Here is a 57,671-nt window from a genome sequence, read left to right on the forward strand (position 1 = left end):
CGGCCGCCAGCGACGCGGCGGCCATGACGCGCAGCTCGCCCGTGGCGGCGGTGGCCGGGTCCTCGTCCGGTCCTCCCCCAGGGCCGGTTGGCTGGCTGGCGCAGGCGCCGAGGGCGAGCGCGAGCGTGGCGATCGCGACGACTCCACTGCCCCAGCGGCGTCCGCCGCCCGTGAGGGCGGTCGAGCGGGCCCTTCTGGACGTGGTCGTGCGCATGGCTCGGACGCTAGCAGCCGCCCCGGGAGGCGGTCGGGACGATCAACCCACCGACGCCCGGTCTCAGGGGGTCTGCGCCCGTGTCCGTCACGCGCGTCACGAGGGCGAGGCGCCCGACTTCTCGGTCAGCGTCCTGGCCGGGCGGGCGCCGCGCCCGTGGGCGCGCGCCGTCCTGCCGCGGCCAGCGCCCGCGCGTAGTGCCCGAGCACCGCCTGGCCGACCACCTCCACGTCGAACTGCTCGGCCGCCGCGGCCTGCCGGTCGCTGGCCTCGCGGCGACGGCCCGCGTCTGCCAGGTGCGCGGAGAGGACGGCGGCGAACGCCTGCGCGTCCCGCGGGTCGACGAGCTGGTCCTCGAGCCCTGCCATCACCGAGCGGTAGCCCGGGTTGTCCCCGGCGAGCACGACGCCGCGACTCGCGGCGAGGGCCTCGACGACGCTGATGCCGAAGCTCTCCCCGCCCAGGCTGGGCAGCGCGACGATGTCGGCGGAGGCCAGCAGCGCGGCCTTGTCCTCCTCGGCGACGAACCCGGGGAACGCGACGACGTCCGCCAGGCCGTGCTCGGCGGCCGAGCGCACCAGTCGCTCGCGTTGCGGGCCCGTTCCGGCGAGGACCACCTCGAGCCCGGCGGGCAGGGCTCCCTGGCGCGCGAGGACGCCGAGGGCGTCAAGCAGGGCGCCGGCGCCCTTGCGCTCGACGAGCCGGCCCAGGAAGACGACACGAGGACCCGCGCCGTCGGACGGCGCGTCGGCGAGGGCGGCGCGCCGGGCCGCGCGGAACGGCGCCAGGTCCACGGGGTTAGGCACGACCTGCCCGCCGACCCCGAAGGCGCCGCGCATGAACTCCTCCGCCGCCCCGGAGACGGCGAGCACCGCGTCGAAGCGGCGCGTCTGGCGGCGCTGCACGGCCCCGAGCAGATGCGTGGCTGCCCTCGCGGCGAAGGTGAGCGGCAGGATGTGGAAGGTCACCACCACGGCGCTGCCCCGCGGCGCGCGTCGGATCACCCGGCCCGCGAGGAAAGGGCTGTACGGCATCTGGACGTGCACCACGTCGAGGCCCAAGGAGAGCGCCGCGTCGACCTCGCGGCCGGACGCCCATCCGGGCGTGCTCAACCGGTTGCCGTTGAAGCGGACACTGACGTTGCGGGCCAGGTTGCGCACCTGGGGCAGGTCGTCCCGTGTGGTGGTGGACGTCAGGTAGTGCACGTCATGGCCCTGGGCGGCGAGCCACCGGCCGAGCGTCAGGACGTTCTGCTGGACGCCGTCGGGCCGGTCCAAGGAGTCGTCGATGACCAGGCCGACGCGCAATGGGCGGGGCGGCAGAGCGGGGTGGGACGGCGACTCGGCGATGACCAGATGCTAGCAAGGCCGCTCACTCGAGCGTGATCACAGCGGCGCCTGCCACGGAGTCCTCGCGGAGCGCGTCGAGGCACTCGGCGACCTGGTGGAACGGGTAGGCGGTGGCCAGGAGCTCGAGCCGGCCGGTCGCGGCCAGCGCGATGACCTGGCGCAGGTCGCCAGGGGTGAAGCCGGTGGACCCGACCAAGCCCCCGTTGACCGGCAGCCTCTCCCACCCGAGCGGCACCATGCCGCCCTCGGCCCCCGCGACGTGCACGCGGCCGCCGTTGCCCAGGGCGCCCACCGAGATCTCCAGCGTCGACGTGGACCCCACGAAGTCGAGCACCGCCTCGGCGCCCGTCCCGGTCAGCTCGCGCACCAGTGCCGCGGCGTCGCCATCGGCGGGGAACGCGTCGTCGGCGCCGAGCCTGCGCGCGTCCGCCAGCCTGGCCTCCCGAGGGTCCAGGGCGATGATCCGGGCGCCGGTGAACTGGCGCAGGTACTGCACCGCGAACCCGCCCGCGGCGTCCATCCCCACCACGACGGCGGTGGTTCCTGGCGCGAGCAGGGGCACAGCCCCCCGGACCACGTGGTACGCGGTCGCCCCGGCGTCGGCGAGCGGGGCCGCGGCGACCGGGTCGAGCGTGCCCAGCGGGACGACGTGCCGGACCTCCGCGAGGAGGTACTCGGCGAGTCCGCCGTCGTCGCCCGCGCCCGATCCCGCCGTCACCAGCGTCCGGCACTCGTCCTGGCGACCGCGCACGCACCGGTCGCAGCTGCCGCAGAACAGGACGCCCGACACGACCACCCCGTCCCCGACGGCGAGGTGCTCGACGCCAGCCCCCAGCACGGCCACACGCCCGGTGCTCTCGTGGCCCAGCGTGAAGGGGACCCGGCTCCAGGGGTCGGGCGGCCCGTCCACCAGCCGCACGTCCGCGCCGCACAACCCCGAGGCCGCGACCCTCACCAGGACCTGGCCCGGCCCTGGGTCGGGCACCGGGACGTCGTGGAAGCGCGGCGGCTCCCCCCACTCCGCGATCCGGAACGCCTGCATGGTCGCCATCGGCGCCACCTCCCCCGTGTCGTCGGCGACGAAACCGCCGACAAGCCCCGATGTCATCCTGCGCTCCGCAACGAGCGCTGGCACTCTTGGGCGCATGCAGATCTGGCCAGGTCGTCCGTACCCCCTCGGCGCGACCTTCGATGGAACGGGGACGAACTTCGCGCTGTTCTCGGAGGTCGCCGAGCGGGTGGAGCTATGCCTGCTCGACGCCGACGGGAGCGAGACCCGGGTGGACCTGCCCGAGGTCGACGCGTTCGTGTGGCACGGGTACGTGCCCGCGCTGCAACCAGGGCAGCGCTACGGGTTCCGGGTCCACGGCCCGTACGAGCCCTCGGAAGGGCATCGGTGCAACCCGGCCAAGCTCCTCCTCGACCCGTACGCGAAGGCGATCGACGGGCAGGTGGACGGCGACCCGTCGCTGTTCTCCTACCGGTTCGGCGCGGAGGGCGAGCGCAACGACGACGACTCCGCGGGCCACACCATGACGTCGGTGGTGGTCAACCCGTTCTTCGACTGGGGCCACGACCGCCCGCCGCGCCACGAGTACCACGACAGCGTGATCTACGAGGCGCACGTGCGCGGCCTGACCCAGCTCCACCCGGCGGTGCCCGAGGAACTCCGCGGCACCTACAGCGCGATAGGCCATCCGGCCATCATCGAGCACCTCACCTCCCTGGGGGTGACCGCCGTCGAGCTCATGCCCGTGCACCAGTTCGTCATCGACCCGGGGCTCGTCGACCAAGGGCTGAGCAACTACTGGGGCTACAACACGATCGGCTTCTTCGCCCCGCACAACGGCTACGCCGCCTTCCCCGAGGCCGGGCAGCAGGTGCAGGAGTTCAAGTCGATGGTCAAGGCCCTGCACGAGGCGGGCATCGAGGTGATCCTCGACGTGGTCTACAACCACACGGCCGAAGGGAACCACCTAGGCCCGACGCTCGGCTTTCGCGGCATCGACAACGCCAACTACTACCGCCTGGTGGACGACGACCCGACCCATTACTTCGACACCACCGGCACGGGGAACTCGCTGCTGATGCGCTCGCCGCACGTGCTGCAGCTGATCATGGACTCGCTGCGCTACTGGGTCCAGGAGATGCACGTCGACGGCTTCCGCTTCGACCTGGCGGCCACCCTGGCCCGCCAGTTCCACGAGGTCGACCGGCTGTCGGCATTCTTCGACATCGTGCAGCAGGACCCGGTCATCTCCCAGGTCAAACTCATCGCCGAGCCGTGGGACCTGGGCGACGGCGGCTACCAGGTGGGCGGCTTCCCGCCGCTGTGGTCGGAGTGGAACGGCAAGTACCGCGACACGGTGCGCGACTTCTGGCGAGGCGAGCCCTCGACCCTCGGGGAGTTCGCCAGCCGGCTCTCCGGCTCCTCCGACCTGTACGAGCACACCGGCCGCCGGCCGATCGCCTCCGTCAACTTCATCACCGCGCACGACGGGTTCACCCTGGCCGACCTGGTGTCCTACAACGAGAAGCACAACGAGGCGAACGGCGAGGGCAACCGGGACGGGGAGAGCCACAACCGGTCCTGGAACTGCGGGGTCGAGGGCGCCACGTCCGACCGCAAGGTGCTCGCGCTGCGCGCCCGCCAGCAGCGCAACTTCCTCACCACCCTGATGCTGTCCCAAGGGGTGCCGATGATCTCCCACGGGGACGAGCTCGGCCGCACCCAGCAGGGCAACAACAACGTGTACTGCCAGGACTCCCCGTTGTCGTGGGTGGACTGGGACCTCGACCCCCAGCGCTCCTCGCTGCTGGACTTCACCCGCATGCTCGTCCGGCTCCGCCGAGAGCACCCGGTGCTGCGCCGCAGGCGGTTCTTCGCCGGCGCCGCCGAGCACGGCGGCGAGTCCGAACTGCGGGACATCGCCTGGCTGACCCCGGCCGGCGAGCACATGGAGGAGTCCGCCTGGCACGCCGACCAGGCGCGGGCCGTGTCGGTGTTCCTCAACGGCGAGGCGATCGCCGAGCCGGACCCGCGCGGCGAGGAGATCATCGACGACAGCTTCCTGGTCCTGTTCAACGCCCAGGCGCACCCGATGTCCTTCACCCTGCCGCCCGAGGGGTACGGGCCCACCTGGACGGTGCTGGTCAACACCGGCGCGCGCTCCGGCCTGGGCGCCCCCGTCGAGGCCGGAGCCTCCTTCGAGGTGGCGGCCCGCTCAGTGGTCCTGCTCACCCGGCCCCCGGTCGCCGAGACGCTCAGCGCCGAGGGCGAGGGCCCCGTGGCCAAGGCGAGCGCCAACGCCCGCACCGCCAGGCGGCGGCGCGCATGACCACGCACGGCGCCGCCGACGAGTGGGCGGGCACCCCCGCGCGCCACCTGCCCGCGCCCGGCCGCCCTGTGCCCGTCTCCACCTACCGGCTGCAGCTCGGGCCGTCCCTGACCTTCCCCGACGCCGCGGCCCAGGTCCCCTACCTCGCCGACCTCGGCGCCACCCATTTGTACCTGTCGCCCGTGCTCACGGCCGCGCCCGGATCCGAACACGGCTACGACGTGGTCGACCACAGCACCATCTCCGAGGCGCTGGGCGGGATCGAAGGGCTGCGGGCGCTCGCGGCCACCGCCCACGCGGCAGGGCTGGGCCTGGTGCTGGACATCGTGCCCAACCACATGGCGGTGCCCACCCCGGCGTGGCACAACACCGCGTTGTGGTCGGTGCTGGCCGAGGGCCCCTCCTCGCCCTACGCGCGGTGGTTCGACGTGGACTGGTCCGCGGGCGAGGGCGTGCTGCTCATGCCGGTGCTGGGCGACCGGATCGGCGCGATCCTGGCAGACGGACAGCTGACGATCGACGAGGTGGACGTGCCGGGCGCCGGCCGGCAGCAGGTGCTGCGCTACCACGATCACGTCTTCCCCCTGCGCCAGGGCACCGAGCACCTGCCGTTGTCCGAGCTGGTCGAGCGGCAGCACTACCGCCTGGCCTACTGGCGTGTCGCGGACGAGGAGCTTAACTACCGGCGGTTCTTCGACATCGACACCCTGGCGGCGGTCCGCGTGGAGGACCCGGAGGTGTTCGACGCGACGCACGCGCTGGTGCTGGACCTGGTGCGGGAGGGCGTCGTGGACGGCCTGCGGGTGGACCACCCCGACGGGCTGGCCGACCCCGCCGGCTACCTGGAGCGGCTGCGCGAGCGGACCGGCGGGGCCTGGGTGGTCGTGGAGAAGATCCTCGAGGGCGACGAGGAGCTGCCCGCGGGGTGGGCGACCGCAGGCTCCACGGGGTACGACGCGCTCTGGCGGGTGCAGCAGACGTTCGTCGACCCCGGCGGCGCCGCGGAGCTCGGGGCGCTCATGCACCGCATCGCCGGCGACACCGCCGACGAGCTGCCGGCCATCGTGGACGAGGCCAAGCGGGAGGTCGTGGCCGGCCCCCTGTACGCCGAGGTGCACCGGATCACCGACCTCGCGGCCGACATCTGCCACGACGACCTCCGGCTGCGGGACCACACTTGGCGAGCCCTGCACGACTGCCTGGTTGAGCTGCTCGTCGCGTTCGACCGCTACCGGGCGTACGTGGCGCCGGGCCAGCCCGTGGACGACGCGTCCCTGCGCGCGATGCAGGCCGCTGCCCGCGTCGCCGCCGAGCGGCTTCCCGCCGAGCGGAAGCCGACCTTGGACGTCGTCGTGGAGCTGCTGCTCGGCAGGGAGGCCGGCAGCGCGGGCCGCACTGGCGAGGCGCAGCGCGACGAGCTCGTGGTGCGGTTCCAGCAGACATGCGGCGCCGTGATGGCCAAGGGCGTCGAGGACACCGCGTACTACCGGTGGACCCAGCTCGTGTCGTTGTGCGAGGTCGGGGGCGAGCCGGAGCGGTTCGCGCTGGCGCCCGCCGAGCTGGCCTCCTGGGCCGCCCGCGCCTCGCGGTGGACCCCGCTGGGCATGACGGCGGCGACCACCCACGACACGAAGCGCACTGAGGACGCGCGCACCCGCATCGACGTGCTGTCCGAGCTGCCGCAGGAGTGGGCTGCGCTCGTCGAGGACCTCAGGGAGCGGTCCGCCGCGTTCCGCAGCGCGCTGCTCGACGGCCGCACTGAGAACTTGATGTGGCAGACCCTCGCGGGGACATGGACGGAGGACGGGCCGCTGGCGGTGGACCGGTTGACGGACTACCTGCTCAAGGCGGTGAGAGAGGCCAAGACGCGCACGTCATGGGTGGCTCCCGACGCCGAGTACGAGGACGCCGTCCTGGTGACCGCCCGGGCCGCGCGCGCCGATCCGGCTGTCGCCGTGTTGCTCACCGCGTGGGAGGAGCGCACCCGGTCCGCGGTGCGGGCCGCCACGCTCGGCGCGAAGCTGGTGCAGTTGATGCTGCCGGGCGTCGCCGACGTCTACCAGGGCACCGAGGCGCCGGTGGTGGCGCTCGTCGACCCCGACAACCGGCGCCCCGTGCCCGTCCAGGAGCTCGCCGACCGTCTGCGCAGGCTCGACCAGGGCGCGGGGCCCCACGACCTCGCCGACGAGAAGCTCTGGGTCACCGCCCAGGCGCTGCGCACCCGACGCTCCATGGCTGAGGCGTTCACGGGCCCACGGGCCGGATTCGTGCCGCTCGCCCACTCCTCCGAGCACTCGCTCACCTTCGCCCGCACGGTGGGCGGCGAGGCTGCTGTGGTGATGGTCGCCACGCGGCTCGCGGCGGCGCTCGAACGGCTCGGAGGCTGGGGCGAGCACACCGTCGCCGTGCCCGAGGGCAGGTGGCGCGACGTGCTCACCGACCGGCCCGTCGACGGCGGCGGCCTTCGCCGAGTCGCCGACCTCCTGGACCGCCTGCCAGTTGCCCTCCTGGTCCGGGAGGAGCCCTAGTGCGGCCCCGGGTGTGGGCGCCTGCCGCGCGCGAGATCGTGCTCGACCTGCCCCCGGACGGCCGGCGTGTGGCGCTGCGGGCTACTGCCGGCGGCTGGTGGGAGGCCGATGTGGACCTCCCCCCGGGCGCCGACCACGCCTACGCGGTGGACGGCGGTCCGCCGCACGCCGACCCGCGGGCGCAGCGGCTGCCCTCCGGCGTGCACGGCCCCGGCCAGGTGTTCGATGCCACGGGCTTCGCCTGGACGGACGACTCATGGCTGGGCGTGGATGCCCGTGGCGCCGTGCTCTACGAGCTGCACGTCGGCACCTTCACCGAGGAGGGCACGCTGGACGCCGCCGCCCAGCGCCTCGACGACCTCGTCGCGCTCGGCGTCGACATGGTCGAGCTCATGCCGCTGGCGTCGTTCAACGGCGTGCACGGGTGGGGCTACGACGGAGTGTCCCTGTTCTCGGTGCACGAGCCCTACGGCGGCCCCCCCGCCCTGCAGCGGTTCGTGGACGCCGCGCACGCCCGCGGGATCGGCGTGTGCCTGGACGTGGTGCACAACCACCTGGGCCCGTCCGGCAACTACCTGGGCGCCTTCGGCCCGTACCTCACCGAGGCCCACCACACACCCTGGGGCGCCGCGGTCAACCTGGACCAGGACGGCTCCGCCGAGGTGCGCCGCTGGATCTGCGACAGCGCGTTGCGCTGGTTCCGGGACTTCCACCTGGACGCCCTCCGCCTGGACGCCGTGCACGCGCTGGTGGACGACTCACCGCAGCACCTGCTCGCCCAGCTCTCCCAAGAGGTCGCCGACCTGTCCCGCGAGCTCGGGCGGCCCCTGTCCCTCATCGCCGAGAGCGACCTCAACGATCCCGTCGTCACCCAGCCGGTCGAACAGGGCGGCTGGGGCATGACGGCCCAGTGGGCCGACGACGTGCACCACGCCATCCACGCCCTCGTGACCGGGGAACGGCACGGCTACTACGTCGACTTCGGCTCCCCCCAGACACTGCGCACCGCGTTCACCCGCGTCTTCGTGCACGCCGGCGACTGGTCGACCTTCCGCGGACGCCCCTGGGGGCTGCCGCTGCCCCCAGGGGCGGACGGCCACCAGTTCGTCGTCTTCGCGTCCAACCACGACCAGGTCGGCAACCGGGCCCTGGGCGACCGGCCCTCGGCCCGGCTCGACGCGGGGGCGCTCGCGGCCGAGGCCGCGCTGGTGCTGCTCTCGCCTTTCACGCCGCTGCTGTTCATGGGCGAGGAGTGGGGCGCCCGGACGCCGTGGTTGTTCTTCACCGACCACCCCGAGCCCGAGCTGGCCGACGCCGTCCGCACCGGCAGGCGCGGCGAGTTCGGAGGGCATGGCTGGTCCGCGCTGTACGGCGGCGACGTCGAACCGCCTGATCCGCAGGCCGCCTCCACGTTCGAGCGCAGCCGCCTGGACTGGGACGAGCCGCGCGGCGGCGACCATGCCCGGCTGCTGGACTGGCACCGGCAGCTCATCGCGCTGCGCCGCGCCGAGCCGGACCTCGGGTCGGGGTCCCTGGCGGCCACCGAGGTGCGCTTCGAGGAGTCCGCCGACGAGCGCGACGGGTGGCGCGGCTGGCTCGTGGTCGAGCGCGGCGGCGCCCGCGTGGTGGTGAACCTGTCCGACGACGAGCGCCGCATCCCGCTCCGGGCGGACCGGCCGCTCACCGTCCGGGCCGCGTGGTCTCCGGTGCTCCTGGACCCGCCGGGCGGCGACGACGCGGCGGCGCACGTCACCCTGCCGGGGCGCAGCGTCGCGGTGCTGGCCTGACCCTCCTTGTCCGGTCTGGGCGATGGGATGGCAGGCTCCCCGGCGCACTCGGCAACTGCCCTTCGATCCGCCTGACAAACTCCTCTCATCAGCCAGGAACAGGGCGAGTCGACCCGAGCGCTGGCTCGCCGGAAGCGTTATGGCGGAACGTGTCGCGCAAAACGCCGAGCGGCTCAGAGAGCGTGCTCGGGTGGGGCCCACGAATAGATGACAGTCGGTCTCGTCTCAGGCATCGAGTGCGACCTGAGCGGTGTGATGTTCCGTACTCCGCGGGGTATCAGGCGACCGAGGGGCTTGGCATCGGTGGCGATAGACAGGGGGATGTTCAATCCAGGTGATGATTGCCAGACGCAGGTCATCGCGAGTGGCCGAGCGGCGCTCCAGGACGTTCTTCTGCCGCAGCGACAAGTACAACTCCATCGCGGCCTTCACCCGCGAAGGCGAAGTGGCGCATCGACCCGACCCGCATGACGGCGCAGCTCTGCCGCCGCGCCGGAACCCGCCACGTTGCAAGGAGGGCACATGCGCAGAGACGCACGTCGACTCCTGCGCTGCGTGGCACTTGTGGCCAAGTTCGTCCTCCTCCTGGCGGGGCTAGGCGGGGCTAACGCCGCCCCCTAGGACCTGACGTCGACGAGCCTCGACAGCTTCAGCTACTTCCACCCGTGCCCGCACCTCATCACCGCGACGTCGGGGAGTTCCGGCGCCCTCGTGGACACGGACGGTGTCGTTCGCTTCGGACGCGTGTTCGGGGCAGCAGCTGACGGTGGAGGCGCTGGACTCCACCGGCGCCGTCGTGGCCACCGGTAGCGGGCCCGTCTTCGGACGTGGCGCCACGGTACCGATGACCGGGTTCGTCACCACTGCCGGGACGACCCTTCGGGTGTCCACTGGCGGGTGGGTGATCCCCACCGCGTGGCAGATGCCGTCCATGGACGGCCCGGTGACGGCGACTTCTGCGGGTACCGAGATGTCGGCCATCTCCTGGTAGCTGCTGACGAACAAGCCCGTGCAGGCGTGGGCGCTGACGAGGACGCCCGATCCCTCCGTGGGGCCCCATGCGTTCACGGTCAAGTCCAAGAGTCCGATCGCGACGAAGCACGCGAAGAGCAGATGACCATCCAGGCGACACTCGAGCGCAACCTGGAAACATGGGTGTGCCCGCCGACCCCCGTGGCGCTCCCCGCAGGCAACGACAGGCTCCACGACGGCGCGGGCTCGGTGCCGAGGCGGCCGGCCATGGCGCATGCCGCAGCGTTCCGCGCCGGTGCGGGGATCGTCGCAAGCATCCACGCGACAAGCGCCGTCGCCCGAGCAGCCCTGCAGGAGGCGGAGTTCGCCCTCATGCGGGAGGCGGACCTCTTGGAGAAGGCGATCACCGGCGTCGCACCGGCGTCGCGTTGACGCGATAGCCACCGAAGGCTCACTCGCCCCGCCCAGGCGCCATGCGACCCCGAGCCCTGGCACCAACTCGACGGCTGATTTCGGAACACACCCGCTGCACTACTCATGCCGCGGTGCTCGGCGCCCGATTGCAGTAAGGACCACCTCGAAGGAGAAGCAATGACCCAGCAGTCCCCCGGGCACGAGCCGCTGCCCGGCTCGAACCAGCCGTCCCCGTACCAGGGGCAGGCTCCCGGCGACACCCCGCCTCCCTACGGCCAGCGGCCTGCAGGTGACGCCAGTTTGCATTCGGACCCGAACGCGGGGACCGGACCTGCCCCGGCGCGCGCCTGGTACAAGAAGAAGCGCTTCATCCTTCCCGGCGCCTTCCTCCTCTTCTTCATCATCGTCGGAGCGTTTGGCGACGGCGACGCCGGCGAGCAGAAGCCCGCCGCCGCGGCAAGCCCGTCCGCGGCAGCCAAGGAGAAGACCGCCGATGAGGTAGCCGCGGAGAAGAAGGCCGAGGAGAAGCGCCAGGCGCAGAAGGCGGCGGACGGGGCGGCGAAGGCCGAGGAGAAGCGCCTGGAGGAGGAAGCGCGAGTCGCAGCAGAGGCTGCTGCCGCTGAAGCGGCGGCCGCTGAGGCTGCGCGGGCGGGAACCGTCTCCCAGCAGAACGCCTACCGGAGCGCACTCACCTACCTGGACTTCTCGTCCTTCTCGCGAGCAGGCCTCATCCGGCAGCTCACGAGCGAGTACGCCGATGCCTTCCCCCGTGAAGACGCGGAGTTCGCGATCGCCCGACTCGAGGCCGAGGGCGGCGTGGACTGGAACGAACAGGCGGCCAAGTCGGCGAAGACCTACATGGAGCTCATGTCCTACTCGCGGGCCGGCCTCATCCAGCAGCTCACGAGCGAGTACGGCGAAGGCTTCACCAGGGAGCAGGCCGAGTACGGCGTCAGCCAGACCGGCCTGTGACCGCCGGACGCTCGCTGAGCCCCGTCCAGCTGGGGTAGGCAGCCGCCTGCGATGCCCGGCCGACCTGGACGTCCTGGATCAAGACTGCAGCCCCCCACGTTCTAACGTGGGGGGCTGCGGGCGCGTCAGCGCCAGAAGTGAGTTCTGCCAGGCTTCTGCGTCGGCGTGGGCCATCAGGGCTTGTCCAGCCCCAACGGGCACTATGCGAGCAGCGCATGGCAGGTCGGCCTGTGATGACAGGTCGGTCAGGAGAATGTGAGGTGGGGTCCGCGCCGGGAAAGGCGCGGCGCTGACGTCTCCGTCAGCGGCAAATACACTCGAGCATCATCTTCCTCCGGGTGCTGAGGCGGTCTGTACGGCACACCCTCGCGGCGCCCGCTCGCGCCGCAAGCCCCGCTTCCACATTCGCAGGGCAGTGCCCCCAGTGCCATGGGCTTCCATCGCGGCACAGTGGAGCGCACACCCACTCGAGGAGGGCGCATGTGCTCCCAGCACCCCGCCGCTGAGCGTTCGGCGGATGCCCACACGCCGCTTGCGGAGAGCAAGGCTGACGACATCGCCAGTGCGCTGCGCTACCTTCGCCGCGTCCGAGGGATGCTCCCGAGCACGACGGCGCTGCGGCTCATCGCCATCGAGGAGGCCGAGCTTCGCGCCCGCGGCGTCGCACTGGCCGCAGCGACGTCCGACCTCCCGCACCACCACGACACCCACCACCGCTGGCGCTCCCCCGCGACCGCACCCCAAGACCCCATGGAGGCCCCACAGATGCCCGGTCACGCACCACGCTGGAAGCTGCGATCGTCGACGCCGGCGGGCCTGCCCTGACCCGGGACCAGGGTCGAGCGGATCGCTGACGCTGTACAGGCGCTGGACGTCGCGACCGTCGACGCCGGCGGCTGCGTGTTCTGTAATGCGACGCCGGCTATGGGTGGTCAGGCTCCCGGCTTCACCCAGGGGTGGACCGCGGCCATGCGCGCCGCGCACCTCGCCCACACCGAGTGCACGGGCCCGGGCGGACACATGTCCGCGAACGGTGTGCTGGGAGCCGGTCCAGACGCGGTCATCGTGGGTGGCGACTGGCTCGAGCACAACCTCCGCGCCGCCGAGGCGGGCGACGACGCGGCCCTTAGCGAGAGCCTCGCCCTCAAGCTGGAGGCGGCAGCCGCGGAAATCACGGCCGTCCCGGAGCTCGACACCACCGCACGGGTCATGCGCCTCATCCGCGCGGAGCACTACGTGCAGGCAGCGGGCATCATCCGCGGGAACCCCGACCAAGCGACGTCGGTGAGCACCTCGGCGACGAGTGGCCCCTAGTGGGTCCACGTCGCCCGGGCGGGCCGCTCGCGCCGCCGTAGAGGCCTTGACCGATGCCGGGTTGCGAGCGCCCGGCGCCACCGGGCTCGAGCGGCTCGAGGCCCATGCGGCGCACCCGCGGCGGCCCTGCCACATGCCGGCGGCGCACCCCAGCGATGTGCGTCGTCACGCTGGCGGCGCGGTGACGTCCCCGGCGTGACATCAGGCCGAGCCCGGACGAACCGCAACGGGTGACGGAAGGACGTCCCCGACCATGCGACGTCGGCGAGGACCTCGACAACGATCGGCTCGACACGCGTCAACGGACACCGGCTCCCGGTCGCGGCCGAACCCGTTGACAGCCGGTTACGCTCGGCCTGGCACCTCGACGTCTGGCTCCACACCTGCCCACAGCGGCTGCCCGCACGAGGATCACCGCCTTCCACCCACGCCCGGCACGTTGCTGCTACGTCCCGCCCATGGCCAAAGGCGCATCCGTCACACGCGTGTGGGAGCTCGACCTCAAGGCCGCAGAGATGACAGGCCAGCGCGGGGTCTTCACCGGCCTGGCAGTCCTCGCTGAGGGCGGTGACGCCGCGCACCTCTGCGCCAGGTTCAAGGAGCTGACGAAGGTCACCGTGAACATCCGTGAGCTTCGTCAGATCGCCCACCTGAACACCAAGCAGGTGGCCAAGCAGGTGCAGAAGCGCAAGTTCAAGGAGCGGTACGCACGCCAGTTCCGCCAGGCCCCTGGCAGCAGCTCGGTGCGGACAGTCTCCGGAGGGCTGCCCACCCTCGGCCAGCGGTAGCCACTGCGCCGCGGGCGGTGCCCGGCACCGTGGTGGCATGCACGACACGCGACCGCGTAGAAACGACGCGGCTACCGCCGCCAGCCGGGCCGGTGTTTCGTTTCCGGCTGTCTCGTTCCTCGCCGCGGCGGTGCTCGACGCAACAGCCGCGCTCACCGGCAGGTCGCCCGCGCATGGCGCCGCGGCGCTCGCGGCTGCTGCAGCGGCCATCGGCGCCTGGCGGGCTGGCCGTCCGACCCCTGTCCGCAAGACGCTGACCGCAGCAGCGGCGACAGCAGCGGGCGTGCTCCTCCTGCTGACCACCGTGAGAGGCAGGAGTCCGCAGCAGAGACACGCAGACGCAGCCGGCGGACCCCGTGGGACGCCGACCGTCGACAACGGCAGGCGGGCAACCCCGAATACCAGCGGATCGCCGCCGACGCCGCCGTCCGCCGGATGCTCACCCGGCAGAAGGCCGCACGGGAAGCACAGCTCACCACCCTTGACGCGGCAGGTCGCCACGGAGGTGTCCAGAGCGTTGAGGTGTCCGACCTGAGACTCCGCACCTCTACGACCGCGACAGGCGGCGTGGCGCGCTGCGGCACGGGCTGCGGCCACCGACCACCGCCGGACCAAGACGCTTGCCCGGGAGCGCGGGCTACAGCAGTGCCCGTCCGGCCTCAGCCAGGGCTTCGAGGCGGGACAGTGCCCGGTGGTACTTCTTGCGGTACCCGCCGGCCAGCATCTCGGCGGTGAACAGCCGTTCGGGGCCGCCTCCGCCCAGCAGCACCGGCACGTCCCGGTCGTAGAGGCGGTCCACGAGGACCACAAGGCGCAGGGCGACGTCCTGCGCCTCGACCGGGCCGACGCCGGTCACGGCGACCAGGCGCACGCCGTCGAGCAGGGCGCCGTAGCGGCTGGGGTGCACGGTGGCCAGGTGCGCCACCAGGTCGGCCAGGGGGTCGATCGTCGCGCCCGGCACCGTGGCGGCGGCGGCCCGCACGGCGTCGTCCTCCAGGCTCGGCGCGTCGGTCGTGAGGGCGCGGTGGCGGTAGTCCTCCCCGTCGACCCGCACCACCTCGAAGCGGTCCGAGAGCGCCTGGATCTCGCGGAGGAAGTCCTCGGCCGCGAAGCGCCCCTCCCCGAGCGAGCCGGGCAGCGTGTTGGACGTCGCGGCCAGCGCGACCCCGCGGTCGGCGAGCTCCCGCAGCAGGCGCGCCATCAGCACCGTGTCGCCCGGGTCGTCGAGCTCGAACTCGTCGATGCACACCAGGGCCCGCCCGGCGAGCGCCTCGACGGTGGGCAGGAATCCGAGGGCCCCCACCAGGTTCGTGTACTCGACGAACGTGCCGTAGGCGGCGCCCTCTCCCACCGCGTGCGCGAGCGAGGCGAGCAGGTGCGTCTTGCCGACGCCGAAGCCACCGTCGAGGTAGACCGCGGGCGGCGGCGATGCGCGGCGACGCCGCCACCACGAGCCGCTCCGTTGTGCGCCTGTCAGCTCGCCGGCGACTCCCCGGAGCCGGTCTAGCGCTGCCTGCTGGCTGGGGTGCGAGGAGTCGGGCCGGTACGTGTCGAACGACTCGTCCGCGAAGTGGCGCGGGGGCACGAGCTCGGCCAGGAGGCGCTCGGCGGGGACGTGGGGCCGGCGCGCCGTGAGGCTCGCGGGGTGGGCGGGCGCGGCGTCCGTCGATGTCACGACGCCTGAGCCTACGGGGGCGGGACGGCCTGCCCGAACGGCGCCCACCGGCCCGCCGGGCGGGGCCGCCCGTGTCCCAGTCACCGGGCACTCGGTCTCACCATGCGGTCCGGGGCTGTCGTCACCCGTTCGGACCTGTCAGCCTCAGATGGTGCATTCGTCCCAGTGTGTCCGTGGCTGCCGCCCCCGTGCGGCGGCCGCCAGCGCGCCCGTCGGCATGACGGCGCACGCGGACACCCGGGCCGCGGGGCAGCGCCAGGCGGCGCCCTGTCCTCGCCGCCACTGTCGTGGCCTGTGCTGTCCGGGCGCCTGCCCCCGGAGCGCGTGACCGCTCGTCCCTGCTGATGGGCGCGCGGCGCCCGCCACCGCCACCCCATGTGGGTGGCCGGACGAGCCTGCACGTCCCCGAGACACCGGAGGAGGCGCCTGATGGCGCACACACGGATCGCCCCGCCGGCGGCCAAAGACGAAGGCCAGTGGGCCTTCGGCTCACGCGAGCCGCAGAACGCCAACGAGCGGTTCAAGCAGGAGGACGACGGGCTCAACGTGCGCCACCGCATCGAGCACGTCTACTCCCAGCAGGGCTTCGCCTCGATCGCCCCCGACGACCTGCGCGGCCGGATGCGCTGGTGGGGCCTGTACACCCAGCGCCGCCCCGGCATCGACGGCGGCCGCACCGCCACCATGGAGCCGCACGAGCTCGACGACGAGTACTTCATGCTGCGTGTGCGGTGCGACGGCGGCTCCCTGAGCACCGACCAGCTGCGGACGATCGCCGAGGTCTCCGTCGAGCACGCGCGCGGCACCGCCGACATCACCGACCGGCAGAACCTGCAGCTCCACTGGGTGCGCATCGAGGACGTCCCGGAGATCTGGCGCCGGCTCGAGGCCGTGGGCCTGACCACCCAGGAGGCCTGTGGCGACACCCCGCGCGTGATCCTCGGCTCCCCCGTGGCCGGCGTCGCGGCGGACGAGATCATCGACGGCACCCCGGCCGTCGCGGCCGTCAGCGCCCGCTTCGTGGGCAACCCCGACTTCTCGAACCTGCCGCGCAAGTTCAAGACGGCCATCAGCGGCTCCCCGCACCAGGACGTCGCCCACGAGATCAACGACGTCTCGTTCATCGGTGTGCTCCACCCCGAGCTCGGCCCCGGTTTCGACCTGTGGGTGGGCGGCGGACTGTCGACCAACCCGCGGCTGGCCGTCCGCCTGGGGGCCTTCGTCACCCTCGAGCAGGTCCCCGACGTGTGGGCCGGCGTCGCGGGGATCTTCCGGGACTACGGCTACCGCCGGCTGCGCTCCCGCGCCCGGTTGAAGTTCCTCGTCGCCGACTGGGGGCCCGAGCTCTTCCGCGAGGTGCTCGAGGGCGAGTACCTCGGGTTCACCCTCCCTGACGGCCCCGAGCCTCCCCCGCCGCCGTTCGCCCGCCGCGACCACGTGGGCGTCCACCCGCAGAAGGACGGCCGGTTCTACGTCGGAGCCGCGCCGCTGGTCGGCCGGACGCCAGGAGCGGTCCTCGCCGCCCTCGCCGACCTCGCGGAGGCCTGCGGGTCCCGCCGGGTCCGCCTGACCGCCGAGCAGAAGATCGTCGTCCTCGACGTCCCCGCCGACCAGGTCGACGCGCTCGTCGACGGCCTGGAGGCCCTCGGCCTGGCGGTGCGCAGTGCGTCCACGTTCCGGCGCGGCACCATGGCGTGCACCGGCATCGAGTTCTGCAAGTTGGCGATCGTCGAGACGAAGGCCCGAGGTGCGCAGCTGGTCGCCGAACTGGAGTCCCGCCTGCCGACGTTCGACCACCCGCTCACCATCAACCTCAACGGCTGCCCGAACTCCTGCGCCCGCATCCAGGTGGCCGATGTCGGCCTCAAGGGCGCGCTCGCGGGTGGCGAGGACGGCTACCAGGTGCACCTCGGCGGCGGCCTCGGCCTCACCGGCGGGATCGGCCGCACCCTGCGCGGGCTGCGCGTGCCCGCGGACGACCTGCCCGACTACGTGGAACGGGTCGCGCGGCGGTTCGACGCGCAGCGGCACGAGGGCGAGCTGTTCGCGCAGTGGGCCGTGCGCGCCGACGACCAGGACCTCCGATGAGCGGCGCCGACGCGGGTCAGCGAGCCGTGCCGTACTACTGCCCGTTCTGCGCCGGGGAGGACCTGCGCCCCGCGGGCGAGCGGCACGGGGAGTGGGAGTGCCGCACCTGCGCCCGGGTGTTCGCGGTGCGGTTCCTCGCCCTGGCGGGGCCACGATGACCGGGGCTGCCCCGCCCACCCTGCGGGACCTCGCCCGGGACGCCGGCGCCACGTGGGAGGGCGCGCACCCCCTCGACGTGCTCCGGTGGGCGCACGACGTCTTCGGACCCGGGCTCGTGGTCGCGTCGTCGATGGGCGACGAGGTCTTGGTGCACCTCGCGGGGCGCGCGGCGCCCGGCGTGGACGTGCTGTTCCTCGACACCGGCTACCACTTCCCGGAGACCATCGGCACCCGCGACGCCTATGCGGCGACGACCCCCATCACGGTGCGGACCGTGCTTCCCCGCCAGACCGTCGCCGAGCAGGACGCCGAGCACGGCCCACGCCTGCACGAGCGCCGTCCCGACCTGTGCTGCGCGCTGCGCAAGGTCGAGCCGCTCGAGCGCGGACTCTCCCCCTACAGCGCCTGGGCAACCGGCATGCGCCGCGAGGACGCCCCGACCCGCACCGACATCCCCGTCGTCGGATGGGACGAGCGTCGCGCCAAGGTCAAGCTCAATCCCCTAGCCGCCTGGACCCAGGCGGACGTGGACGCCTACGCCGAGGAGCACGGGATCCTGCTGAACCCCCTGCGCCAAATCGGCTACACCTCGATCGGGTGCGCCCCGTGCACCCGGCCCGTGGCGCCCGGCGAGGACGCCCGAGCCGGGCGCTGGTCGGGCCAGGACAAGACGGAATGCGGGTTGCACCTATGACGTCCACGACTTCCATCCCTGCGCCCTCCGCGCCGACGGGCGGCACGGCGCCGGCACCGGCGCTGACCCAGCTCGACGTCCTCGAGTCCGAGGCGGTGCACATCTTCCGCGAGGTCGCCGGCGAGCTCGAGCGCCCTGTCCTGCTCTTCAGCGGGGGCAAGGACTCCATCGTCATGCTGCACCTGGCCCGCAAGGCGTTCTGGCCCGCGCCCGTGCCGTTCCCCGTCATGCATGTCGACACGGGGCACAACTTCCCCGAGGTCATCGCCTACCGCGACGACGTCGTCGCGCGGCTCCGGCTCCGGCTCGTGGTCGCGAGCGTCCAGGACGCCATCGACGAAGGGCGCGTGCGCGAGCTGCCCGGCGGCTCCCGCAACCCCCTGCAGACGGTCCCGCTGCTCGACGCGATCACCGCCCACCGCTTCGACGCGGTCTTCGGCGGAGGGCGGCGCGACGAGGAGAAGGCCCGCGCGAAAGAACGGGTCTTCAGCCTGCGCGACGCGCACGGCCAGTGGGACCCCCGCCGCCAGCGCCCCGAGCTCTGGGACCTGTACAACGGCCGGCACAGCCCCGGCGAGCACGTGCGCGTTTTCCCGCTCTCCAACTGGACCGAGCTCGACGTGTGGCGCTACATCGAGCGGGAGCAGATCGGGCTACCGCCCATCTACTACGCGCACGAGCGCGACGTGTTCTCCCGCGACGGCATGTGGCTCACCGCCGGGGACTGGGGCGGCCCGCGGCCGGACGAGGCGGTGGCCCGCCGCACGGTCCGCTACCGCACCGTCGGGGACATGAGCTGCACGGGCGCCGTCGACTCCACGGCCCGGACGGTCGCGGACGTCATCCTCGAGGTCGCCGCGAGCCGGCTCACCGAACGCGGCGCCACCCGAGCCGACGACCGCGCCTCGGAGGCCGCCATGGAGGACCGCAAACGCGAGGGGTACTTCTGATGGGCACGCACACCGCACACACCACGGAGCCGAGCACGCCTGGCGCCCACCACGAGCGCGACCTGCTGCGCCTGGCGACCGCCGGATCCGTGGACGACGGGAAGAGCACCCTCATCGGCAGGCTGCTCTACGACACCAAGTCCGTCCTCGCCGACCAGCTCGCGGCCGTCGAGCGGGCCAGCCAGGCTCGCGGAGGCGACGCCGTCGACCTCGCACTGCTCACCGACGGCCTCCGCGCCGAGCGGGAGCAGGGCATCACGATCGACGTCGCGTACCGGTACTTCTCCACCGCGACCCGGGCCTTCGTGCTCGCCGACACCCCCGGGCACGTCCAGTACACGAGGAACATGGTGACCGGCGCCTCCACCGCCGAGCTCGCCATCGTGCTCGTCGACGCCCGCCACGGCGTGGTCCAGCAAACCCGCCGGCACGCCGCCCTCGCCGCGCTGCTGCGCGTCCCGCACGTGGTCCTCGCCGTCAACAAGATGGACCTGGTCGACTACTCCCAGGAAGCGTTCACGGCCATCGCGGAGGAGTTCTCCGCCTACGCGGCCCAGCTCGGCGTCACCGCCGTGCGCGCCATCCCGGTCTCCGCGCTCACGGGCGACAACGTGGTCGAGCGCTCGACGCGGATGCCGTGGCACGCCGGGCCCACCCTCCTGGAGCACCTCGAGCAGGTCCCAGTCCACCGGGACGCCGCCACGGAGCCCTTCCGGTTCCCCGTGCAGTACGTGATCCGGCCCAGGACGGCCGAGCACCCGGACTACCGCGGCTACGCGGGCCGGATCACCTCGGGCAGCGTGCGGGTGGGCGACGAGGTGGCCACCGTGCCCGGCGGTGTGCGCAGCCGGGTGGCGGGTATCGACACGTTCGACGGGCCGTTGGCGCAGGCCCACGCGCCGCGCTCCGTCACGTTGCGGCTCGAGGACGACGTGGACGTCGCGCGCGGCGACACGCTCGTGGCCACGCACCCGGCGACAACCGTCGGCACGGACCTGGCCGGCACCGTCTGCTGGCTCGCGCAGGCGCCCGGCGCGCCCGGCGCCCGGGTGCTGGTCCGCACCGGCACCCGCACCGTCCGTGGCGTGCTGCAGGAGGTCGGGCCGCTGCTCGACGTGGACACCTTGAGGCTCGAGCCGGTGTCCGGGCCGCTGGCCCTCAACGCGATCGCGCGCGTGCGGCTCCACCTCGCCGAGCCGGTGCTGCTGGACGAGTTCGCCGACCACCGCCGGACGGGCACGTTCCTGCTGATCGACCCGCTCGACGGCGCCACGCTCGCCGCGGGCATGGCGGGCCGCTCGCCGTTGGCAAGTTCCGTCGAGGTCCCGGGCCGATGTCGGGCGCAGTGATGCTGCGCCCCATCGACGCCCTCGAGAGGAACCGACATGCCCACGACCCCGCACGCCCGCACCCGAGCCCGCCGCGCCGCGCTCTCCACCCTCCTGATCGCCTCCGCCGCTGTGCTGGCCGCCTGCGCGGCGCTCGACACGCCCCGCGCTCAGGAGGTCGACGCGGGCGCGAGTGGTGAGGCCGCCGAGCTGCGGCTCGGCTACTTCGCGAACATCACCCACGCGATCCCGCTGATCGGCGTGGCAGACGGCACGTATGCCGACGCGCTGGGCGAGACCACCCTCACCACGGAGATCTTCAACGCCGGCCCGGCGGCCGTCGAGGCGCTGTTCGCCGACGGCCTCGACGCGACGTACATCGGCCCGAACCCCGCCATCAACGCCTTCGCCAAGTCAGACGGCGAGGCCGTGCGGATCATCGCCGGCGCGACGTCGGGTGGCGCGCAGCTCGTGGTGCGGGATGGCATCACGTCCGTCGAGGACCTGCGCGGCGCCACACTCGCCACACCTCAGGTCGGCAACACGCAGGACGTGGCGCTGCGGGCCTGGCTGCTCGACAACGGCCTGCGGACCTCGGTCACCGGCGGTGACAACGACGTGCTGATCGCGCCGCAGGAGAACGCCCAGACCCTCGACCTGTTCCGCCAAGGCGCGCTGGACGGCGCCTGGCTCCCGGAGCCCTGGGCCTCGCGCCTGGTCGTGGAGGGCGGGGGGAACGTGCTCCTGGACGAGAAGGAGCTGTGGCCCGGCGGCGACTTCGTGACCACGCACCTGATCGTGCGCACCGAGTTCCTGGCGCAATACCCCGAGACGGTCGCGCGACTGCTCGAGGCGCATGTCGCGACCGGCGAGTGGATCGCCGCCCACGACCAGGAGGCGGCGCAGGCGGCCAACTCCGCCATCGAGGGCCTGACCAGCAAGAAGCTCGGCGACGACGTCCTGCTGCGCGCCTGGTCGAACCTGCGGTCCACCAACGACCCGGTGGCGGGCTCGTTGCAGACCTCCGCCGACCACGCGGCCGAGACCGGGGTCTCGGACAAGGTGGACCTGAGCGGCATCTACGAGCTGGGCCCGCTCAACGCGGTCCTCGCCGCACGCGGGCACGCCCCCGTGTCCGCCGCCGGGCTCGGCTCCGAATGAGGGTGCGGGAGGCCGCGCCCACGGGGGCCTCGGCCAGTACGCCCGCCGGGGAGCAGCACCGCCCCGCGGTGCGGCTCACTCAGGTGAGCCACCACTTCGGCGACGCCACCCGGCCGCCGGTGCTCGACCGCATCGACCTGGTGGTCGCGCCGGGCGAGTTCGTCTGCCTGCTCGGCGCCTCGGGGTGCGGCAAGTCCACCCTGCTGTCGCTGATCGCGGGCCTGGACACCCCCACCGGCGGCGCGGTGCAGGTCGGGCCTCGGCGCCCTGCCCTCATGTTCCAGGAGCCGGCCCTCTACCCCTGGCTCAGCGCGGGGCAGAACGTCGAGCTCGCGTTGCGGCTGCGTGGCATGCCTCGCGCGGACAGGCGCCGGGAGGCCGACCGGCTGCTGAGCCTGGTGCACCTCGACGGCGCGCACCGCCGGCGCGTGCACGAGCTCTCCGGAGGGATGCGCCAGCGGGTCGCGCTGGCCCGCGCCCTCGCGCAAGAGGGGGACGTGCTGCTCATGGACGAGCCGTTCGCCGCTCTCGACGCGATCACCCGGGACGTGATGCACGGCGAGCTGACCCGCATCTGGCAAGAGACCGGCCGGTCGGTCGTGTTCGTGACCCACAACGTCCGCGAGGCGGTGCGGCTCGGGCAGCGGGTCGTCCTGCTGTCCTCGCGTCCGGGGCGGATCGTGCGGGAGTGGACGGTGGCGATCGCGCAGCCTCGCCGCATCGAGGACCCGGCGGTCGCGGAGCTGTCCGTCGAGATCACCGATCACCTGCGAGCGGAGATCGCCAGCCATGCCCGTTGACCGTGAGACCACCACCGCGTCGGCGCCGCCGACTGGCGTCCGCGACCTGGAGGCAGGGCTCGACGCCCTCGAGACCGCCGTCGAGACGACGCGCACCCCCTGGTGGACGACGACATGGCGCGCGTTCTGGCCGACGGCCCTCGCGCTGCTCGTGCTGCTCGGAGCCTGGCAGCTCGTCGCCCAGTCCGGCGTCAAACCCTCCTACGCGCTCCCCCGGCCCGTGGACGTCTGGCGCACGCTGGTCGCCGCGACCCAGGACGGCTCAGCCGTGCGCGCCGCCTGGCTGAGCGTCCAGCGCGGCGGCATCGGGTTCCTGGCGTCCGTGGTCATCGGCGTCGCCCTCGGAACGGCGATGGCGACCCTCCCGCTCCTGCGTCGCGCCCTCGGACCTCTGGTGACAGGGCTTCAGTCGCTGCCGTCGATCGCCTGGGTGCCGGCCGCGATCATCTGGTTCCAGCTGAGCAACGCCGCGATCTTCACGGTGGTGCTGCTGGGCGCCGTGCCCTCGATCGTCAACGGCCTGCTGGCGGGGGTGGACCAGGTCCCGCCGCTGTACCTGCGGGTGGGGCGGGTCCTGGGCGCGTCCGGGTGGACCCGCATCCGGCACGTCCTGCTGCCCGCCGCACTGCCCGGGTTCCTGGGCGGGCTCAAGCAGGGCTGGGCGTTCGCGTGGCGCTCGCTCATGGCCGCCGAGCTCATCACCAACACCCCGCGCCTTGGCGCCGGCCTCGGCCAGCTGCTCAACCTGGGCCGCGACACCAGCGACATGTCCCTGGTCATCGCGGCGATCCTGGTGATCTTCGCGGTGGGCATCCTCATCGAGCTGGCCGTGTTCACCCCGCTGGAACGGCGCATCCTGCACGCCCGGGGCCTGACCGGCCTGAGCGGAGGCTGACCGATGCCCACCAACGACGAGACGAACGCCCACAGGCGCCCGGTGATGCTGGACCTGCGCGGCCGCGACGTCCTGGTCGTCGGCGGCGGGCCTGTCGCCGCCCGCCGCGCCGCGTCGCTCGTGCAGGACGGCGCGAGCGTGCGGGTCGTCGCCCCCGAGCTGTGCGAGGACCTCGCCGCCCAGGCGGCGAGCGGCGCCGTGCGCCACGAGCGCCGCGACTACCAGCCCGGGGACGTCGCCGGCGCCTGGCTCGTGCACACGGCCACCGGTGATCGCCGCACCGACGACGCCGTCGCCGCCGAGGCCGAGACGGCGCGCGTCTGGTGCGTCCACGCCGGCGACGCCGCCCGCGCGACGGCGTGGACCCCGGCCGTCGCCCGGGCGGGCGACGTCACGGTGGCCGTCAGCGCCGGCGGCGATCCCCGGCGCGCCGCAGCCCTGCGCTCGGCCATCTCGACGCTCCTCGACGCGGGCGAGCTGCCCCTGCGGCGCCACCGCCCCGGCGCCGGGCACGTGGCGCTGGTCGGTGGCGGGCCCGGCGCCCCCGACCTGATCACGGTCCGAGGACGGCGCCTGCTCGCCGAGGCCGACGTCGTCGTCACCGACCGCCTGGGACCCCGACAGCTTCTCGAGGGCCTCGCGCACGGCGTCGAGGTCATCGAGGCGGGCAAGGCGCCCCACGCGCACACCCTCACGCAGGCGCAGATCAACGACCTGCTCGTCGAGCGCGCCACCGCCGGCCAGCGCGTCGTGCGCCTCAAGGGCGGCGACCCCTATCTGCTCGGCCGGGGCGGCGAGGAGGCGCTCGCCTGCCGGGCCGCCGGGATCGACGTCGAGGTCGTCCCCGGCGTCACCAGCGCCTTCGCCGTGCCCGCGGCAGCCGGGATCCCGGTGACCCATCGGGGCCTCGCCCGCCAGGTGACGGTGGCCTCAGCGCACGACGGCGCCACCGACTGGGCGACTCTCGCGCGAGTCGAGGGCACCCTGGTCCTGCTGATGGCGGTCGCCGACCTCGCCGCGCGGACGGCAGCCCTGATCGCGCACGGGCGGTCCCCGCAGACACCCGTCGCGATCGTGGAGCGCGGGACCCTGCCCGAGCAACGGACCACCGTGGGCGTCCTGGCCGACATCGCCGAGAAGGCCGTCGCCCGCGGAGTCACCTCGCCCGCGGTCGTCGTCGTCGGGGAGGTCGTCACGATCGCCGCCGAGCTCGGGGACGCCGCCGAGCGTGGGGGCCACCTCGCGGGCCACGGCGGCGCCGACAGCCCCGCTGCCGACCCACGGCCGCGCCGCTAGCCTGGCCCGATGCCCGTGCCCACCCTCGACGTCCTGCTGCCGGTCGAGCGCGCGGGCCAACGCATCTCCCCGCACGACGACGCGGCGCTCAGCGCCCTCTACGAGCACCCCGACCCCGGGGCCGGCGGAGGCCCCTATGTGCGCGCCAACATGATCAGCACCCTCGACGGCGCCGCCACCGGCGCCGACCGCGTCTCCGGCTCGATCAACAACCCCGCCGACCACCGCGCCTTCGAGGCCCAGCGTGGATGGGCCGACGTCGTCCTGATCGGCGCCGGCACCGCGCGCGCCGAGGGGTACCTCGCGCTCGCGGTCCCCGCCTCCTCGAGCGATGCCCGGGCCGCCCGCGGCCAGCTCCCCGGGCTCGAGCTGGCCGTGGTGTCCGCCAACGGCGCGCTGCCCGCGGAGCTGCTCGACGGGCCGCGGCCGCCTCTGGTGGTCACCATCTCCGACCGGCCCGACCTCGACGGCCTGCGGGGCCGCATCGGCCCGGACAGGGTGCTGGTCGCCGGGACGGGGGCGGTCGACCTCCATCAGGCGATCGCAGGTCTCGCGCGCCGCGGGCTGCGCCGCGTGCTGGCGGAGGGAGGGCCACGCCTGCTCGCCCAGTTGGTCGCCCGCGGCCTGGTCGACGAGCTGTGCCTGACCACCAGCCCGATGCTGGTCGCCGGGAGCGGGCCCCGGGTGCTGGACTCCGAACGCTGGATCACCCCGGCGGTCGAGGCCCGTCCCGTGCACCTGCTGCACAGCGGCGGCGTGCTGCTGGGGCGGTGGCTGCTGAGCGGGCCAGAGGACCCGCTACTAGGCTCGCAGCCGTGATAGACACCGTGCTGGTCCTGACCGAGGACTCCCTGGCCCCCGTCGACGTCGCCCACATCCTGCAGCTGCACAACGACGAGCAGTTCGCCTACCGGGTGCTCGTGCCCGCGGACACGGAGCGCAACATGCTGGTGTCCCTCGTGGACAACCTGAGCATGGGTGAGCTGCGTGACGCCCTGGACGTGGTGCTTGGCCGCGAGCCCTCGCCGACGCAGGCGAAGGCCACGGCAGCCGAGCAGCTCGCCTCCAGCCTGGCCGCGTTCGCCGACGCCGGCCGCGACGCCACCGGCGCCGTCGTCGAGGACGATCCGCTCCCGGCGCTGCGGGCCGCGGTGGAGGCGGGCGGCGTCCGGGAGATCGTCGTCGTCACCTACCCGCACGCGCTGGAGGACACGTTCCGCCGCGACTGGGCGTCCCGGGCGCGCGAGGAGCTGAAGGTGCCGGTGCTGCACATGTACTCGGGGACCAGCGAGATCGTGGACTGAGCGTCCGGCAACCGCAGACCCCACCGGATGGGCCCACCCACAATGTTCGACTTCCCAACCCCCCGAGCCTGCCAGGTCCAGAGGACGAGGGGATCCGAGCCGCCCCGGGTTGCGCACACGGGCCGGCCAACCGTGCGGCCACGTCGCTCGAACTACCCGCGCGACATGAGGCACGAGCCCGAGCCCCTATCCCGCGCTGGCCGTCACGGTGACGACGGTGCTGCCCTCGGCAGGCAAGGCGAAGTCGGACCTCTCTGAGTCGGGGAGTTCCACCGTGGTTCCCACACGCACCGAGACAACGATCTCGCCGCTGGAGCCGACCAAGGTGATGGGGTCGCGCGAGGACCGCGCCTTGAGCCCGTACTGGCGGCCGTATGCCTGAGTCCAGGCACTGACCGCCTCTTCTGGTGTGCCGGCAACTTGGTACGCGATATCGACGAACGCGTGCGAGTCCGGGAGCCCGAGACCCCATTGGGACTGCTGCTCACGGCGGCCGAGCTCCGCCGCGGGGACGGGCGCGACGAGGATCGCCTCGGTGCGCACCTCGTCCAGCCGCGGGCCCGGCCCCCCGGTCAACAGTTCGGCGCCCCCCGCAACGGCGCCGACAACAAGGAGCGCCACCACGGTGATCCGCACCCGGCTCCACGTCTGACGACGTGAAGGCGGGCTACTCACGGGACACCCGGTGTCGTTCGCACGAGCGCCACCGAGCCGCTTGCCGCGAGGCACCCGGCATCGACGCGCATGTTGAGAGCCACGGGACCGTTGAGCGACACGCGTGCGGCTGCGGCGATCTGCACGTCGATCTCAGGGTCGGCAACCAGGCCGTTGCGCACGTCCACCGACGGGGCCCCAGTGCACTGGGCGGAGCCCGCGGGGCTAAGAACCCGCAGGACGTGGCTCTGGCCGTCGAGCGACATGACCCGCAGCCCATTGATGACAGAGAGCTGATCGGTGTAAATGACCAGGTCGGCACCGAGGGCGAGCGTCATGCCCTGGAGTGTGACGCCGTCCGCACAACCGCTCGCGCCATGCCGGGTGTCGATGAGCGTCGCGTCGGTGACGACGACCTCCGCGCTGTTGACCGATGCGGCCCAAGGGGCCATGACACACCCCGGGCTCGAACTCAGCCCGGGGGACCACGCGGGCGCGGCGTTCGCGGTAGCCGTCTGGTTCATCCACTGACGCCACGTCAGTTGCCCGAAGCTCGACCACGCGGGGTCCTCAGGGCTGGGGATGATGGAGGCTGCCGGCAGCGTGGGGGCGTCCACAGTGGCAGCCTCCACAATCTCTCCTCCCACAACCTTCGCGTCCTGCAGGTCGGCGAGCGAGCGGGAGTCGATCGATCTGACCGATCCACCTGAGGTGATGGCGCCGGTGATGGTGACCGTTGACTGCAGCCTCACGTCGCCGACAGCGATGATGTCGCCGCCCACTGATGCGCGCGAGTCCATCACGACTGCGCCTCCCGCGTGGACGTCACCCTCGATGCGGCACTCGTTGGTCATCCGAACGTCACCGGCCGCGATCACGCTTCCGCTGATGTGGACCTCGGAGTCGCAGGCGAAGTCCTGCTCCGTCACGACATCGCCGCGCGCCCCAGTGGTTCGGAACTGGTTGGTCAACGTCAGAGATCTCGCCGTGCGGACGGTCGGGTTAGCGTCCTCGCCGGGCTCGCCGGGCTCGCCGGGCTCTGCCAAGTCGTAGCTCGCAGGGCGGGCCAGGGCCTCCTCATCAAGTTCCTCGGCGTTGACAATGGCCAGATCGCTGACGGTGTACGTCCCCGCCGCGAGGCCCGTGGCGTTGAAGCTCACCGCCACGTCCGAGGTGCCGGCCGGAAGCTCGACGTCGACGGATTCCACGTCGAGTGACTGCCCGTCAGGCCCTGTGAGCGTCCCGGCGACCCGGTAGACCCCGGGACGCACAACGCTGGCGCTGGCGCTGGCGCTGGCGCTGGCGACGAGGGTCATGGCCCCCCGGTCCAGCTCGAGCCTCGTGCGGTACAGGCCCAGCTGGTCGACCGGCAAGGAGCTGACCGGGTACGCGCCGGCTGTGCCGAGGTTGTCCATGACCGCCACACGCGCCCGACCGTCCGAGGTGCGCGTCATCACACCATGGGTCAACGTGTACGGGCCGTCCACACCGCCAGCGAGGAGCGCGGCAAGCGGCGCCTGGAGGGTCATCACGCCGGCGCCCTGGTCCAACGTCGCAGCGCCCGGGGCACTGAATGCCAGACCGTCACCGGTCGTGAAGTCGACGGCGAGCTCGTAGTCACCGGGCTGGTCCACCTCGACTGCGATGTCGACGACCAGCGCGTCAACGTCGCCGTCGCCATTGGTGTCGGCCAGCCGGTCGCCGGTGGCGCCGAGGATGCGTGCCGACTCGTCCGCGGCGATCCGAGGTCGCACAGAAGGTCCGCGCCGGCGGCGGGGACTGGTCCGTCGCCTCCGCCCTGCTCGCCAGCTACGGCCTGTCCCCCCTCGACGCAACCGCCCAGGACGGCGAGACCGCAGCCGCGCTGTGGCAGCGCGGATCCGGACTCTCGCTCGCAGACCGCTTCTGCCTCGCGCTCGCCACCCGGCTCGACGTCGTCGCCCTGACAGCCGACACCGCCTGGGGCACATCCGAACGGGTGCGGCAGATTCGCTGAACGATTGTCGAGCCATCCCCAAACTCCCCTCGGCGAGGGCCGACCAGCTCCATGATGACGATCATCTCGCCCTACTAGAAGCACTCCCTGTGGGCTTCGCGCCAACACAGCGCCACCACCTGAGCCACGCCACCCCGCTGGACACGTGTTTCGACGCCCTGTTCCCTCCCGTGGAGCCCTGATGACCAAGTACGAGCTGGAACCCGACGTCCCCGGCGGCTTCGGGGAAGCCACGGTCCTCGACATGGCTTCCTCCCCGCCGAGCGTTCAGGAGCCTGGACTTCATATTCGACGGGTTCGGCGACGACCTCGTGACCAGCGACCCGGTGTTCCTCGTCACCGACCGGCTGCGGACCGCGCTCGAAGCCGCACAGGTCACCGGCTTCCAGTTCGACCACGTGGACGTCAGCACCTCCGAGGAGTTCGACGCGTTTTTCCCCGGAGTGGAGCTGCCACCCTGGCACGATGCGCATCACCGGCGCGCCCGGACGTGACGACGCCTGGTCAGCGCGCCAACGCACGCTGACGGCCTCCCAGCGGTTCATGGACATCCTCGCCGGGTTCAACCTGACGGGGTGCACCATCACCCCCGACCCGCGCTGACACGCCCGCGCGCACTGCGCCGCCAACTGGATGCCGCCCACCGTGGAGCCAGACTGCCTCCCACACCCCCCATGGAGCCCCGATGACCGCGTACGAGCTCGAGCCTGAAGTCCCGGGCAGATATGGGGACGCCACCGTCTTCGACACGACCTTCTACCCGCCGCTCGTCACACGCCTGGACTTCATCTTCGACGGGTGGATGGGCGACGACCTGGTGAGGAGCTACCCGGTCTACCTCGTCACCGACCGGCTGCGTACCGCATTGGAAGCCGCGGAGATCACCGGGATCAACTTCGACCACGTGGACGTCACCACCTCCGACGAGTTCAACGAGGACTTCCCCGACACCGAGCTGCCGACTTGGCACTGGCTGCGAGTGCCAGGCTTCGCCGGGCACGATGACGCCTGGACCGGACTCCAGGGCAGGCTCACCGTCTCCCAGCGGTTCATGGACGTCCTCACCGGCTTCAACCTGACGATGTGCAGCATCACCCCGACCCACGCTGACACGCCCGCGCACACCGCGCCGGCAGCAGCCCCGCAAGTCGAGATGAAGGGCAGGGGCACAGGGCACTACCTGGCCAACCGCGGCGTCCAAGCCTCGACCATGGCCGGCGTGACCATCGCATCCCTCGCCATCGTCGCGGACGAGCACCGGCCCGCGTGGGTCGCGCTGCTCATCGCCTGGGCTGTGGCGAGCGCGGTGGCGGTGACTCGAGCACGGCGACGAGCTGACCGCCCCTGACCGCAAGACCTCGGCGCACCGCGGCAGGGCGCCCCCAGCCGCCGACCGGACGTCACCCCCGACCCGAGCTGACACTCCCGCGCGAGGGGGACTCGTCCCGTCGGCTCGCTGGCGACACGTGAGAAGGGCCGAGTCGCGATGGCGGCCCGGCCCTTCTCCTGTGGTGCGGCGCCCGTGGGGGCGTCTGGGTGTCAGAACCCGGTGCCCGTGACCTCCGGGTAGTACCGGCGGAACTTGCGCACCTGGTTGATCAGCGCGGCGGCGACGTAGGCGAGCCGCCGGGGGGACCCGTCCTTGGCGTAGCGCAGCGGGTGCGCGACCTTGCCAGCCCGGATGAGGCCCTGCACCTGGGACCGCAGCGCCGGGTCGAGCACGTACTTCAGCAGCAGGCTGTTCGGCAGGATCGAGTACAGCACCTGCTCGTCGACCACCACGGGCTCAACGGCGCGGCCCTCGACGCGGTCCGCCACGAGGAACCGCATGGGGTTGGCGCCCGCCGCGGTCACGTAGTAGTTGTTGCGCCCGATCCGCGGGTTGACCTCGAAGAAGCGGTACGAGCCGTCGCGCGGGTCGACCTTTACGTCGAAGTTCGCGAAGCCGACGTACCCGGTGGACTTCAGGAAGTGGCGCGCCTGGTCGAGCATCGGCTCGATCCGGGTGGTGACCATCGCCGCGGGGTTTCCGAGCCCGGACGGCGTGTGCTCCTCGAGCAGCACGTGCGCCGAGCAGAGGAGGGTCGTGGCCCCACGGCTGTCGACGTACGCGGTGATCGAGCGCATCTGCGTGTCGTCGCCCGGGATCAGCTCCTGGACGACGAACCGGCCCCGGAACCCGGTGCCACGCAGCGAGGCCCACAGCTCGTCCAGCTCGCCGGGGGTCTGGATCTCGAAGACCTTCTTCTTGCCGGCGAACTCGACGTCCTGGTAGTCGGCGCTGCTCGCGGCCTTCGCGATGAGCGGGTAGGAGATGTCAACGGGCACGGGGGCCCACTCCTCCTCCCCCGCCTGCGCGAAGTCCTGGACGATCGTGCGCGGGACGCTGATGCCGAGGTCCTGGCAGATCTCCGCGAACGTGGCCTTGTCGGAGATCCGCTCGAGCAGGTCCTCGGAGAGGAACGGCACGACGTAGTGCGGCTCGAGCTCGGCCCGGTGCTGCACCACGACGCGGACCAGCCAGTCGGAGTTGGCCATGAGCACCAGGCGCTTGCCCGGCAGCTCGGCCGCGAGGCTGACCAGCCGGTCCACGAGCTGCCTCGGGTCGTGCCCGTCCTCGACGAGGACGTTGTCGATGATCTGCGAGTGGGCGACGGGGCCGAGCGCGGCGCCGCTCACCACGACGGAGCGCACGCCATAGGCCTCGTGAAAGGACCGCGCCAGCGCGTAGACACCGATGTCGGCGCCCAGGATGACGGGCTGGATCTGCTCGCTCACGCGTCGTGCTCGGCGCGGTCGCCGGACCACTCGGTGTGGAACGTGCCGTGCTTGTCGGTGCGCCGGTAGGTGTGCGCGCCGAAGAAGTCGCGCTGCGCCTGGATCAGCGAAGCGGGCAGCCGCTCGGCGCGGACCCCGTCGTAGTAGGCGAGCGAGGACGAGAACGCGGGCGTCGGCACGCCGGCCAGCGCTGCCTGGGACACCACGCGGCGCCAGGCGGCCACGCCGTTGCCCACCGCGCCCGCGAAGTACTCGTCGGCCAGCAGCAGCGGCAGCTCGGCCTCACGCTCGTACGCCTCGGTGATGCGGTTGAGGAACCGGGCGCGGATGATGCAGCCGCCCCGCCAGATGCGGGCCATGGCGCCGCGGTCGATGTCCCAGCCGAACTCGGCGCTGGCCGCGGCGATCTGGTCGAAGCCCTGCGAGTACGCGACGACCTTGGACGCGTAGAGCGCCAGCCGGACGTCCTCGATGAACGCGTCGCGGTCGGCGACCTCGAAGGGCGTGGTCTCGGCGGGCAGGACGCCCACCGCGGCGGTCCGCTGCGGGACCGAGCCGGAGAGCGCGCGCGCGAACGTGGCCTCGGCGATTCCGGTGATCGGCACGCCCAGGTCGAGGGCGTTCTGCACGGTCCAGCGGCCGGTGCCCTTCTGCTCGGCCTGGTCGAGCACGATGTCGACGAACGCCTGGCCGGTCTCGGCGTCGACGTGGCTGAGCACGTCGGCGGTGATCTCGATGAGGAAGGACTCGAGGTCGCCCTCGTTCCAGGTGCGGAAGATGTCGCCGATCTCGGCAGCGGAGGCGCCCAGCCCCTGCTTGAGCAGGTCGTAGGCCTCGGCGATGAGCTGCATGTCGGCGTACTCGATGCCGTTGTGCACCATCTTGACGAAGTGGCCGGCGCCGTCGGGGCCCACGTACGTGCAGCAGGGCGTGCCGTCGACCTTGGCGGAGATGTCCTCGAGGATCGGGCCGAGCACCTCGTAGGAGTCGCGCGAGCCCCCGGGCATGATGGAGGGGCCGAGCAGCGCGCCCTCCTCGCCGCCCGAGACGCCTGTGCCGACGAAGTGCAGGCCGTGGGCCTTGAGCTCCGCCTCACGGCGGCGCGTGTCCGGGAAGTGGGCGTTGCCGGCGTCGATGACGATGTCGCCCTCGTCGAGGAGCGGGACCAGCTCGGAGATGACGGCGTCGGTGGGGCCGCCCGCCTTGACCATGATGACGACCTTGCGGGGCCGCTCCAGGGAGGCGACGAAGTCGGCCATCGACTCCGACGGCACGAAGGCGCCCTCGTCGCCGTTCTCCTCGATCAGCGACCGGGTCTTCGCGTACGACCGGTTGTGCACGGCGACCGTGTAGCCGTGCCGCGCGAAGTTCCGCGCGAGGTTGCGCCCCATCACTGCCAGCCCGGTGACGCCGATCTGGGCCGTTCCTGCGGGGGCGGTTCCTGCTGCCGTCATGCGCGGTTGCTCCACTTCGTCGCCTGCCGCCCGGCGGGTTCGGGCAGCGCGTTGGGGGTTTTTCTTGCCGGACGCCAGCCTAGCCGCGCACATGCGCGCACTGTGCGGCGTGCCGTACCGCAAGACCGCCTGGGTCCGCCCGTACGCTCGCAGACGTGATCCCCCCTGGTCCGGACGGCGCCCCTGTCGAGTTCGTCCGAGCGCTGAGGTCGTTGCGCGGCGTGCGGATGCGGCCCGAGATCGCGCTCGAGGAGGTCCCCGGCCCCTCGCGCATCGCGCCGTTCAGCGCGGCGCTGACGGCCGAGGTCCGCTCGGCGCGACGCGACCCCGACGCCGCCGAGCTCGCCTCGGGCCGCTTCGTGGTGCTGCACGACCCGGACGGCCAGGTGGCGTGGGACGGCCGATTCCGGCTCGTGACCCTGGTGCGCGCGTCCCTCGAGGCGGAGGTCGGCGCGGACCCGATGCTCGCCGACGTCGCCTGGAGCTGGTTCAACGAGTCCTTCACAGGTGTGGGCGCCAACCCGCACGCTGCGGGCGGCACGGTGACGCGAGTGCACTCCCAGAGCTTCGGCGCCCTCGAAGGGCGCCCCGACCAGGTGGACCTCGAGCTGCGCTTCAGCTGGACCGCGCTGGAGGACGACCTGGCCCCACACCTGCGCGCCTGGAGCGTGCTGCTCTGCACGACGGCAGGACTCCCCCCGCTGCCCGCGGGCGTGGTGCCCCTGCCCCGTCGTCGCTGACCGTCCGCGACACCGGGCAGGCTCCCGGTCGCATGTGCGTGCACCGCCGTGACGGGACGCTGTGACGACCTGCCCCTGGCGGCTCAAGATCCACGCCCGCGCTGCCGATGGCTGGGATACGTACCGAACCCGTCGCCAGGAGAACCACGTGAGCATCGAGCCGTTGCGCAGGAGCGCGACCGTCGTGCGCGGAGCGCCGCCTGTCGCGCGCCGGTCGCCCTTGGCTGCGCCCGAGCCGCCCCCGGGCCGCCGCGGGATCGGTCAGATGTGCGTGGTCGTCACCGACCTCGCGGACGGCGACGGCCAGATCCTGGTGCGCAACGTGCGCCGTCGGGGATCGGGCCGGGTGATCCTGCTCGCACGGCGCGCGGCGCGACGCGAGCTGGTCGGCCTGCTGGCCGGGGGCTTGCGCGGGGCGGTCGCCGGTGAGGCGCACCCGTCGGTGCCGCAGTCCGTCCCCGCCGCGGTGGCTCCTGTCCGAGCCGACCTGACGGCCCGGGAGCTCGGTGTCCTGGCCCTGGTCGCGGACGGGTGCAGCAACCGCCGGATCGGCGAGCTGCTGGGCTTGTCGGCGTTGACCGTGAAGAGCCACCTGGCCCGCATCTCGCGCAAGCTCGGCACGGGTGATCGCGCCGCGCTGGTCGCCCTCGCCATCCGCTCGGGCCTGATCCCCTGATCCCCTGACGCACGACGCGCATCGCCCGGATCACGCGTCCACGCGCAGGCCATGCGCGGCGTGCGCACCGCGACCGGCTGGAGCGCCTACGGTGGAGGTCATGCTCCCCGATCCACCGGGCGCCGACGGCGCCACGCACGACCCCGAACAGCCCGACCTGCCTGAGGACCCCCTCCCCGCCTTGACGGTGAGTGATGACGTGCCGGCCGCCCTCGAGGTGGTCCCGTTGACCGAGCCGGCCGACGGGGTCCCTCCTGTGGTCGACACACCGGAGGGGTTGGCGCGTGTCGTCGAGGCCTTCGGCGCTGGGACCGGGCCTGTCGCGGTGGACGCGGAACGGGCCTCGGGATACCGCTACGGCCAGCGAACGTACCTGGTGCAACTGCGCCGGGAGGGCGCCGGGACAGCGCTGATCGACCCGATCGCCCTGCCCGACCTGTCGTCGCTGTCGGAGGCCCTCGTCGGGGTGGAGTGGGTGCTGCACGCCGCGTCCCAGGACCTGCCCGGGCTGGCTGAGCAGGGCCTCCGCCCCTCGCGCGTCTTCGACACCGAGCTGGGCGCCCGGCTGCTGGGCCTCGAGCGGGTCGGCCTGGCGGCTGTCGTCGCCGAGCTGTTGGGGCTGGGCCTGGCGAAGGAGCACTCGGCGGTCGACTGGTCGACCCGCCCGCTACCCGAGCAGTGGCTGCGCTACGCCGCGCTGGACGTCGAGGTGCTCGTCGAGCTGCGCGAGATCCTCGCGGAACGGCTGGCCGTGGCCGGCAAGGCCGAGTGGGCCGCCCAGGAGTTCGAGGCCGTGCGCCTCGCGCCGCCGCCGGCCCCGAGGGTCGAGCCGTGGCGCCGTGTCTCCGGCCTGCACGCCATCCGCGACGCGCGACGGCTCGCGGTCGTCCGGGAGCTCTGGCTGACTCGTGACGAGAACGCCCGCCAGCGCGACATCTCGCCGGGGCGCGTGCTCCCCGACCACGCGATCGTGGCGGCCGCCCAGGCGCTTCCCCGCTCCGTGCCGCAGCTCGTCGCCCTGCCGGCGTTCTCCGGCAAGGGCACCCGCCGACGGGCGACGCTGTGGCAGCACGCGATCGACCGCGGCCTGGCCCTCCCGGACGCCGAGCTGCCCTCGGTGCGCGGCCCCAAGTCCGACGGCCCGCCGCCGCCTCGCGCGTGGGCGGACCGCGACCCGGAGGCCGCCGCACGGCTGGCCGTCGCGCGCGATACTGTCGGCGAGCTGTCCCAGGAGCACTCGGTGCCCACCGAGAACCTGCTGCAGCCCGATCTGCTGCGCCGGCTGTGCTGGACGCCGCCGAGCCGCTTGGACGAGCAGTCGATCGCGGAGTTCCTGGCCGCGGGCGGGGCCCGGGAGTGGCAGGTGTCGCTGGTGGCGCCGCGGCTCGCGGCGGCTTTCGCGGAGGCCGCGGACTGAACTTCGCCCAGCCCCGAGTTACTCGCGAGTAACTTGGGGCTGGTGCGGGACCTTCGTCCCGGGTACCTTCAGGATTCGGCGTGTCTGACCAGACCGCCGCCCGGACACCGACGTCCCCGCCTGGAGGTTCGATGCCTAGCGCATCCGCCCGTGCCGTCCGCCCTGTCGTCTTCGTCGAAGGCGTTCGCACGCCGTTCGGGCGAGCGCGGGACGACGGGCTCTACGCCCACACCCGTGCCGACGACCTCGCCGTCAAGACGATCCGCGAGATCCTCCGCCGCCATCCCGAACTGCCTCCCGAGCGGGTCGACGAGGTGGCCATCGCCGCCACGACCCAGCAGGGCGACCAGGGCCTGACCCTCGGGCGGACCGTCGCCATGCTGGCCGGCCTGCCCCGGACCGTTCCCGGGTACGCGATCGACCGCATGTGCGCCGGCGCCATGACCGCGGTGACGTCGACAGCCGCCGCGATCGGCTTCGGCGCCCAAGACGTCGCGATCGCCGGCGGCGTGGAGCACATGGGCCGGCACCCGATGGGGTTCGAGGCCGACCCCAACCCCCGCTTCCTGTCCGAGCGGCTGGTCAGCACGGACGCGCTGAACATGGGGGTGACGGCCGAGAACCTCCACGACCGTTTCCCGGCGCTGACGCGCGAGCGGGCCGACGCGTACGGGGTGGCCAGCCAGGCCAAGTACGCGGCGGCGCTCGCCGCGGGCAAGGTCACGCCCGACCTCGTCTACGTGGCCCTGCGCGACCCGGAGAAGGGCTGGGGGCTCGCGACCGCTGACGAGCCGCCCCGCCCGGGCACCACCATCGAGGACATCGAGGGCCTCAAGACCCCGTTCCGCGCCGGAGGCCGTGTGTCGGCCGGCACGTCCGCCCCACTGACCGACGGCGCGGCCTCGTGCCTGCTGGCGGCCGAGGAGACCGCGGTCGAGCTCGGCATGCCCGTCCGGATGCGCATGGTGACGTTCGCCTACGCCGGCGTCGAGCCGGAGGTCATGGGCATCGGCCCCGTTCCCGCGACCCGCAAGGCGCTTGAGCGCTCTGGGCTGACCATCGACGACATCGGGCTGTTCGAGGTCAACGAGGCGTTCGCCGTGCAGGTCCTGGCGTTCCTCGACGCGTTCGACATCAAAGACGACGACCCGCGCGTGAACCCCTACGGCGGCGCCATCGCGGTGGGCCACCCGCTGGCCTCGTCTGGGGTGCGACTGATGACCCAGCTCGCCCGGCAGTTCGCCGAGCGCCCTGACGTCCGCTACGGCCTGACCACGATGTGCGTGGGCCTCGGCCAGGGCGGCACGGTGATCTGGGAGAACCCGCACCACCCCGACTACCAGCCCTCCGCCACGACGACCGACGGGAGCGACCGATGACCGCCACCACCGCCGGGCCGCGCCCGGAGCGCGTTTCCCACGCCCTCGTCCGGGACGTCCCGCTCCCGGGCGGCGCGGGCACGCTCGCGCTGGTCACGGTCGACAACGGGCTCGACCACACCAAGCCGACCACCTTGGGCCCCCTGGGTCTGACCGAGCTGCACGGCGTGCTGTCCACGCTGCGCCAGCGAGCCGCCGACGGCGAGATCGTCGCCGTGGGGGTCACTGGGAAGCCGTACTACCTGGCCGCCGGGGCCGATCTGACGGCGGTCAGCCACCTCACGGACGAGTCGGGCGCTCGGCGCATCGCCGAGCTGGGCCACGAGACCTACCGGATGCTGGGCGAGATGGCCGTGCCGACGTTCGCGTACGTCAACGGCGTGGCCCTGGGCGGCGGGTTCGAGCTCGCGCTCAACTGCACCTACCGCACCGTCGCCGGGGACGTCACGGCGCTGGCGCTCCCGGAGGCCTTCCTGGGCCTGGTGCCCGGCTGGGGCGGCTGCTACCTGCTGCCGCAGCTCGTGGGCGTCCGCGGCGCGCTCGAGATGATCCTCACGCGCCCCCTCGCGAACAACCGGATGACCAAGGCCGCCGAGGCGGTGCGCCTGGGCCTGATGGACGCGATGTTCGATCCCGCTGACTTCCTCGAGCAGTCGCTGGCCTGGACGGCGGACGTCCTCGCTGGCCGGGTGGTCGTCGAGCGTCGGGAGATCGAGGGCGCCGACGAGTGGGCGGCCGTGGTCGCGGGCGCCCGCCACCAGCTCGACCAGCGCCTGCATGGCGCCCGCCAGGCGCCGTACCGGGCGCTGGACCTGGTCGCCGCGGCACGGGACGCCGACCGGGACGCGGCGTTCGCCGCCGAGGACGACGCGCTGACCGACCTGATCATGTCCGACGAGCTGCGCGCCGGCCTGTACGCGTTCGACCTGACCACCCGCAAGTCCCGCAAGCCCGCCGGGGCGCCCGACGCCGCCCTCGCGCGGCCCGTGCGCACCGTGGGGATCGTGGGCGCAGGCCTGATGGCCGGGCAGCTGGCCGTGCTCATCGCACGCCGACTGAAGGTGCCCGTGGTGATGCGGGAGGTCGACGACGAGCGTGTCGCCGCCGGGCTGGCGGGCATCCGCTCGATGGTCGAGTCTCAGGCCGCGAAGGGCCGGATCCGGCCTGACGAGGCCAACCGGGTGCTCGCGTCCATCTCGGTGAGCACCGACCTCGGCACGCTGGCGGGCGCCGACCTGGTGATCGAGGCTGTCACCGAGGTGATGGCGCTCAAGCAGCGCGTCTTCGCGGAGCTCGAGGACGTCATCGCCCCGGACGCGGTCCTCGCGACCAACACCTCGGCGTTGTCGGTCACCGAGATGTCCGCCCATCTGCGCCACCCGGAGCGGGTGGTCGGCATCCACTTCTTCAACCCGGTGGCCCAGATGCCCCTGATCGAGGTGGTGCGCACGGAGGCGTCGGACGACGCCGCCGTCGCGACCGCGTTCGCGCTGGCGAAGAACCTCGGCAAGACGGCTGTCGGCGTCGCCGACCGGCCGGGCTTCGTGGTGAACCGCTTGCTTCTGCGGATGCTCGCCGAGGTGGCCGCCGCGGTCGAGGGCGGCACGCCGGTGCAGGTGGCCGACGCGGCGCTGCGGCCGCTCGGGCTCCCGATGGGATCGTTCGCGCTGATCCAGCTGGTGGGACTGCCCGTGGCGCTGCACGTGCTGAGCTCGCTGCACGAGGACCTGGGCGACCGCTACCCGCTCTCCCCCGGCCTGGAGCGCCTGGCCGCCGAGAAGCGGCGTGTGGTGCCCGAGCCGGACGGCCAGGGCGCCGAGCTCGAGGTGGACCCGGCGATCCAGGACGCGTTCGAGGCCTCCGGCGACGAGTCGCCGCTCGACGGGCCGGGAGTCCTGGACGCGGTGCTCGCCGGACTCACGGAGGAGATCGGGCTGATGCTCGACGAGGGCGTGGTCGCCGGGCCCGAGCAGATCGACCTGTGCATGATCCTGGGCGCCGGTTGGCCGTTCCACCTGGGCGGCATCACGCCGTACCTGGACCGCACCGGCTACTCCCAGAAGGTGCTGGGGCGCCGGCTCCTCGAGGACGGCGTGGCGAACGTGCCAGGTCGGTGACCTCGGCGCGCTCCGCACCACCCAGGTGAACGAGAGCCGCGGCGCGTCAGACGCGCCGCGGCTCTCGTCGCGTGGGTCGGGGTGTGCGTGAGGCTCAGTACACCGTGAGCCCACGCTCGCGGAACTGGTCGCGGACGCGCGCGACGAGCTCGGGGCTCGGCGGCTGAGCGTCCTCGAGCTCGTAGCTCAGCCCGAGCGACTCCCACTTGTCGCGGCCCATCTGGTGGAACGGCAGCACCTCGACCCTGCTGACCGTGGAGAGCGTGGCGACGTAGTCCGCGACGGCGTCGACGTTCTCTGGGGCGTCGGTCAGGCCGGGGACCAGCACGAAGCGGACCCAGATCTCGGTGCCGCGGGCGGCGAGCCGGCGGCCGAAGTCGAGGGTGGGCTGCAGATCGCGGCCGGTGACCTTGCGGTACGTCTCGGGGATCCCCGACTTCACGTCGAGGAGGACGAGGTCGATGTCGTCGAGCATCTCGTCGGTGCAGTGCGCGCCCAGGTACCCGGAGGTGTCGAGGGCGGTGCGGATGCCCATCTCCTTGGCGCCGCGCAGCACACGGGCGACGAAGGCGGGCTGCATGAGCGGCTCGCCGCCGGAGATGGTGAGCCCGCCGCCCGTGACCTCGAAGATGGGCCGGTAGCGCGCGATCCGCGCGAGCAGCTCGTCGGCGGTGATCGGCTCCCCGCGGCGCATCTCCATGGTGTCGGGGTTGTGGCAGTAGAGGCAGCGCAGCGGGCAGCCGGAGAGGAACGTGGTGAGGCGGGTGCCGGGGCCGTCGACTGCGGTCACGAGCTCCCAGGAGTGCAGGGACCCGAGCTCGCCGGCGCGCATCTGGGCGAAACGCTCGGAGCGGCTCGCCTCGGAGCTGTCGAGGCCCGCGGTGCCGGCGGAGGAGCGGTGGTGCGAGCCGCCGATGACGGGGAGCCCGAGCTCGACGACCGGCGCGCCGCAGTCGGCGTCGCGCGGTGCGGTGCTGGTCGCGTTCATGGCGTGCTCCTCAGGCGGGACGAGGGCGGGCTGTGCGGGCCGCGGCGGGTGGAGCTGGGATCCACCCGCCGCGGCCCGGGTCGGTCAGAGGCTGCCGTGGAAGGTCCGCGAGAGCACGTCGAGCTGCTGCTCGCGCGTCAGGCGGGTGAAGTTCACGGCGTAGCCCGAGACACGGATGGTGAGCTGCGGGTAGTTCTCGGGGTGCTCCATGGCGTCCTCGAGCGTCTCGCGGTTCAGCACGTTGATGTTCACGTGGTAGCCGGAGGAGACGTTGTACCCGTCGAGCAGGCCGACCAGGTTGGCGATCTGCTCCTCACGCGTGCGGCCGAGGCCCGAGGGCACGACCGTGGACGTGAGCGAGATGCCGTCCATCGACTCGGAGTACGGCAGCTTGGCCACGGACAGCGCCGAGGCGAGCATGCCGTGGGTGTCGCGCCCGTTCATCGGGTTGGCGCCCGGGGCGAACGGCTCGCCGAGGCGGCGGCCGTCGGGGGTGTTCCCGGTGTTCTTCCCGTAGACGACGTTCGAGGTGATGGTCAGCACCGACTGCGTGTGGAGCGAGTCGCGGTAGGTCTTCTGCGCCCGGATCTTCTCCATGAACGACCGGACGATCGCCACGGCGATGTCGTCGGCGCGGTCGTCGTCGTTGCCGTACGTCGGGTAGTCGCCCTCGGTGGCGTAGTCGACGATCAGGCCGGTCTCGTCGCGGACGGGCCGCACGGTCGCGTACTTGATGGCCGACAGCGAGTCGGCCACGACCGACAGGCCGGCGATGCCGCACGCCATGGTCCGCAGGATGGCCTGGTCGTGCAGGGCCATCTCGAGGCGCTCGTAGGCGTACTTGTCGTGCATGTAGTGCACGCAGTTCAGCGCGTCGACGTAGGTCTCGGCGAGCCAGTCGAGCAGCGTGTCGAACTTGGCGCTGACGTCGTCGAAGTCGAGGACGTCGCCCTCGACGGGCGCGCTGACCGGGGCGACCTGCTTGCCGGTGATCTCGTCGCGGCCGCCGTTGATGGCGTACAGCAGCGACTTGGCCAGGTTGACGCGGGCGCCGAAGAACTGCATCTGCTTGCCGACGCGCATCGCGGAGACGCAGCACGCGATGGCCGCGTCGTCGCCCCACGCCTGGCGGATGAGCTCGTCGGACTCGTACTGGATGGCGGAGGTGTCGATGGAGACCTGCGCGCAGAACTTCTTGAAGCCCTCGGGCAGGCGGTTGCTCCACAGCACGGTCAGGTTCGGCTCGGGTGCCGGGCCCAGGTTGTACAGCGTCTGCAGGAACCGGAACGAGGTCTTCGTGACGAGCGGGCGCCCGTCCTCGCCGAGGCCGCCGATCGACTCGGTGACCCACGTCGGGTCGCCGGAGAAGAGCGCGTCGTACTCGGGGGTCCGCAGGAAGCGCACGATGCGGAGCTTGATGACGAGGTCGTCGATGAGCTCCTGCGCCTGCTCCTCGGTGATCCGGCCCTCGGCCAGGTCACGCTGCAGGTAGACGTCGAGGAAGGTCGAGGTGCGGCCGAGGGACATGGCCGCGCCGTTCTGCTCCTTCACGGCGCCCAGGTAGGCGAAGTAGAGCCACTGCACGGCCTCGCGGGCGGTGGTCGCCGGTCCGGAGATGTCGTACCCGTAGGAGGCGGCCATGGCCTTGAGCTCCTGCAGGGCGCGGATCTGCTCGGAGTTCTCCTCGCGGTCGCGGATGACGTCCTCGGTCGACCGGTCCATGTCGAGCGCGGCACGCTCGAGCTTCTTGGCCTGGACCAGCGCGTCGATGCCGTACAGCGCGACACGGCGGTAGTCGCCGATGATGCGGCCGCGGCCGTAGGCGTCGGGCAGGCCGGTGATGATGTGCGACGAGCGCGCGGCGCGGACGTTCGGCGGGTACACGTCGAAGACACCCTGGTTGTGGGTCTTGCGGTACTCGGTGAAGATCTTCTTGACGTTCTCGTCGGGCTCGTAGCCGTAGGTCTTGAGCGAGGTCTCGACCATCCGCCATCCGCCGTTGGGGATGATGGCGCGCTTGAGCGGGGCGTCGGTCTGCAGGCCGACGATGAGCTCGTTCGCCTGGTCGATGTAGCCGGGGGCGTGGGAGGTGATCGTCGACGGGGTCTTCGCGTCGACGTCGTAGATGCCGCGCTCGCGCTCCTCCGGGAACATCTTGGTCAGGGCGGTCCACACACCAGTGGTGCGCTCGGTGGGGCCCGCGAGGAACGAGGCGTCACCCGTGTACGGGGTGTAGTTGCGCTGGATGAAGTCGCGGACGTCGATGCCGTCGCTCCAGGGTCCGGCGACGAACTCGCGCCAGGCGGACGCGGTGGCGTCAGTGGCCGGCTGCGGTACAGCTGTGGTGGACATCGTGTGCTCCTCAGTGAGGTCTGATACCACTGAACCTACGGATCAAGTCATGGGATGTCTTGGGACCTTGGGCCTTTCAGGCCCGGACCTGGCGTGACCCTGGTCACGTCCTCGCCACCACGTCGTCGTGGGTGGCGTGGGCGCAGGTCAGGAACGCTCGTCGAACCACGTCAGGACGTCGCGCGCGACGTCCTGCGGGGTCAGCCGGAGCGTGGTCACGAGCTGGTCCCGGCTCGCGTGGTCGAGGAACGCCAGCGGGACGCCGACGGGCTGCACCGTGGTCCGCAGTCCGGCCTCCTGGGCCCGCTGCGCCACCGCCGACCCGATGCCGCCGTCCGCGACGCCGTCCTCGAGCGTGACGACGTGGTCGTGCTGCCCCACCAGCTTGGTCAGCGCCGCCGGCACCGGCAGCACCCAGCGGGGGTCCACGACGGTCACGCGCAGCCGGTGGGCGGCGAGGAGCTCGCCGGTCTCGAGGGCCGTCGTGGCCATCGCCCCCACCCCGACCACGAGCACCGAGTGCTCGGCGCCCTCCGGCTCGTGCCGGGCGAGCACGTCCACCCCGTCGATCTCGTCGATGGCGGTAATGGGGTCGTTCACGGCGCCCTTGGGGTAGCGCACGACGCTGGGCGCGTCATCGATGTCCACCGCGGCGCGCAGCGCCTCGCGCAGCGTGGGCTCGTCACGCGGGGCGGCCAGGCGCAAACCCGGAACGCCGCGCAGCATCGCCAGGTCCCACATGCCGTTGTGGCTCGCGCCGTCGTCGCCCGTGAGGCCGGCGCGGTCGAGCACGAACGTCACGCCCGCGCGGTGCAGGGCCACGTCCATCAGCACCTGGTCGAAGGCCCGGTTGAGGAAGGTGGCGTACACCGCCACCACCGGGTGCAGCCCGGCGAACGCCATGCCCGCGGCCGACGTCGCCGCGTGCTGCTCGGCGATGCCCACGTCGAAGGTGCGCTCCGGGAACTCCTTGGCGAACGGCGCCAGCCCCACGGGCGCCAGCATCGCCGCGGTGATCGCCACGACGTCCGGCCGCCGGCGGCCGATCCGCACGATCTCGTCGGCGAACACGCTGGTCCACCCGAATCGGGACGGCGCCAACGGCAGCCCAGTCTCGGGGTGGATCTTGCCCACCGCGTGGAAGCGGTCGGCGACGTCCTGCTCGGCCGGGGTGTACCCACGGCCCTTCTCGGTCATGACATGCACCAGCACCGGCCCGCCGAAGGCCTTGGCCCGCGCCAGCGCGCGCTCCACCGCCGGGGCGTCATGCCCGTCCACCGGGCCGACATACTTCAGGCCCAGGTCCTCGAACATGCCCTGCGGCGCGACGACGTCCTTGATGCCCTTCTTCAACCCGTGCAGCGCCTCGTACGCGAAACGCCCGGGGGGGCCCGAGCGGTGCAGCGTGCGCTTGCCCCAGCTGAGCACCGTCTCGTACCCCTGCGTGGTGCGCAGCACGTCGAGGTGGTGCGCCAGCCCGCCGATGGTGGGCGCGTACGACCGGCCGTTGTCGTTGACGACGATCACCAGCCGCCGGTCGCGTCCGGCCGCGATGTTGTTGAGCGCCTCCCAGGCCATGCCGCCGGTCAGCGCGCCGTCGCCGATCACGGCGACGACGTGCCGGTCGTCCAGGCCGCGGACCTGGTTCGCCTTGGCGATGCCGTCAGCCCAGCTGAGCGCCGTGGACGCGTGAGAGTTCTCCACCACGTCGTGATCCGACTCGGCCCGGCTCGGGTACCCGGACATCCCGCCCCGCTTGCGCAGGTCGGAGAAGTCCTGGCGGCCGGTGAGCAGCTTGTGCACGTAGGCCTGGTGGCCCGTGTCGAAGACGATCGTGTCCCGCGGCGACTCGAACACCCGATGGATCGCGATCGTCAGCTCGACGACGCCCAAGTTCGGCCCGAGATGCCCACCTGTGCGAGACACCGACTGGACCAGGAACTCACGGATCTCGGCGGCCAACGAGGCCACCTGCCGGTGAGTGAGGCGTCGCACGTCTGCTGGCGTCTTGATGCGAGCGAGCAGACTCACGCGACACCGTCCTCCTCTGCTGTGTGCGCGTGGCAGGGGCCGCGCGTCGGAGATCACTCTAGGCGTCGCAGCCTGGGCGCGCCCTCGCGTCCGGGCGCCCAGCCTGTGCGAGTCCGGGGTTGGAACTGTGGCGTGCGCCACCCCTACGATGAGGACGAAAGGGGTGACCATGCGCTTCCTCCCAGGTCAGCGTCCCGCGCACGACCTCACGTACGGCGATGTCTTCCTCGTCCCGTCCAAATCCGACGTCACGTCACGATTCGACGTCGACCTCACGACCCACGACGGCACAGGCGCCACCATCCCGCTGGTCGTCGCCAACATGACCGCCGTGGCCGGGCGTCGGATGGCGGAGACCGTCGCCCGCCGCGGCGGGCTCACCGTCCTCCCCCAGGACGTGCCCACCCCCGTGGTCGCCGACGTGGTGGCCTCCGTCAAGGCCCGGCACCCCGTCATCGAGACCGCCGTGGTCGTCGCCCCGCACGACACCGTGCACACCGCGCTCACCCTCATCGGCAAGCGCGCGCACGGCGCCGCCGTCGTGGTCGAGGGCACCCGGCCCGTCGGCGTCGTCACCGCGGCCGACTGCGGCGGCGTGGACCGGTTCACCCAGGTGGGCGCCGTCATGACCGCCCACCCCACCGTCGTGCCCCTCGACGTGATCACCGACGCCGGGCCCCGCGGCCTCGAGGCAGCCTTCGAGGCCCTGCACGGCTCGCGGCGCAAGTTCTCGCCCGTCGTCCGCGGCGACGAGCTGGTGGGAGTCCTCACCCAGGTCGGCGCCCTGCGCTCCTCCATCTACTCCCCCGCCCTCGACGCCCAGGGCCGCCTGCGCGTCGGCGCGGCCGTCGGCATCAACGGCGACGTGAAGGCCAAAGCCGCCGACCTGCTCGCCGCCGGCGTCGACGTCCTCGTGGTCGACACCGCCCACGGCCACCAGCGCAAGATGCTCGACGCCCTCGCCGCCGTCCGGGCGCTCGACCCCCAGGTCCCCGTCGTCGCGGGCAACGTCGTCACCGCCGAGGGCGTCCGCGACCTCGTCGAGGCCGGCGCCGACATCGTCAAGGTCGGCGTGGGCCCCGGCGCCATGTGCACCACCCGCATGATGACCGCGGTCGGGCGCCCCCAGCTCTCCGCCGTCCTCGAGTGCGCCGCCGAGGCGCGCCGGCTCGGCGCGCACGTCTGGGCCGACGGCGGGGTGCGCCACCCGCGCGACGTCGCCCTCGCGCTCGCGGCCGGCGCCTCCCAGGTCATGGTGGGGTCGTGGTTCGCCGGCACCCACGAGTCTCCTGGGGACCTGCACGAGGACGGCGCAGGCCGGCTGTACAAGGAGAGCTTCGGCATGGCCTCCGCTCGAGCCGTCGCGGCCCGGACCGTGAGCGGCTCGGCCTACGACCGGGCGCGCAAGGCCCTCTACGAGGAGGGCATCTCCTCCTCGCGGATGTACCTCGACCCCCGGCGGCCCGGCGTCGAGGACCTCATCGACCACATCACCGCGGGCGTCCGCTCCGCCTGCGCGTACGTGGGCGCGACCACCATCGCCGAGCTGGCCGAGCGTGCCGTGATGGGCATCCAGTCGGCCGCCGGGTACGACGAGGGGCGCCCGCTCCCCGACGGGTGGTGAGCGGGCCGTTGCCACCAGGGCGATTGCCTAGGGTGGGGGCATGACCCCGTCTGACGAGCCTCGCGCCGTCGCCGCGGCGCTCACCGGGGCCAGGACCCAGCTCGAGGCGCTGTGCGATGACGGGGCTGACCGCTGGTCGCGGTCGGGTGTGCGGAGCCTGCTGAGGACACCGCTCACGGGCCGCCCCGCGGCCGTCCTGGTGCTCTTCGGCATGCTCGACCTGGCGCCAGCCCGCGAGCCCGAGCCGCCCGTGGCCGCCGAGCTCGACGTCCTCCTCACCCGACGAGCCGCCACGCTGGGCCACCATCCGGGCCAGGTGTCCTTCCCCGGCGGACGCCTCGACCCGGCGGACCGCGGCCCGATCGAGGCCGCGCTCCGGGAGGCACGCGAGGAGACAGGGCTCGACCCCGAGGGCGTCGACGTGCTCGGGGTGCTGCCTCCGTTGCCGGTCGCGGTGAGCAACCACCTCGTGACACCGGTCGTCGGCTGGTGGTCGCATCCCTCGGCCGTGGCGGCTGTCGACCACGCCGAGACGGCCGACGTCTTCCGCGTCCCGGTCGCAGACCTGCTCAGCCCGGGCAACCGCCGCACCGCGACCGTGACGCGCGGAGGTGTCACCTACCGCTCGCCCGCCTTCCTCGCTGGCGACCACCTGGTGTGGGGATTCACCGCGCTTGTGCTCGACGCGATGTTCGACACCCTCGGCTGGGACGTTCCCTGGGACGCCAGCCGCACCATCCCCGCCCCTGTCTGACAGACCGAGCGGCATCCGACCATCCTCCGGGCTCCGCCCGTCCCCCCACGCCCCCAAGGAGCTCCCTGTGGCTGACCGGCCCGTCGCCGAGGTCGATATCACGCCAGCGCTCGCAGCTCGGCTCGTCGCCGAGCAACACCCTGACCTGGCCCACCTGCCCGTGCGCCTGGTCACAAGCGGCTGGGACAACGCCGTCCTGCGGCTCGGACCCGACCTGGCCTTGCGGCTCCCGCGGCGGCAGCAGGCCGCCCAGCTGGTGCTGAACGAGCAGCGATGGCTGCCCGTGCTGGCGCCTGCCTTGGCGCCGGAGACGGATGGGGACGGTGTGGGTGTGCCCGTCCCCGTGCGGGTCGGGGCGCCGTCCGGCGGGTACCCGTGGAGTTGGAGCGTCGTCCCGTGGTTCGCCGGCCGCTCCGCCGTGACGGTCCCGGCTCGCGAGCGGGCCTCCCTGGCGGAGCCGCTCGCCGAAGTCCTCGCCCGGCTCCACGTCCCGGCGCCGGCCGAGGCGCCGGTGAACCCCGTGCGGGGCGGCGCCCTCGACTCCCGGACTGAGGCGGTCCGCGGGCGGCTGGCCAGCGGCCTGATCGCCCGCACGGATCGTCTGGGCCAACTCTGGGACGAGCTCGTCCGGATGCCCCGATGGCCCGGCCCTCCGCTCTGGGCGCACGGCGACGTGCACCCGGGCAACCTTGTGGTGCGCGACGACGGCGGGCTCCGGGCGCTCGTCGACTTCGGCGACATCACCTGCGGCGATCCAGCCACCGACCTCGCGACGGCCTGGCTGACCTTCGATCCGGCGGGGCGTGAGCGGTTCCGCTCCCGCCTCGACGCGCTGCACGCCTACGACGATCACGTCTGGGCCCGCGCGCGCGGGTGGGCCCTCTGCATGGGAACCGCCCTCGCCGCGCACTCGGACGACTCCCCCGCGTACGCCGAGCTCGGCGCGCACACCCTGGAGCAAGTGCTCGAGGGCTGACCGCCTTCGGGCGACCCTCCGGGCCCGTTTGGCCCTCGTGTCGTCCTTGCAGTGCGGTGAAGGTGCGATGCGCTCTTCTCGGCAAGTGACGGGGAGCCGAAGCGGGTGGGCCTGTTATCTACGCTCGGCCTGCACGCGGCGTGAGCGCTGCATTCGCCTCGGTGGGCACGCGGGCGATCGGGCAATCCGCAAAATCGGGACGCCGGTGGTCTGCGACATCTCGACGTAACACTGCCCCCCGGGTACGTCACATCCCTGACATCGGAATGTCGCCCCGCGGTCACACGATCTTCTTAGCGTTCATCTCGGCGCGGCGATCTCCCGCGGCGCCGAGAACGAGTGAGGACGAACGATGACACAGCGCGAACTGGTTGCCCCGGACGAGATGAAGCACCTCGTCGAGCGTTTCAACTACTCCCCCGCCGTCAAGGTCGGCAACCTGCTGTTCGCGGCCGGGCAGGTCGGCCGCGACGCCGACATGAACGTCATCGACTCGAGCCTCGAGGACCACATCGTCGCGGCCTGGGAGAACGTGGGCAAGGTGCTCGCGGCGGCAGGCGCCTCCTACGAGGACATCGTCGAGATGACCACGTTCCACGTCGAGCTCCAGGAGCAGCTGCCGCTGTTCCTGGAGATCAAGGACCGTTACATCCCGCGCACCGCCGTCCCGCCGGCCTGGACCGCGATCGGCATCACGGAGCTGACCTTCCCCAAGCAGCTCGTGGAGATCAAGGTCGTCGCGCTCATCCCCTGAGCGGCCCAGCGCGTCGCACCGGAGCCCGATCGACCTCACGGCCGGTCGGGCTCCGCTGTGCCCGGCGTGTCGTGCCCCTCGGCTCCTTGTCCTCCCTGCGTCCTCCCTGCGTGGTGTGAAGGCGCACCCCTCCCCCGATCCGGATGACGGCACCGCAACGGCGTGTGGGCCTGTTATCCATGACATCGAGGTGATAGACCTGGCACGTGAACCTGAGCGACGACCTCGAGGAGCAACTGCGAGCCCTCGCCCGGGGCGCCGCCGAGGGCCGCTCCACCGCCCGGGCGCGCCAGCTCGCCTGGGTCGCCGGGGAGCTGTCGCGCTTCGCCGCTGAGAGGGACCCCCTCCCCTCGCTCTCCGAGCTGCTCAGCACCGACCTCGCCGTGCGGTACCTGCAACTCGCCGGCACAGGCGCTCTGCGCGCGCGCTCGGCAGCGTCCGCGCCGTCCACCCCGGCGAGCAACCGGGTCCGCGCGGTGTGCCTCACGCTGCTGGCCCGGTCCGCGGGCCTTGCCGAGCCCTCGCTCGACCGCCTGCCGGCCCCAGCCCTGTCGGTGCGCGCCAGCGCGGCCAGCGCCCGGCAGGCGGGGGCCGAGCTGGCCTCCGAGGCACGCCGTGGACGCCCGCTGCCGACCTGGGTGCGGCACGCGCTCGTCGTCGAGCTGATCGCCGACACCGGCATGCGGGTCGGCGAGCTCGCCGCCCTCCAGCTCTCGGACATGGATCTCGCCGCCCGGACCCTCACCTACGTGCCCCGGCCGCCCGCAGCACAGGGGAAGCAGCCCGCACGCACGGTGATGCTGTCGCCAGCCACCCTGCGCGCTGTGCGGGCGTGGCTGCCCGAGCGCGAGCGCCTGACCGCGCTCACGCCCCGCACATCGACATTGCTGGTCTCGGTGCACGGCAACCATGACGGTGACGGCGCCCGTCGCCCCCCAGGGCTCCCGCTGCAACCGCGAGGACTCGCCCGCGCGCACCGGAGGGCGGTGGCGACGCTCAACGCCCGACGGACCGCCGCGGAGCTGGTCCCCAACACGCTCGGGCTCCTGCGCCCCGCAGACCCGCCTGCCCCACAGGACGCTCCGGACCGGTCAAGCCTGATCTGATGCGCCGGACTCCGGCGTCGAGACCGCGCGCCTAGCCCTTGCCCGCGCGAGCGGCCACTGGGCCCATTGCTTGTCGTCCAGACCATCCGCCTGGCACATCAATGCGAACCGTCGCTGCGACCTCCGGCAAAGCCTCATCACGTCGGCCCGAGCGCGAACCGTGTCACACGCGGTAATGCCGTGCCGTCAGGGCCGCGGCCTGCCAAGATCGCCGACCATGACCAGAGAGCACCTGTCCAAACGGCTGATCAACTGGGCGTCCGTCCTGGACGATCGCGCCCGTGAGCAGGCCATCGCGACGTCGACCCTGCCGTTCGTCTACCCCCACGTCGCCCTGATGCCCGACGCGCACCTCGGGAAGGGCGCCACCGTGGGATCCGTCATCCCGACGCTCGGCGCGATCATCCCCGCGGCGGTCGGCGTCGACATCGGCTGCGGCATGATCGCAGTGCGCACCGGGTGGATCGAGGAGCAGGTCCGCGCTGTCGGGCCGCTGTCCAACCTGCGCGAGGCGATCGAAGCGCGCATCCCGCTGTCGGTCGGCGCCTACAACACCCGGCTCACCGGCTCGGCGGCCGCTCGGGTCGCCGAGCTGGAGGCGAAGTCCCAGCGCGCCGGGTTCACCCCCGACGCGTACGCGGGCAACTGGCGGCTGCAGCTCGGCAGCCTCGGCTCCGGCAACCACTTCATCGAGGTGTCGGTCGACGAGCTGGGCCGGGTGTGGCTGTTCCTGCACTCGGGATCGCGCGGGGTGGGCAACAAGATCGCCCAGCACCACATCGCCGTCGCCGCCGAGTTGTGCAGGCGGTGGTGGATCGACCTGCCCGACCCCGACCTCGCCTACGTGGTCGAGGGGACTGACGAGTTCTGGGCCTACATCCGCGAGTTGCGGTGGGCGCAGGACTTCGCCGCCGCGAACCGCGAGGAGATGATGGACCGCGTCGTCGCCGCGATCGCCGAGCACATGGGCGCGCCGGTCGAGGAGGCCGAGCGCGTCAACTGCCACCACAACTTCACCGAGCAGGAGCAGCACTTCGGCAAGAGGGTGTGGGTCTCCCGCAAGGGAGCCATCCGCGCAAGGGCCGGCGAGCCTGGGCTGATCCCCGGGTCGATGGGCACTGCGTCCTACGTGGTGACGGGCAAGGGCGACTCGCACTCGCTGTGCTCGTCGCCGCATGGCGCGGGCCGCAGCCTCTCGCGGTCGGCGGCCCGGCGGCAGTTCACCGTCGACCAGCTCCGTGCGGCGATGGCCGGCATCGAGTACCGGGACACGGACGCGTTCATCGACGAGATCCCGGCGGCCTACAAGGACATCGACCAGGTCATGGCCGACGCCGCCGACCTCGTCGAGGTCCGCCATGTGCTGCGTCAGATCGTCAACGTCAAGGGCGACTGACACGACGAAGCCGGTGCCCGCCATAGCGGGCGCCGGCTTCGTGAGCGGCTCGTCAGCTCGCGACGAGCGAGCGCAGCACGTACTGCAAGATGCCGCCGTTGCGGTAGTAGTCCGCCTCGCCGGGGGTGTCGATGCGCAGCACCGCGTCGAACTCGACGACGGATCCGTCGCCCTTGGTCGCGGTGACCTTGAGCGTGCGCGGGGTGACACCCTCGTTGAGCCCGGTGACACCGGCGATGTCGAAGACCTCCGTGCCGTCGAGCCCGAGCGACTCGGCGGTCTCACCCGCCGGGAACTGCAGCGGCAGCACGCCCATCCCGATGAGGTTGGAGCGGTGGATCCGCTCGAAGCTCTCCGTGATGACGGCCTTCACGCCCAGCAGCGCCGTGCCCTTGGCGGCCCAGTCACGCGACGAGCCGGAGCCGTACTCCTTGCCGCCCAGGATGACGAGCGGGATGCCCGCGGCGGCGTAGGACTGCGCGGCGTCGTAGATCGTGGTCTGCTCGCCGGTGAGGTGATCGACGGTGAAGCCGCCCTCGACGCCGGGGACCAGCTGGTTGCGCAACCGGATGTTCGCGAACGTGCCGCGGATCATGACCTCGTGGTTCCCGCGGCGCGAGCCGTAGGAGTTGAAGTCCCGGCGCTCGATGCCGTGCTCGGCGAGGTACCGGCCCGCGGGGCTGTCGGCCTTGATGGCGCCCGCCGGGCTGATGTGGTCGGTGGTGACGGAGTCGCCGAGCTTCGCGAGCACGCGCGCCCCGGTGACGTCCTGCACGGGCTCCGGCTCGTTGGTCATGCCCTCGAAGTACGGGGGCTTGCGGACGTAGGTCGAGTCCGCGTCCCACTCGAAGGTGTCGCCCACGGGCGTGGGCAGGCCCTGCCAGCGCTCATCGCCTGCGAAGACGTCGGCGTAGTCCTTGGTGAACATGCCGCGGTCGATGGCCTGGTCGATCGTGGCCTGGACCTCCTCCGGGGAGGGCCAGATGTCGGCGAGGAACACCGGCGTGCCGTCCTCGGCGTGGCCGAGGGGCTCGTTGGCGAAGTCGAAGTCCATCGTCCCGGCCAGGGCGTACGCGATGACCAGCGGCGGGGACGCCAGGTAGTTCATCTTGACGTCGGGGTTGATGCGGCCCTCGAAGTTGCGGTTGCCCGAGAGCACCGAGACCACCGAGAGGTCGTGCTCGTTGACCGCGGCCGAGACCTCCTCGGGCAGCGGGCCCGAGTTGCCGATGCAGGTGGCGCAGCCGTAGCCGACCAGGTGGAAGCCGAGCTTCTCGAGGTAGGGCCACATCTGGGCCTTCTCGTAGTAGTCGGTGACGACCTTCGAGCCGGGGGCCATCGACGTCTTGACCCACGGCTTGGCGGCGAGGCCCTTCTCGACGGCCTTCTTCGCGACGAGCGCGGCGGCGAGCATCACCGACGGGTTCGAGGTGTTGGTGCACGAGGTGATCGAGGCGATCACGACCGAGCCGTGGTCGATCTCGGTCTGCGTGCCGTCGGCCAGCGTCACCGGGACGCGCTTGTGGGGGCGCGAGGCGGTGTTGTCGTAGGCGACGTGCGACGGCTGGCCGGACGCGTCGTCGTGGCCCGCGGCGATCGGGTCGGAGGCGGGGAACGTCTCGTCGACCGACTCGTCGAGCGAGCTGAGGGGCGCGGTGTACGGCGCGGCCTCGTTGTCGGGCACGTAGTCGAGGATCGTCGTCGCGAAGGACTTCTTCGCGTCGGTCAGCTCGATGCGGTCCTGCGGGCGCTTGGGGCCGGCGATGGACGGGACCACGGAGCCGAGGTCGAGCTCGAGGTACTCGGAGTACACGGGCTCCTGGCTCGGGTCGTGCCACAGGCCCTGCTCCTTGGCGTACGCCTCGACGAGCGCGACCTGGTCGTCGGCGCGGCCGGTCAGGCGCAGGTACTCGAGCGTGACGTCGTCGATCGGGAAGATCGCGCACGTCGAGCCGAACTCGGGGCTCATGTTGCCGATGGTCGCGCGGTTCGCGAGCGGCACGGCGGCGACGCCGTCGCCGTAGAACTCGACGAACTTGCCGACCACGCCGTGCTGGCGCAGCTGCTGGGTGATGGTCAGGACGACGTCGGTCGCGGTCACGCCGGCCGGGATCGAGCCGGAGAGCTTGAAGCCCACGACGCGCGGGATGAGCATCGACACGGGCTGCCCGAGCATCGCGGCCTCGGCCTCGATGCCGCCGACGCCCCAGCCGAGCACGCCCAGGCCGTTGACCATCGTGGTGTGCGAGTCGGTGCCGACGCAGGTGTCCGGGTACGCGCGCAGCACGCCATTGACCTCGCGGGTCATGACCGTGCGCGCCAGGTACTCGATGTTGACCTGGTGGACGATGCCGGTGCCCGGGGGGACGACCTTGAAGTCGTCGAAGGCCGTCTGGCCCCACCGCAGGAACTGGTAGCGCTCGAAGTTGCGCTCGTACTCGAACGCGACGTTGCGCTCGAAGGCGTCGGGGCGGCCCGCGACGTCGATCTGCACCGAGTGGTCGATGACCAGCTCGGCGGGGGCCAGGGGGTTGATCCTGCTCGGGTCGCCGCCCAGCTCGGCGACGGCCTCGCGCATGGTGGCGAGGTCGACGATGCACGGGACGCCGGTGAAGTCCTGCATGATCACGCGGGCGGGCGTGAACTGGATCTCGGTGTCGGGCTCGGCCTGCGGGTCCCACTCGGCCAGGGCGCGCACGTGGTCGGCGGTGATGTTCGCGCCGTCCTCGGTGCGCAGCAGGTTCTCCGCGAGGACCTTCAGGCTGTACGGCAGACGCTCGACGCCCGGCACCGCGGCGAGCCGGTAGATCTCGTAAGAGGCGTCACCGACCTCGAGTGTGCCTTTCGACCGATAGCTGTCGACGCTGCTCACTAGGGCTCCTTCGCTGGGCTGGTCTTGCGGGCGGCCACGGCCGTTCGCGGTGGTCCTGGGGCTGCCGCCAGCCTACGTGGCGGGGTGCCCCCAGTTATCTCGACGTCGAGATACATCGTAGCCCTTCGCGTCCCCGCCAGCGACACCCTGCACGGCGAGCCGGGCAAGCGGCCTGTCCGCCGCGTCGCCCGCCGCCCATCTGCCCGCTCGGGCTACTGCTGCTCGCGCTCAGCGGCGACCGCCTCGGCGGCCTTGCGCTCGGCCTCGACGGCGCGCTGGTGCGCCCGCTGGTCGTACTCGGGCGTCCCCTGCTTGTGCAACTCGATGGTCGCGGCCCTGCTCGCCTCAGCGAGCCGGCGCGCCGCCGCGCTCTCTCCCGAACTCGTCATCGGTCCCGCTCCTCCCCCAGGCCCCACGGCCCGGCGACATCCCAGGCTATGACCGACCCGCCTCGCGCGCGAGGGACGTCGTCCGCGAGCGCACAGCACGACGGCCGGGAGGGCGCGTCCCTCCCGGCCGTCGTGATCGTGCCCGGACCGTCCTCGCGGGGAGTGCCGTCAGGCGGTCGCCACCGGGGCGAGCGTCGCGACGCACTCGACGTGGTGCGTCATCGGGAAGAGGTCGAAGGCCCGCAGGGCGCCCAGCTCGTAACCCTGCTCTGCGAAGTACGCCAGGTCGCGGGCCAGGGCCGCGGGGTCGCAGGCGACGTAGACCACGCGCTCGGGCCGCAGCCCGGCGATGGCCTCCACGACCTTGCGGCCCGCGCCGACCCTCGGCGGGTCGAGCACCACAGCGTCGGCGTGCACGATGCTGCCCTCGGTGTCCTCGAGCATCACGCGCGCGACATCGCCGGCGTGGAGCTCGACGTTCGACCTGTCGTGCAGGTTGCGCCGCGCGTCGCGCAGGGCCTGCGGGTCGCCTTCCACGGCGACCACGGCGCCCGTGGGGCCGACGGCGTCGGACAGCGGCGCGGTGAACAGGCCCGCCCCGGAGTACAGGTCGAGGACGGTCCACCCGTCGACGTCGCCCAGGGCGTCGAGCACGGCGCCGGCGAGCACGGCGGGCGCCTCGCGGTGCACCTGCCAGAAGCCTGAGGCCGCCACCCGGTAGGTGTAGTCGCGGCCCGCGACGTGCACGTTCTCCCGGACCGAGGTCCGGGCGTTGGGTCGGGAGTCGACGCGGCCACGACGCAGGTCGTACGGCTCGCCGTCGACGAGCACCACGGGGAGGTCGCCGCCGGCGGGGGCGACCACCTCGATGCGGGAGCCGGCCTTCCAGGCGCGGTCGAAGAGTCCGAGCTCGGCGATCGCCTCGTTGGCCAGCGGCATCGACTCGAGTGCGTGCACGTCGTGCGAGCGGAAGCCGGACATCCCGGCGCGGCCGCTGCCATCGGCCACCAGGTCGATGCGGGTGCGCCAGCCCAGGCCGCCGCGCTCCTCGTCTCCGGGGACGGCCTCGACCTGGACCTCGCGCTCAAGGTGGGCCAGCCGCTGCAGCTGCTCGGCGACCACGGCCGCCTTCCAGGCCCGCTGCCCCGCGAGCGAGACGTGCGCGAGCTCGCCGCCGCCGACCCCGCCCGGGCCGGCCGCCGGCCACGCGGACGGCACACGGTCTGCCGAGGGGGTGAGCACCTCCACGGCGTCGGCGCGCCAGAAGGACGCGGTCTCCCCCGTCTCCGTGAGCCGGGCACGCACCCGCTCGCCGGGGAGGGTGTGCCGCACGAAGACGACCCGGCCCCCGCGGCCGTCCTCATCGGCCCCGATGCGGGCGACGCAGTGGCCGCCGTGGGCCACCGGCCCGATCTCGAGCTCGACCATGTCGCCGACGTCAGTAACCACGCGTCACCGTTCCTCGCACTGTGTCCTCCATGCCTGTCTGTCCGTGGGTGGAGGCCAGCTGCCACGGCACGGACGCCACGACGACGCCAGGTGTGAACAGCAGCCTTCCCTTGAGCCGCAGCGCGCTCTGGTTGTGCAGCAGCTGCTCCCACCAGTGTCCGACGACGTACTCGGGGATGTAGACCACCACGATGTCTCGTGGGCTCTCCCGACGGATCGATCGGACGTACGTGAGCACGGGCCGGGTGATCTCGCGGAAGGGCGAGTCGAGCACCTTCAGCGGCACCGGTAGGTCCAGAGCCTCCCATGTCTCGCGCAGCCGTGCGACATCCTCGGCGTCGACGCCGACCGTCACGGCCTCCAGCACCTGGGGCCGCGACGCCCGCGCGTAGGCGATGGCCCGCATCGCGGGGCGGTGCAGCTGGGACACCAGCACGATGGCGTGCACCCTGCTGGGCAGGGCGCGCGCGTCGTCGGCGTCGTCGCCCAGGGCCAGCTCGGCGCGCACCCGGTCGTAGTGGGCGCGGATGCCGCGCATGAGCACGAACACCACGCCCATGGCCAGCAGCGCGATCCACGCCCCGTGCGTGAACTTGGCGACCAGCGCGATCACCAGGACGGTGGCCGTCATGCCCAGCCCCGCCCCGTTGACCAGCCGCGAGCGCCGCATCCGGCGCCGGGTGGCGGGGTCGGCCACGGTGCGCAGCTCGCGCGTCCAGTGCCTGACCATGCCCAGCTGGCTGAGGGTGAAGGAGACGAACACCCCCACGATGTAGAGCTGGATGAGGCGGGTCACCTGCGCGTCGAAGGCCCAGATCAGGGCGACCGCGGCAGCGGCGAGGGTGAGGATGCCGTTGGAGAACGCCAGGCGGTCGCCGCGGGTGTGCAGCTGGCGGGGCAGGTACCCGTCGCGGGCGAGGATCGAGCCGAGCACCGGGAACCCGTTGAAGGCGGTGTTCGCGGCGAGGACCAGGATGAGGCCGGTGACCGCCGCCACCCCGATGAACAGCGCGGGCGTGCCCGCGAAGACGGTCTCGGCGAGCTGGCCGATGACGGGGTGCTGGACGTACTCCTCGCCGACGGGCACGCCGTCGCGCAGCAGCTGGGTGGCGGGGTCCTCGACGTAGTGCACCCCGGTGGCGCGGGCCAGCAGCAGGATCGAGAGCAGGGACACCCCGGAGATGCCGCCGAGCAGCGCCAGGGTGGTGGCCGCGTTCTTCGACTTGGGCTTGCGGAACGCCGGCACGCCGTTGCTGATCGCCTCGACGCCTGTCAGGGCGGCGGACCCCGACGCGAAGGCACGCAGCACCAGGAAGAACCCGGCGATGCCCATGAGCCCCTGGTCGAGGCCGGACTGCGGGACGATCTCCAGGGCCGAGCTGGCGGCGGGGGGCAGGTCGCCGGCCAGGTAGCGCACCAGGCCGGTGACGGCGATCGCGCCGATGGCGAGCATGTACAGGTACACGGGGACCGCGAACGCCCGCCCGGACTCCCGCACGCCGCGCAGGTTCGCGATGGCCAGCAGCACGACGAGCCCGATGGCGAAGGACGCCTCGTGGCCGCGCAGCCCGGGCAGCGCCGACGCCGCGTACTGGGCCCCGGCAGAGATCGACACCGCCACGGTCAGCACGTAGTCCACGAGCAGGGCGCTGGCGACGGTCAGGCCGGCGCGCGGCCCCAGGTTCACGGTGGCGACCTCGTAGTCCCCGCCGCCCGAGGGGTAGGCGCGCACGTTCTGCCGGT

49 protein-coding genes (2 of these 49 cut by a window edge) are annotated in these 57,671 nt (G+C 72.6%); 34 read left to right on the forward strand and 15 right to left on the reverse strand.

Annotation, left to right across the window (positions count from 1 at the left end):
* From modA to NP064_RS08475, 3 genes are all read right to left on the reverse strand, one after another.
* Positions 1-214, reverse strand: the 5' end (the start) of a protein-coding gene (gene modA, locus NP064_RS08465; RefSeq protein WP_227569211.1) for a molybdate ABC transporter substrate-binding protein. Its footprint begins 632 nt before the window's first position; the window shows 214 of its 846 coding nt (coding positions 1-214); the start codon lies at positions 212-214; the stop codon falls past the left edge of the window.
* A 125-nt stretch (positions 215-339) separates the two neighbouring features.
* A complete protein-coding gene (locus tag NP064_RS08470; protein ID WP_256813516.1) occupies positions 340-1,521 on the reverse strand; it encodes a glycosyltransferase family 4 protein in 1,182 nt (393 codons plus the stop codon).
* Between the two features lie 64 nt (positions 1,522-1,585).
* Positions 1,586-2,671, reverse strand: coding sequence for an alcohol dehydrogenase catalytic domain-containing protein (locus NP064_RS08475; protein ID WP_227569213.1), 1,086 nt, complete (start codon positions 2,669-2,671; stop codon positions 1,586-1,588).
* A 37-nt stretch (positions 2,672-2,708) separates the two neighbouring features.
* On the opposite strand from NP064_RS08475, the gene glgX reads away from it, so the two are divergent.
* The 8 genes from glgX (at position 2,709) to NP064_RS08515 (ending at position 13,676) form a co-directional block, all read left to right on the forward strand.
* Entirely contained in the window at positions 2,709-4,901 is a 2,193-nt protein-coding gene (gene glgX / locus NP064_RS08480) for a glycogen debranching protein GlgX (protein WP_227569214.1), read from the forward strand.
* Positions 4,898-7,429: a malto-oligosyltrehalose synthase gene (gene treY / locus NP064_RS08485; protein WP_227569215.1), complete on the forward strand. Its 2,532-nt coding sequence runs from the start codon at positions 4,898-4,900 to the stop codon at positions 7,427-7,429. The genes glgX and treY overlap by 4 nt, the downstream gene beginning before the upstream one ends.
* On the forward strand, positions 7,429-9,216 hold the full coding sequence (gene treZ / locus NP064_RS08490) for a malto-oligosyltrehalose trehalohydrolase (RefSeq protein WP_227569216.1): 1,788 nt from the start codon (positions 7,429-7,431) through the stop codon (positions 9,214-9,216). Before treY ends, treZ begins: the two co-directional genes overlap by 1 nt.
* A 1,113-nt stretch (positions 9,217-10,329) precedes the next feature.
* Complete coding sequence (locus NP064_RS08495; protein ID WP_227569217.1) at positions 10,330-10,620, forward strand: hypothetical protein; 291 nt, start codon at positions 10,330-10,332, stop codon at positions 10,618-10,620.
* Positions 10,621-10,779: 159 nt separating this feature from the next.
* Positions 10,780-11,574, forward strand: a complete 795-nt coding sequence (locus tag NP064_RS08500; protein ID WP_227569218.1) for an Ltp family lipoprotein — start codon at positions 10,780-10,782, stop codon at positions 11,572-11,574.
* A 480-nt stretch (positions 11,575-12,054) separates the two neighbouring features.
* Positions 12,055-12,399 (forward strand): hypothetical protein, encoded by a 345-nt coding sequence (locus tag NP064_RS08505; RefSeq protein WP_227569219.1) that lies wholly within the window; start codon positions 12,055-12,057, stop codon positions 12,397-12,399.
* A gap of 99 nt (positions 12,400-12,498) precedes the next feature.
* Positions 12,499-12,888, forward strand: coding sequence for a hypothetical protein (locus NP064_RS08510; RefSeq protein ID WP_227569220.1), 390 nt, complete (start codon positions 12,499-12,501; stop codon positions 12,886-12,888).
* A 458-nt stretch (positions 12,889-13,346) separates the two neighbouring features.
* Complete coding sequence (locus NP064_RS08515) at positions 13,347-13,676, forward strand: hypothetical protein (protein WP_227569221.1); 330 nt, start codon at positions 13,347-13,349, stop codon at positions 13,674-13,676.
* Between the two features lie 637 nt (positions 13,677-14,313).
* Here NP064_RS08515 and zapE read toward each other — a convergent pair.
* The gene (gene zapE, locus NP064_RS08520; protein WP_227569222.1) at positions 14,314-15,351 is read right to left on the reverse strand and encodes a cell division protein ZapE; all 1,038 of its coding nucleotides are present in this window, start codon (positions 15,349-15,351) and stop codon (positions 14,314-14,316) included.
* 429 nt (positions 15,352-15,780) lie between these two features.
* On the opposite strand from zapE, the gene NP064_RS08525 reads away from it, so the two are divergent.
* The 11 genes from NP064_RS08525 (at position 15,781) to NP064_RS08575 (ending at position 26,026) form a co-directional block, all read left to right on the forward strand.
* Entirely contained in the window at positions 15,781-17,439 is a 1,659-nt protein-coding gene (locus NP064_RS08525) for a nitrite/sulfite reductase (protein ID WP_227569223.1), read from the forward strand.
* Positions 17,436-17,597 carry a hypothetical protein gene (locus NP064_RS08530; RefSeq protein WP_227569224.1) on the forward strand — a complete coding sequence of 54 codons (162 nt, stop codon included), beginning with the start codon at positions 17,436-17,438 and terminating at the stop codon, positions 17,595-17,597. Before NP064_RS08525 ends, NP064_RS08530 begins: the two co-directional genes overlap by 4 nt.
* On the forward strand, positions 17,594-18,292 hold the full coding sequence (locus NP064_RS08535) for a phosphoadenylyl-sulfate reductase (protein ID WP_227569225.1): 699 nt from the start codon (positions 17,594-17,596) through the stop codon (positions 18,290-18,292). Before NP064_RS08530 ends, NP064_RS08535 begins: the two co-directional genes overlap by 4 nt.
* The gene (cysD, locus tag NP064_RS08540) at positions 18,289-19,242 is read left to right on the forward strand and encodes a sulfate adenylyltransferase subunit CysD (RefSeq protein WP_227569226.1); all 954 of its coding nucleotides are present in this window, start codon (positions 18,289-18,291) and stop codon (positions 19,240-19,242) included. Before NP064_RS08535 ends, cysD begins: the two co-directional genes overlap by 4 nt.
* The gene (locus NP064_RS08545) at positions 19,242-20,591 is read left to right on the forward strand and encodes a sulfate adenylyltransferase subunit 1 (RefSeq protein WP_227569227.1); all 1,350 of its coding nucleotides are present in this window, start codon (positions 19,242-19,244) and stop codon (positions 20,589-20,591) included. Before cysD ends, NP064_RS08545 begins: the two co-directional genes overlap by 1 nt.
* Before the next feature lie 36 nt (positions 20,592-20,627).
* Positions 20,628-21,731 carry an ABC transporter substrate-binding protein gene (locus NP064_RS08550; protein ID WP_227569228.1) on the forward strand — a complete coding sequence of 368 codons (1,104 nt, stop codon included), beginning with the start codon at positions 20,628-20,630 and terminating at the stop codon, positions 21,729-21,731.
* 83 nt (positions 21,732-21,814) lie between these two features.
* Entirely contained in the window at positions 21,815-22,531 is a 717-nt protein-coding gene (locus tag NP064_RS08555) for an ABC transporter ATP-binding protein (RefSeq protein WP_308015929.1), read from the forward strand.
* Positions 22,521-23,426, forward strand: a complete 906-nt coding sequence (locus NP064_RS08560) for an ABC transporter permease (RefSeq protein ID WP_227569230.1) — start codon at positions 22,521-22,523, stop codon at positions 23,424-23,426. The genes NP064_RS08555 and NP064_RS08560 overlap by 11 nt, the downstream gene beginning before the upstream one ends.
* Positions 23,427-23,429: 3 nt before the next feature.
* Positions 23,430-24,722 (forward strand): uroporphyrinogen-III C-methyltransferase, encoded by a 1,293-nt coding sequence (gene cobA / locus NP064_RS08565; RefSeq protein ID WP_227569231.1) that lies wholly within the window; start codon positions 23,430-23,432, stop codon positions 24,720-24,722.
* 9 nt (positions 24,723-24,731) lie between these two features.
* The gene (locus NP064_RS08570; protein WP_227569232.1) at positions 24,732-25,541 is read left to right on the forward strand and encodes a dihydrofolate reductase family protein; all 810 of its coding nucleotides are present in this window, start codon (positions 24,732-24,734) and stop codon (positions 25,539-25,541) included.
* Positions 25,538-26,026, forward strand: coding sequence for a hypothetical protein (locus tag NP064_RS08575; RefSeq protein ID WP_227569233.1), 489 nt, complete (start codon positions 25,538-25,540; stop codon positions 26,024-26,026). The genes NP064_RS08570 and NP064_RS08575 overlap by 4 nt, the downstream gene beginning before the upstream one ends.
* Positions 26,027-26,212: 186 nt before the next feature.
* Here the strand turns inward: NP064_RS08575 and NP064_RS08580 are convergent, their stop codons facing one another.
* Entirely contained in the window at positions 26,213-26,662 is a 450-nt protein-coding gene (locus tag NP064_RS08580; protein WP_227569234.1) for a hypothetical protein, read from the reverse strand.
* Positions 26,663-26,697: 35 nt separating this feature from the next.
* Positions 26,698-27,996: a bactofilin family protein gene (locus NP064_RS08585; protein ID WP_256813520.1), complete on the reverse strand. Its 1,299-nt coding sequence runs from the start codon at positions 27,994-27,996 to the stop codon at positions 26,698-26,700.
* Positions 27,997-28,400: 404 nt separating this feature from the next.
* Between NP064_RS08585 and NP064_RS08590 the strand changes: the two genes are divergently transcribed.
* The 4 genes from NP064_RS08590 (at position 28,401) to NP064_RS08605 (ending at position 30,024) form a co-directional block, all read left to right on the forward strand.
* Complete coding sequence (locus tag NP064_RS08590) at positions 28,401-28,676, forward strand: PIN domain-containing protein (RefSeq protein WP_227569236.1); 276 nt, start codon at positions 28,401-28,403, stop codon at positions 28,674-28,676.
* Positions 28,677-28,987: 311 nt separating this feature from the next.
* Positions 28,988-29,170 (forward strand): hypothetical protein, encoded by a 183-nt coding sequence (locus NP064_RS08595; RefSeq protein WP_227569237.1) that lies wholly within the window; start codon positions 28,988-28,990, stop codon positions 29,168-29,170.
* Positions 29,142-29,279 (forward strand): hypothetical protein, encoded by a 138-nt coding sequence (locus tag NP064_RS08600; RefSeq protein WP_227569238.1) that lies wholly within the window; start codon positions 29,142-29,144, stop codon positions 29,277-29,279. Before NP064_RS08595 ends, NP064_RS08600 begins: the two co-directional genes overlap by 29 nt.
* An 82-nt stretch (positions 29,280-29,361) precedes the next feature.
* Entirely contained in the window at positions 29,362-30,024 is a 663-nt protein-coding gene (locus NP064_RS08605; RefSeq protein WP_227569239.1) for a hypothetical protein, read from the forward strand.
* A gap of 191 nt (positions 30,025-30,215) precedes the next feature.
* Here the strand turns inward: NP064_RS08605 and NP064_RS08610 are convergent, their stop codons facing one another.
* The gene (locus NP064_RS08610; protein WP_227569240.1) at positions 30,216-31,454 is read right to left on the reverse strand and encodes a carboxylate--amine ligase; all 1,239 of its coding nucleotides are present in this window, start codon (positions 31,452-31,454) and stop codon (positions 30,216-30,218) included.
* Positions 31,451-32,908, reverse strand: a complete 1,458-nt coding sequence (gene gndA, locus NP064_RS08615; RefSeq protein ID WP_227569241.1) for an NADP-dependent phosphogluconate dehydrogenase — start codon at positions 32,906-32,908, stop codon at positions 31,451-31,453. The genes NP064_RS08610 and gndA overlap by 4 nt, the downstream gene beginning before the upstream one ends.
* A gap of 155 nt (positions 32,909-33,063) precedes the next feature.
* Between gndA and NP064_RS08620 the strand changes: the two genes are divergently transcribed.
* The 5 genes from NP064_RS08620 (at position 33,064) to NP064_RS08640 (ending at position 39,237) form a co-directional block, all read left to right on the forward strand.
* Complete coding sequence (locus tag NP064_RS08620; RefSeq protein WP_227569242.1) at positions 33,064-33,648, forward strand: DUF3000 domain-containing protein; 585 nt, start codon at positions 33,064-33,066, stop codon at positions 33,646-33,648.
* 148 nt (positions 33,649-33,796) lie between these two features.
* On the forward strand, positions 33,797-34,324 hold the full coding sequence (locus NP064_RS08625; protein ID WP_256813521.1) for a helix-turn-helix transcriptional regulator: 528 nt from the start codon (positions 33,797-33,799) through the stop codon (positions 34,322-34,324).
* A 100-nt stretch (positions 34,325-34,424) separates the two neighbouring features.
* Entirely contained in the window at positions 34,425-35,741 is a 1,317-nt protein-coding gene (locus NP064_RS08630; protein WP_227569243.1) for an HRDC domain-containing protein, read from the forward strand.
* Between the two features lie 131 nt (positions 35,742-35,872).
* Positions 35,873-37,120: a thiolase family protein gene (locus tag NP064_RS08635; RefSeq protein ID WP_227569244.1), complete on the forward strand. Its 1,248-nt coding sequence runs from the start codon at positions 35,873-35,875 to the stop codon at positions 37,118-37,120.
* Complete coding sequence (locus NP064_RS08640) at positions 37,117-39,237, forward strand: 3-hydroxyacyl-CoA dehydrogenase NAD-binding domain-containing protein (protein WP_227569245.1); 2,121 nt, start codon at positions 37,117-37,119, stop codon at positions 39,235-39,237. The genes NP064_RS08635 and NP064_RS08640 overlap by 4 nt, the downstream gene beginning before the upstream one ends.
* A gap of 94 nt (positions 39,238-39,331) precedes the next feature.
* Here NP064_RS08640 and pflA read toward each other — a convergent pair whose 3' ends face one another.
* From pflA to dxs, 3 genes are all read right to left on the reverse strand, one after another.
* Complete coding sequence (pflA, locus tag NP064_RS08645) at positions 39,332-40,225, reverse strand: pyruvate formate-lyase-activating protein (protein ID WP_227569246.1); 894 nt, start codon at positions 40,223-40,225, stop codon at positions 39,332-39,334.
* Positions 40,226-40,309: 84 nt separating this feature from the next.
* Positions 40,310-42,577, reverse strand: a complete 2,268-nt coding sequence (pflB, locus tag NP064_RS08650; protein ID WP_227569247.1) for a formate C-acetyltransferase — start codon at positions 42,575-42,577, stop codon at positions 40,310-40,312.
* A 147-nt stretch (positions 42,578-42,724) separates the two neighbouring features.
* Entirely contained in the window at positions 42,725-44,608 is a 1,884-nt protein-coding gene (gene dxs / locus NP064_RS08655) for a 1-deoxy-D-xylulose-5-phosphate synthase (protein ID WP_227569248.1), read from the reverse strand.
* A gap of 169 nt (positions 44,609-44,777) precedes the next feature.
* Between dxs and NP064_RS08660 the strand changes: the two genes are divergently transcribed.
* The 6 genes from NP064_RS08660 to NP064_RS08685 all read left to right on the forward strand — a co-directional run bounded on the left by NP064_RS08660 (position 44,778) and on the right by NP064_RS08685 (position 51,218).
* Entirely contained in the window at positions 44,778-46,232 is a 1,455-nt protein-coding gene (locus NP064_RS08660) for a GuaB1 family IMP dehydrogenase-related protein (RefSeq protein WP_227569249.1), read from the forward strand.
* A gap of 40 nt (positions 46,233-46,272) precedes the next feature.
* Complete coding sequence (locus NP064_RS08665) at positions 46,273-46,986, forward strand: NUDIX hydrolase (RefSeq protein ID WP_227569250.1); 714 nt, start codon at positions 46,273-46,275, stop codon at positions 46,984-46,986.
* A gap of 67 nt (positions 46,987-47,053) precedes the next feature.
* A complete protein-coding gene (locus tag NP064_RS08670; protein WP_227569251.1) occupies positions 47,054-47,962 on the forward strand; it encodes an aminoglycoside phosphotransferase family protein in 909 nt (302 codons plus the stop codon).
* Positions 47,963-48,314: 352 nt separating this feature from the next.
* Complete coding sequence (locus NP064_RS08675) at positions 48,315-48,716, forward strand: RidA family protein (protein WP_227569252.1); 402 nt, start codon at positions 48,315-48,317, stop codon at positions 48,714-48,716.
* Between the two features lie 206 nt (positions 48,717-48,922).
* Positions 48,923-49,822 (forward strand): site-specific integrase, encoded by a 900-nt coding sequence (locus tag NP064_RS08680; protein ID WP_227569253.1) that lies wholly within the window; start codon positions 48,923-48,925, stop codon positions 49,820-49,822.
* Positions 49,823-50,039: 217 nt separating this feature from the next.
* Positions 50,040-51,218, forward strand: coding sequence for an RtcB family protein (locus NP064_RS08685; RefSeq protein ID WP_227569254.1), 1,179 nt, complete (start codon positions 50,040-50,042; stop codon positions 51,216-51,218).
* A 52-nt stretch (positions 51,219-51,270) separates the two neighbouring features.
* Here NP064_RS08685 and NP064_RS08690 read toward each other — a convergent pair whose 3' ends face one another.
* From NP064_RS08690 to NP064_RS08705, 4 genes are all read right to left on the reverse strand, one after another.
* On the reverse strand, positions 51,271-54,090 hold the full coding sequence (locus NP064_RS08690; RefSeq protein ID WP_227569255.1) for an aconitate hydratase: 2,820 nt from the start codon (positions 54,088-54,090) through the stop codon (positions 51,271-51,273).
* Positions 54,091-54,302: 212 nt separating this feature from the next.
* Entirely contained in the window at positions 54,303-54,479 is a 177-nt protein-coding gene (locus tag NP064_RS08695; RefSeq protein WP_227569256.1) for a translation initiation factor 2, read from the reverse strand.
* A gap of 168 nt (positions 54,480-54,647) precedes the next feature.
* Positions 54,648-55,907, reverse strand: a complete 1,260-nt coding sequence (locus NP064_RS08700; RefSeq protein ID WP_227569401.1) for a class I SAM-dependent RNA methyltransferase — start codon at positions 55,905-55,907, stop codon at positions 54,648-54,650.
* Positions 55,908-55,917: 10 nt separating this feature from the next.
* On the reverse strand, positions 55,918-57,671 hold the 3' portion of the coding sequence (locus NP064_RS08705) for an APC family permease (RefSeq protein WP_227569257.1). 250 nt of this gene lie beyond the right edge of the window; the window shows 1,754 of its 2,004 coding nt (coding positions 251-2,004); the start codon falls outside the window, past its right edge; its stop codon occupies positions 55,918-55,920.

The organism is Cellulomonas chengniuliangii, from assembly GCF_024508335.1.
GTDB classification, from domain to species: Bacteria; Actinomycetota; Actinomycetes; order Actinomycetales; family Cellulomonadaceae; genus Cellulomonas_A; species Cellulomonas_A chengniuliangii.

What these genes read in the sequence shown, in the direction of transcription:
- NP064_RS08475 (WP_227569213.1), bottom strand. Translation starts at nt 2,671, where the DNA reads ATGACATCGGGGCTTGTCGGCGGTTTCGTCGCCGACGACACGGGGGAG.
- glgX (WP_227569214.1), top strand. Translation starts at nt 2,709, where the DNA reads ATGCAGATCTGGCCAGGTCGTCCGTACCCCCTCGGCGCGACCTTCGAT.
- treY (WP_227569215.1), top strand. Translation starts at nt 4,898, where the DNA reads ATGACCACGCACGGCGCCGCCGACGAGTGGGCGGGCACCCCCGCGCGC.
- NP064_RS08495 (WP_227569217.1), top strand. Translation starts at nt 10,330, where the DNA reads ATGACCATCCAGGCGACACTCGAGCGCAACCTGGAAACATGGGTGTGC.
- NP064_RS08500 (WP_227569218.1), top strand. Translation starts at nt 10,780, where the DNA reads ATGACCCAGCAGTCCCCCGGGCACGAGCCGCTGCCCGGCTCGAACCAG.
- NP064_RS08505 (WP_227569219.1), top strand. Translation starts at nt 12,055, where the DNA reads ATGTGCTCCCAGCACCCCGCCGCTGAGCGTTCGGCGGATGCCCACACG.
- NP064_RS08510 (WP_227569220.1), top strand. Translation starts at nt 12,499, where the DNA reads ATGGGTGGTCAGGCTCCCGGCTTCACCCAGGGGTGGACCGCGGCCATG.
- NP064_RS08515 (WP_227569221.1), top strand. Translation starts at nt 13,347, where the DNA reads ATGGCCAAAGGCGCATCCGTCACACGCGTGTGGGAGCTCGACCTCAAG.
- NP064_RS08525 (WP_227569223.1), top strand. Translation starts at nt 15,781, where the DNA reads ATGGCGCACACACGGATCGCCCCGCCGGCGGCCAAAGACGAAGGCCAG.
- NP064_RS08530 (WP_227569224.1), top strand. Translation starts at nt 17,436, where the DNA reads ATGAGCGGCGCCGACGCGGGTCAGCGAGCCGTGCCGTACTACTGCCCG.
- NP064_RS08535 (WP_227569225.1), top strand. Translation starts at nt 17,594, where the DNA reads ATGACCGGGGCTGCCCCGCCCACCCTGCGGGACCTCGCCCGGGACGCC.
- cysD (WP_227569226.1), top strand. Translation starts at nt 18,289, where the DNA reads ATGACGTCCACGACTTCCATCCCTGCGCCCTCCGCGCCGACGGGCGGC.
- NP064_RS08545 (WP_227569227.1), top strand. Translation starts at nt 19,242, where the DNA reads ATGGGCACGCACACCGCACACACCACGGAGCCGAGCACGCCTGGCGCC.
- NP064_RS08550 (WP_227569228.1), top strand. Translation starts at nt 20,628, where the DNA reads ATGCCCACGACCCCGCACGCCCGCACCCGAGCCCGCCGCGCCGCGCTC.
- NP064_RS08560 (WP_227569230.1), top strand. Translation starts at nt 22,521, where the DNA reads ATGCCCGTTGACCGTGAGACCACCACCGCGTCGGCGCCGCCGACTGGC.
- cobA (WP_227569231.1), top strand. Translation starts at nt 23,430, where the DNA reads ATGCCCACCAACGACGAGACGAACGCCCACAGGCGCCCGGTGATGCTG.
- NP064_RS08570 (WP_227569232.1), top strand. Translation starts at nt 24,732, where the DNA reads ATGCCCGTGCCCACCCTCGACGTCCTGCTGCCGGTCGAGCGCGCGGGC.
- NP064_RS08585 (WP_256813520.1), bottom strand. Translation starts at nt 27,996, where the DNA reads ATGACCCTCGTCGCCAGCGCCAGCGCCAGCGCCAGCGCCAGCGTTGTG.
- NP064_RS08600 (WP_227569238.1), top strand. Translation starts at nt 29,142, where the DNA reads ATGCGCATCACCGGCGCGCCCGGACGTGACGACGCCTGGTCAGCGCGC.
- NP064_RS08605 (WP_227569239.1), top strand. Translation starts at nt 29,362, where the DNA reads ATGACCGCGTACGAGCTCGAGCCTGAAGTCCCGGGCAGATATGGGGAC.
- gndA (WP_227569241.1), bottom strand. Translation starts at nt 32,908, where the DNA reads ATGACGGCAGCAGGAACCGCCCCCGCAGGAACGGCCCAGATCGGCGTC.
- NP064_RS08630 (WP_227569243.1), top strand. Translation starts at nt 34,425, where the DNA reads ATGCTCCCCGATCCACCGGGCGCCGACGGCGCCACGCACGACCCCGAA.
- NP064_RS08635 (WP_227569244.1), top strand. Translation starts at nt 35,873, where the DNA reads ATGCCTAGCGCATCCGCCCGTGCCGTCCGCCCTGTCGTCTTCGTCGAA.
- NP064_RS08640 (WP_227569245.1), top strand. Translation starts at nt 37,117, where the DNA reads ATGACCGCCACCACCGCCGGGCCGCGCCCGGAGCGCGTTTCCCACGCC.
- pflA (WP_227569246.1), bottom strand. Translation starts at nt 40,225, where the DNA reads ATGAACGCGACCAGCACCGCACCGCGCGACGCCGACTGCGGCGCGCCG.
- pflB (WP_227569247.1), bottom strand. Translation starts at nt 42,577, where the DNA reads ATGTCCACCACAGCTGTACCGCAGCCGGCCACTGACGCCACCGCGTCC.
- NP064_RS08660 (WP_227569249.1), top strand. Translation starts at nt 44,778, where the DNA reads ATGCGCTTCCTCCCAGGTCAGCGTCCCGCGCACGACCTCACGTACGGC.
- NP064_RS08665 (WP_227569250.1), top strand. Translation starts at nt 46,273, where the DNA reads ATGACCCCGTCTGACGAGCCTCGCGCCGTCGCCGCGGCGCTCACCGGG.
- NP064_RS08675 (WP_227569252.1), top strand. Translation starts at nt 48,315, where the DNA reads ATGACACAGCGCGAACTGGTTGCCCCGGACGAGATGAAGCACCTCGTC.
- NP064_RS08685 (WP_227569254.1), top strand. Translation starts at nt 50,040, where the DNA reads ATGACCAGAGAGCACCTGTCCAAACGGCTGATCAACTGGGCGTCCGTC.
- NP064_RS08695 (WP_227569256.1), bottom strand. Translation starts at nt 54,479, where the DNA reads ATGACGAGTTCGGGAGAGAGCGCGGCGGCGCGCCGGCTCGCTGAGGCG.
- NP064_RS08700 (WP_227569401.1), bottom strand. Translation starts at nt 55,907, where the DNA reads ATGGTCGAGCTCGAGATCGGGCCGGTGGCCCACGGCGGCCACTGCGTC.